Origin of the sequence: Aminobacter sp. SR38 (assembly GCF_014843375.1) — a bacterium.
Lineage (GTDB): Bacteria > Pseudomonadota > Alphaproteobacteria > Rhizobiales > Rhizobiaceae > Aminobacter > Aminobacter ciceronei.
Genome location: NZ_CP062117.1, coordinates 115,343 through 163,970, shown reverse-complemented (window position 1 = coordinate 163,970; position 48,628 = coordinate 115,343). Strand labels below are relative to the sequence as shown.

The 48,628-nt window shown below is 61.0% G+C and carries 38 protein-coding genes and 12 pseudogenes (1 of these 50 only partly in view); 34 read left to right on the top strand and 16 right to left on the bottom strand.

What is annotated here, in order from left to right; genetic code table 11:
* The first annotated feature begins 433 nt into the window (after positions 1 to 433).
* The 7 genes and pseudogenes from IG197_RS33025 (at position 434) to IG197_RS32995 (ending at position 9,023) form a co-directional block, all read left to right on the top strand.
* Positions 434 to 625, top strand: coding sequence for a hypothetical protein (locus tag IG197_RS33025; protein ID WP_192321295.1), 192 nt, complete (start codon positions 434 to 436; stop codon positions 623 to 625).
* Positions 626 to 842: 217 nt separating this feature from the next.
* Positions 843 to 1,040: a hypothetical protein gene (locus IG197_RS33020; protein ID WP_246765506.1), complete on the top strand. Its 198-nt coding sequence runs from the start codon at positions 843 to 845 to the stop codon at positions 1,038 to 1,040.
* Positions 1,041 to 1,315: 275 nt separating this feature from the next.
* Entirely contained in the window at positions 1,316 to 1,501 is a 186-nt protein-coding gene (locus tag IG197_RS33015; RefSeq protein WP_192321270.1) for a hypothetical protein, read from the top strand.
* Between the two features lie 363 nt (positions 1,502 to 1,864).
* The gene (locus tag IG197_RS33010; protein ID WP_246765514.1) at positions 1,865 to 2,680 is read left to right on the top strand and encodes a DUF3991 and TOPRIM domain-containing protein; all 816 of its coding nucleotides are present in this window, start codon (positions 1,865 to 1,867) and stop codon (positions 2,678 to 2,680) included.
* A 128-nt stretch (positions 2,681 to 2,808) separates the two neighbouring features.
* Positions 2,809 to 3,408 (top strand): annotated as a pseudogene (locus IG197_RS33005) (DUF1419 domain-containing protein).
* 12 nt (positions 3,409 to 3,420) lie between these two features.
* Positions 3,421 to 3,818 (top strand): annotated as a pseudogene (locus IG197_RS33000) (DUF3085 domain-containing protein).
* Positions 3,819 to 3,916: 98 nt separating this feature from the next.
* Positions 3,917 to 9,023, top strand: a pseudogene (locus IG197_RS32995) (N-6 DNA methylase).
* Between the two features lie 615 nt (positions 9,024 to 9,638).
* Here the strand turns inward: IG197_RS32995 and IG197_RS32985 are convergent.
* Positions 9,639 to 9,959, bottom strand: a complete 321-nt coding sequence (locus IG197_RS32985; protein ID WP_246765505.1) for a hypothetical protein — start codon at positions 9,957 to 9,959, stop codon at positions 9,639 to 9,641.
* Between the two features lie 556 nt (positions 9,960 to 10,515).
* Here IG197_RS32985 and IG197_RS32980 point away from each other — a divergent pair.
* The 6 genes and pseudogenes from IG197_RS32980 to IG197_RS32955 all read left to right on the top strand — a co-directional run bounded on the left by IG197_RS32980 (position 10,516) and on the right by IG197_RS32955 (position 16,723).
* On the top strand, positions 10,516 to 12,249 hold the full coding sequence (locus tag IG197_RS32980; RefSeq protein WP_246765513.1) for a ParB/RepB/Spo0J family partition protein: 1,734 nt from the start codon (positions 10,516 to 10,518) through the stop codon (positions 12,247 to 12,249).
* A 95-nt stretch (positions 12,250 to 12,344) separates the two neighbouring features.
* Positions 12,345 to 12,770, top strand: a complete 426-nt coding sequence (locus IG197_RS32975) for a hypothetical protein (RefSeq protein WP_371746614.1) — start codon at positions 12,345 to 12,347, stop codon at positions 12,768 to 12,770.
* A gap of 46 nt (positions 12,771 to 12,816) precedes the next feature.
* A pseudogene (locus IG197_RS32970) lies at positions 12,817 to 13,691 on the top strand (hypothetical protein); the annotation flags it as partial.
* A gap of 356 nt (positions 13,692 to 14,047) precedes the next feature.
* On the top strand, positions 14,048 to 14,503 hold the full coding sequence (locus tag IG197_RS36450; protein WP_246765504.1) for a hypothetical protein: 456 nt from the start codon (positions 14,048 to 14,050) through the stop codon (positions 14,501 to 14,503).
* Between the two features lie 344 nt (positions 14,504 to 14,847).
* Positions 14,848 to 15,456: a hypothetical protein gene (locus tag IG197_RS32960; RefSeq protein ID WP_192321139.1), complete on the top strand. Its 609-nt coding sequence runs from the start codon at positions 14,848 to 14,850 to the stop codon at positions 15,454 to 15,456.
* Between the two features lie 346 nt (positions 15,457 to 15,802).
* Positions 15,803 to 16,723 (top strand): annotated as a pseudogene (locus IG197_RS32955) (ArdC family protein).
* Between the two features lie 54 nt (positions 16,724 to 16,777).
* Here IG197_RS32955 and IG197_RS32950 read toward each other — a convergent pair.
* Positions 16,778 to 17,035, bottom strand: coding sequence for a hypothetical protein (locus IG197_RS32950; RefSeq protein ID WP_192321135.1), 258 nt, complete (start codon positions 17,033 to 17,035; stop codon positions 16,778 to 16,780).
* Between the two features lie 643 nt (positions 17,036 to 17,678).
* On the opposite strand from IG197_RS32950, the gene IG197_RS32945 reads away from it, so the two are divergent.
* From IG197_RS32945 to IG197_RS32930, 4 genes are all read left to right on the top strand, one after another.
* Complete coding sequence (locus IG197_RS32945) at positions 17,679 to 18,074, top strand: DUF736 domain-containing protein (RefSeq protein ID WP_371746613.1); 396 nt, start codon at positions 17,679 to 17,681, stop codon at positions 18,072 to 18,074.
* Positions 18,075 to 18,249: 175 nt separating this feature from the next.
* Positions 18,250 to 18,504, top strand: coding sequence for a type II toxin-antitoxin system prevent-host-death family antitoxin (locus IG197_RS32940; RefSeq protein ID WP_192321131.1), 255 nt, complete (start codon positions 18,250 to 18,252; stop codon positions 18,502 to 18,504).
* The gene (locus IG197_RS32935) at positions 18,497 to 18,925 is read left to right on the top strand and encodes a hypothetical protein (RefSeq protein ID WP_192321130.1); all 429 of its coding nucleotides are present in this window, start codon (positions 18,497 to 18,499) and stop codon (positions 18,923 to 18,925) included. Before IG197_RS32940 ends, IG197_RS32935 begins: the two co-directional genes overlap by 8 nt.
* A 525-nt stretch (positions 18,926 to 19,450) precedes the next feature.
* A complete protein-coding gene (locus IG197_RS32930) occupies positions 19,451 to 19,768 on the top strand; it encodes a DUF736 domain-containing protein (RefSeq protein WP_192321128.1) in 318 nt (105 codons plus the stop codon).
* Positions 19,769 to 20,298: 530 nt separating this feature from the next.
* On the opposite strand, the pseudogene IG197_RS32925 reads toward IG197_RS32930, so the two are convergent.
* Positions 20,299 to 20,600: pseudogene (locus tag IG197_RS32925) on the bottom strand (HU family DNA-binding protein).
* Between the two features lie 104 nt (positions 20,601 to 20,704).
* The gene (locus tag IG197_RS32920; protein WP_192321268.1) at positions 20,705 to 20,905 is read right to left on the bottom strand and encodes a WGR domain-containing protein; all 201 of its coding nucleotides are present in this window, start codon (positions 20,903 to 20,905) and stop codon (positions 20,705 to 20,707) included.
* A 204-nt stretch (positions 20,906 to 21,109) separates the two neighbouring features.
* Between IG197_RS32920 and IG197_RS32915 the strand changes: the two genes are divergently transcribed.
* Positions 21,110 to 21,337, top strand: a complete 228-nt coding sequence (locus tag IG197_RS32915) for a hypothetical protein (protein WP_097523135.1) — start codon at positions 21,110 to 21,112, stop codon at positions 21,335 to 21,337.
* 10 nt (positions 21,338 to 21,347) lie between these two features.
* Here the strand turns inward: IG197_RS32915 and traG are convergent.
* The 3 genes and pseudogenes from traG to traC form a co-directional block, all read right to left on the bottom strand.
* A pseudogene (gene traG, locus IG197_RS32910) lies at positions 21,348 to 23,274 on the bottom strand (Ti-type conjugative transfer system protein TraG).
* Positions 23,261 to 23,476 (bottom strand): type IV conjugative transfer system coupling protein TraD, encoded by a 216-nt coding sequence (gene traD, locus IG197_RS32905; protein ID WP_192321292.1) that lies wholly within the window; start codon positions 23,474 to 23,476, stop codon positions 23,261 to 23,263. Before traD ends, traG begins: the two are co-directional and overlap by 14 nt.
* Before the next feature lie 4 nt (positions 23,477 to 23,480).
* The gene (gene traC / locus IG197_RS32900) at positions 23,481 to 23,777 is read right to left on the bottom strand and encodes a conjugal transfer protein TraC (RefSeq protein WP_192321122.1); all 297 of its coding nucleotides are present in this window, start codon (positions 23,775 to 23,777) and stop codon (positions 23,481 to 23,483) included.
* A 250-nt stretch (positions 23,778 to 24,027) separates the two neighbouring features.
* On the opposite strand from traC, the pseudogene traA reads away from it, so the two are divergent.
* The 5 genes and pseudogenes from traA (at position 24,028) to IG197_RS32875 (ending at position 30,328) form a co-directional block, all read left to right on the top strand.
* Positions 24,028 to 27,329: pseudogene (gene traA, locus IG197_RS32895) on the top strand (Ti-type conjugative transfer relaxase TraA).
* Between the two features lie 38 nt (positions 27,330 to 27,367).
* Entirely contained in the window at positions 27,368 to 27,856 is a 489-nt protein-coding gene (traF, locus tag IG197_RS32890; protein WP_371746616.1) for a conjugative transfer signal peptidase TraF, read from the top strand.
* Positions 27,857 to 27,896: 40 nt separating this feature from the next.
* Positions 27,897 to 29,066, top strand: coding sequence for a conjugal transfer protein TraB (locus IG197_RS32885; RefSeq protein ID WP_246765512.1), 1,170 nt, complete (start codon positions 27,897 to 27,899; stop codon positions 29,064 to 29,066).
* A 12-nt stretch (positions 29,067 to 29,078) separates the two neighbouring features.
* A complete protein-coding gene (locus IG197_RS32880; protein WP_192321118.1) occupies positions 29,079 to 29,705 on the top strand; it encodes a TraH family protein in 627 nt (208 codons plus the stop codon).
* A 314-nt stretch (positions 29,706 to 30,019) separates the two neighbouring features.
* A complete protein-coding gene (locus tag IG197_RS32875) occupies positions 30,020 to 30,328 on the top strand; it encodes a transcriptional repressor TraM (RefSeq protein ID WP_192321116.1) in 309 nt (102 codons plus the stop codon).
* Between the two features lie 3 nt (positions 30,329 to 30,331).
* On the opposite strand, the gene traR is transcribed toward IG197_RS32875, so the two are convergent.
* The 3 genes and pseudogenes from traR to IG197_RS32860 all read right to left on the bottom strand — a co-directional run.
* Positions 30,332 to 31,036 carry a transcriptional regulator TraR gene (gene traR / locus IG197_RS32870; protein WP_192321114.1) on the bottom strand — a complete coding sequence of 235 codons (705 nt, stop codon included), beginning with the start codon at positions 31,034 to 31,036 and terminating at the stop codon, positions 30,332 to 30,334.
* 185 nt (positions 31,037 to 31,221) lie between these two features.
* A complete protein-coding gene (locus IG197_RS32865) occupies positions 31,222 to 32,733 on the bottom strand; it encodes an APC family permease (RefSeq protein ID WP_192321112.1) in 1,512 nt (503 codons plus the stop codon).
* A 242-nt stretch (positions 32,734 to 32,975) separates the two neighbouring features.
* A pseudogene (locus IG197_RS32860) lies at positions 32,976 to 33,275 on the bottom strand (transposase); the annotation flags it as partial.
* Positions 33,276 to 33,417: 142 nt separating this feature from the next.
* Between IG197_RS32860 and IG197_RS32855 the strand changes: the two are divergent.
* From IG197_RS32855 to IG197_RS32825, 7 genes are all read left to right on the top strand, one after another.
* Positions 33,418 to 34,395, top strand: a complete 978-nt coding sequence (locus IG197_RS32855) for an NAD(P)/FAD-dependent oxidoreductase (protein WP_192321264.1) — start codon at positions 33,418 to 33,420, stop codon at positions 34,393 to 34,395.
* Between the two features lie 3 nt (positions 34,396 to 34,398).
* Positions 34,399 to 34,737, top strand: a complete 339-nt coding sequence (locus tag IG197_RS32850) for a ferredoxin family protein (RefSeq protein ID WP_192321110.1) — start codon at positions 34,399 to 34,401, stop codon at positions 34,735 to 34,737.
* A 50-nt stretch (positions 34,738 to 34,787) separates the two neighbouring features.
* The gene (locus tag IG197_RS32845) at positions 34,788 to 36,167 is read left to right on the top strand and encodes a glutamine synthetase family protein (RefSeq protein WP_192321108.1); all 1,380 of its coding nucleotides are present in this window, start codon (positions 34,788 to 34,790) and stop codon (positions 36,165 to 36,167) included.
* 63 nt (positions 36,168 to 36,230) lie between these two features.
* Positions 36,231 to 37,388 (top strand): cytochrome P450, encoded by a 1,158-nt coding sequence (locus IG197_RS32840; protein WP_192321106.1) that lies wholly within the window; start codon positions 36,231 to 36,233, stop codon positions 37,386 to 37,388.
* Positions 37,389 to 37,402: 14 nt separating this feature from the next.
* Positions 37,403 to 37,600 (top strand): ferredoxin, encoded by a 198-nt coding sequence (locus tag IG197_RS32835; protein WP_192321104.1) that lies wholly within the window; start codon positions 37,403 to 37,405, stop codon positions 37,598 to 37,600.
* A 24-nt stretch (positions 37,601 to 37,624) separates the two neighbouring features.
* A complete protein-coding gene (locus IG197_RS32830; RefSeq protein ID WP_192321262.1) occupies positions 37,625 to 38,482 on the top strand; it encodes a type 1 glutamine amidotransferase in 858 nt (285 codons plus the stop codon).
* A 192-nt stretch (positions 38,483 to 38,674) separates the two neighbouring features.
* The gene (locus IG197_RS32825; RefSeq protein ID WP_192321261.1) at positions 38,675 to 39,655 is read left to right on the top strand and encodes a GlxA family transcriptional regulator; all 981 of its coding nucleotides are present in this window, start codon (positions 38,675 to 38,677) and stop codon (positions 39,653 to 39,655) included.
* 206 nt (positions 39,656 to 39,861) lie between these two features.
* Here the strand turns inward: IG197_RS32825 and IG197_RS32820 are convergent, their stop codons facing one another.
* From IG197_RS32820 to IG197_RS32800, 5 genes and pseudogenes are all read right to left on the bottom strand, one after another.
* A complete protein-coding gene (locus tag IG197_RS32820; RefSeq protein WP_057352977.1) occupies positions 39,862 to 40,134 on the bottom strand; it encodes a hypothetical protein in 273 nt (90 codons plus the stop codon).
* A gap of 53 nt (positions 40,135 to 40,187) precedes the next feature.
* Positions 40,188 to 41,780, bottom strand: coding sequence for an IS66 family transposase (locus tag IG197_RS32815; RefSeq protein ID WP_192321259.1), 1,593 nt, complete (start codon positions 41,778 to 41,780; stop codon positions 40,188 to 40,190).
* Positions 41,781 to 41,849: 69 nt separating this feature from the next.
* The gene (tnpB, locus tag IG197_RS32810) at positions 41,850 to 42,203 is read right to left on the bottom strand and encodes an IS66 family insertion sequence element accessory protein TnpB (protein ID WP_192321099.1); all 354 of its coding nucleotides are present in this window, start codon (positions 42,201 to 42,203) and stop codon (positions 41,850 to 41,852) included.
* Between the two features lie 202 nt (positions 42,204 to 42,405).
* Positions 42,406 to 45,412: pseudogene (locus IG197_RS32805) on the bottom strand (Tn3 family transposase).
* A 5-nt stretch (positions 45,413 to 45,417) separates the two neighbouring features.
* Positions 45,418 to 46,042, bottom strand: a pseudogene (locus IG197_RS32800) (recombinase family protein).
* 206 nt (positions 46,043 to 46,248) lie between these two features.
* Here IG197_RS32800 and IG197_RS32795 point away from each other — a divergent pair.
* Positions 46,249 to 46,641 (top strand): hypothetical protein, encoded by a 393-nt coding sequence (locus IG197_RS32795; protein ID WP_192317265.1) that lies wholly within the window; start codon positions 46,249 to 46,251, stop codon positions 46,639 to 46,641.
* A 48-nt stretch (positions 46,642 to 46,689) separates the two neighbouring features.
* Here IG197_RS32795 and IG197_RS32790 read toward each other — a convergent pair whose 3' ends face one another.
* A complete protein-coding gene (locus IG197_RS32790) occupies positions 46,690 to 46,929 on the bottom strand; it encodes a transposase (protein WP_192321257.1) in 240 nt (79 codons plus the stop codon).
* A gap of 170 nt (positions 46,930 to 47,099) precedes the next feature.
* Between IG197_RS32790 and IG197_RS32785 the strand changes: the two genes are divergently transcribed.
* The 3 genes and pseudogenes from IG197_RS32785 to IG197_RS32775 form a co-directional block, all read left to right on the top strand.
* Entirely contained in the window at positions 47,100 to 47,921 is an 822-nt protein-coding gene (locus IG197_RS32785; protein WP_192321255.1) for an MBL fold metallo-hydrolase, read from the top strand.
* Between the two features lie 30 nt (positions 47,922 to 47,951).
* A complete protein-coding gene (locus IG197_RS32780) occupies positions 47,952 to 48,359 on the top strand; it encodes an ester cyclase (RefSeq protein WP_192321253.1) in 408 nt (135 codons plus the stop codon).
* Between the two features lie 240 nt (positions 48,360 to 48,599).
* A pseudogene (locus tag IG197_RS32775) lies at positions 48,600 to 48,628 on the top strand (IS5/IS1182 family transposase); its annotated part runs 157 nt beyond the window's last position; the annotation flags it as partial.

The following is a 48,628-nucleotide window of genomic DNA, read 5'->3' as shown; positions in this document are numbered from 1 at the left end:
GCCGAGCGGTGTCGCGCTGGTTTTCTCCATGGGCGACGATTGGCGCCTGATCTTCGCGGGACCGTCCTATCGTCACTCCTGGCCCATGCCGACGAGGGGCTGATCTCCACGTTCCGCCCTTCAGGTTCGATCGCAGAACCCGTGGCTCTTCTCGCCGCAGCTGGAAAAATCGCTGGAGCGCCTGTCGATCTCGTTGCTGTGGATATGCCTCTGTCTCGTGAGCCGATCGCAGCGCGGCGCGTGTCGGACAATCTGGTTTCGGCAGCTTACGGCGCCCGTCACTGCAGCACCCACACACCGAGTGCGAGTAGGCCCGGCAAGATCAGCAACGACTTCAGGAGCGGCTTCGGGCACCGCGGGTACGGACTGTTGACGAGAGAGGTTAGCGCGCCGGGCCTATTGAAGTCTACCGCATCCCGCCCTGGTCGAACTGATGCGCGCCGAAAAGCGGCTGCCTTACAAGCAGGCGAAGACGCGCAACTATTGGCCAATGGAAACCCCCGTCAGCCGGCGCAACAAACTCTTCGAAACCTGGCGTGCGATCGTCGCCAGCCTCGACCTGGAAATAAAAGGCGCATCCGAGATATTGCGGCTACCCAATTCGAGGCTCCATCATGGCAGTTGAAGGCGTTTGAAGACATGCTCGACGCGGTCATCTGCGCGTGGGTCGGCATATGCGTTTCGAGGGAACCGCCGTGCCGTTCGGCGACGACGCGTCTGCGATCTGGATACCCCAATCGGATCTTCTGGCGTCGCGGCGGGGTCGGCGATGATCGGATTACTGTGGCAAATGGATCGAACGCCGCAAAATCCGCCGCCGCTGGCAGGAAGACGCCAGGCAATTGGCAGCAACCGATCCGGTCAATGCCTGTTATGAAGCGCAGCCGAGAGCTGCACGCAGCCGGGCGCAGAGAAACGTTGCCGAATCCTGGCATTGGGCCAAGGTCGCCAGCGAAGTCGCCCGCATCGAGCCGCGCGCCGCGATGGACTTCGAGGTCCTCAAGGCCATCGCCGATCAGGAAGCCGCCGGTCGCGGCTGAACAGCTGCATGACGGAAAATGGAGAACACTCGGGCGATAGCTGTGCCGCGAGCGAGCAACTGTGCCGGAACTCCACCCGGCCATCCGAAGCAAACCAATCCCGCTCTCAGATGATGGCGTCCTGGACCAGGTCCGGATCTGCGTCGATCAACCCTCTGTCGGGGTCGGCTAGCAAGCTGCCGCCACTCGGCTTTGCCTTCGCGGTGATCGCGACCGTCCCCGGTCCTTCGAGGAGCCATCGAGCGGGATCGGCCTGCTCCGGACGGAGGTTTCACATGGCACAGGATCTTGCACTCGCTCAGTCTCAGGCTTTCGCACTTGCCCGCACCCTCATGGTCCCGGTGACGCTGTTCAGGTCCGGCGATGAATTCGGCGTCGTCGTCAGCGACGAAATCGACGCCGACGACGATCTCGACATCATTCACGAATTCGACCCGCACGATCGCCGGCCGGCTCATTGAGCCGGCATTTCCCTTTTGCCGCTTGCGAGCGGCAGGCGGCGGAGGCTTCGCCGCGCCTGGCACGAACTGTCGGCGTGAAGGTACAGATCTGCAGATTGCCAGGCGCGCCCTGCCTCCTTTGCTCTTCGCGGCCGGGCAGGCGGTCCCGCAAACTGCGGGAAGAGAAATCGGACAAGAAAGGCGGACGCGGGAGCGCCGGCAAACGAATGAGAAAAGAAGAGCTGGAGGACCTCAGGGACCGGGTTCCGTGCGGCGCCCTGCTGGAGCAGGCGGGCTTTGCGGTGGACAGGCAGGAAAGCACACGCAGAGCCTTCAAATACCGGCGCGGTGCGGAAATCGTCATCGTCATCCATGAGGGGCGGGATGGTTCGATCCCTTTCCGACGCGAAGGGCGACGTCTTCAGCCTCGCCGGACACCTCGACGGCGTCGCTTTCGTCGATGCACTTGACCGCGTCGCCTCACTGGTCGGGTTCGTGTCCAGGGAGCCGGTCTGGACCCGATCCGCGGACGCGCCCTTGTCCCTCAGATCCATTGAGGACCGATGGGAGCAACGCCGCAAACCCTGGCGAGGCTCCATGACCTGGCGCTATCTGCGGGAGGAGCGTTGCCTGTCCGAGGCGATCATTCGCGACGCCATGCGGCTCAACGTGCTGCGGGAAGGCCCGCATGGCAGCATGTGGGCGGCCCATGTCGATGATGACGGTGTCGTCACCGGCTGGGAGGAACGTGGCCCCGACTGGCGTGGTTTTGCAACCGGCGGGTCGAAGGTCCTCTTCCGGTTCGGTCCAATAGGCGCCTTGCGACTGTGCGTGACGGAGGCGGCGATCGACGCCATGAGCCTGGCCGCCTTTGAAGGGGCACGGGAAGGCAGTCAATATCTCAGTACCGGCGGGGGATGGTCGCCGGCAACAGATGCCGCGCTACGCATGCTCGCCGCACGTCCCGCCGCCCGGCTCGTCGCCGCGACGGACGCCAACGACCAGGGCGAGACCTTCGCCTGCGCGCGACATCGCCGATGCGGCCGGTTGCGACTGGCTGCGTCTGATGCCGCCGGTCGAGGACTGGAACGACGCGCTCAGGGCGCGGGAGAAGGAAAAGAAGACGTGGAAAGGGAGAGAAGCGGAAGAGGCCTGCCGCATGCCCGCCGCCGCGTCAAGGGTGAAGCTTCGCCCGGCTGAAGCCGGCCTTGACCCGTCCGGACGGAGAGGCGGCCTGGGGGGAGGGGTCAGGAAGGGCTGAAGAGAAGATGGCGACCATGAGGTTCCGCCGCGCTTTCGCCCCGACGAAGGCCAAAAGGAGCCCGCTCATGACCCTCTCTCCCATCTGCAAAGTCTTCCAGGGCATCGCCGACCGGCATCAGATGTTCCGCATGTTCGATCGCTGCGCGGGCGCCCGAACCGATGGGAGGGCGACGACGGCGCGCTTTACCGCGGCGAGTGGTTCGAGATCGGTGAGCGCGAACATGACTATATGTTCGAGATCCTGCCGCCGCTCTTCATGCGCGGCGAGATGTTCGCCATGCGCGAATTCCTCACCGGCTCGATCACCAGCATCTTTTTCACACTGTCGATCGACGGGCGAATCCGGCACTTCCATGGGTATCGCGACCTTTCCGACAAGGGGTCGCGAGCGCATGCGCGCCGCAATCGTCGAGCGCGAATCCCGTCCCGTCCGCGCGATGACGCGCGAGGAGCGTCTCGAGCATATCTGGTCGAGCACGGCCGACGATTATCGCGGCTATGCCAGCGAGCGTTGGCCGGAGGCCGATCGCGGCAAGCGCACGGTCATGTTCTTCGCCAAGCCAGGCGGCACGACGCTGAAGCTGCTGGATACCCTTACCGACGCTGAGATCGCGGCAAAGCTGCCGGTGCATCTGCGTTACCTGCCCGACGCCATCGCGGCGTGAGGAAGGAGACCCATGTTCACCTTCTCCATCACCGACATTCGCGCCGTGCTCGAGTGCGGCCATGCCGACGCCAGGGCCAATGGCGGATATCGCGTTCCCTATCAGGGAATATCGCCGGAAACAGACGCCAGACCCGGCCTGTGGCTGGTCGGCGACGAGGGCGTTTATGCGATGTCCTCCGGCAAACTCGCCGAGGGCCAGCGCCCGCTCGTCGTCTATGCCGAGGAATGCAATCCGAAAACCAATCCCGACTACTGGCACACCAAGCGCCGATATTTTGAGGCGATGACGGGGTCGAATTCATCGACGCCGTTGAGCTCGAACGGCTGACTGCCGCCGCGCCGGACGCGACGCATCTGACAATCACCATGGACGATACGTCCCTGTCTCTCCGCCTGATGGGCCGCTGACCACGGCGCTTTCCCTTCCCCATCCAATCTCGTGCGACCGAACCGCCTGCATTGCCGGCGGGCAAGCCGGCGCGCGCCTTCAAACAGGAGAATTTTTTATGGCGCATGATGACCCTTCACCCTCGACATGTTCGGCTCAAGCGGGTTGTCCTCCGGGTTTGGCCTCGGTGTCACCGCTTTCGGCGGATTTCCCGCCGGAACCGCCCCTGAACCGGACAATGACGACGACGATCCTGATCCTACGCCGGCGGCGCCCGCCCCGGCGATGGCGCGCGCAGCGCCGCGAAAGAATGCGGTTCCTCCTGGACACGGCGTCCGTAGCAACTTCCATCTCGACAACGGCGAGGATCGCGGTCTCGCCGCATCCTGGAAGGAGCGAAGGCCAACGTCGCGGCGATCCTGCTTGCCGATGAGATCGAAAAACAGGAGCGCCCCGCGACGCGCGAGGAGCAAGTGAAACTTGCCCGCTTTACCGGCTTCGGCGCCGGCGAGCTCGCCAACACCATGTTCCGACGGCCGGGCGAGGTGGATTTCCGCGAGGGCTGGAACGATCTCGGGTCCTCATTGAGGCGGCCGTCACCGATCGCGACTATGCGAGCCTTGCCCGCTGCACGCAATACGCCCACTTCACGCCGGAATTCATCATCCGGGCGATCTGGTCGGGATTGCAGCGCCTGGGCTGGCGCGGCGGCCGCATTCTGGAGCCGGGCATCGGCACAGGCCTGTTTCCGGCGCTGATGCCGGAAAACTATCGTGACAAAGCGCATGTCAGCGGCGTCGAACTCGATCCCGTCACCGCACGCATCGTCAAGCTGCTGCAGCCGAAGGCGCGGATCATCGAGGGGGATTTCGCGCGCACGGACTTCTCAGCCGTCTACGATCTTGTCATTGGGAACCCGCCCTTTTCCGATCGCAGTGTGCGTTCGGACCGGCAATACCGGCCGCTTGGTCTGCGGCTGCACGACTACTTCATCGCACGCTCCATCGATCTCCTGAAGCCCGGCGCCTTCGCCGCCGTCGTCACCAGTGCCGGCACGATGGATAAGGCGGATACGGCCGCCCGTGAGCATATCGCCAGATCCGGCGACCTGATCGCGGCGATCCGCCTGCCGAGGGCAGCTTCCGCCGCGACGCCGGCACGGATGTCGTGACCGACATCCTGTTCTTGCGCAAACGCAAGGCCGGTGAGCCCGAGGCGGATCTTTCCTGGCTCGACGTCGATGAAGTCCGTTCTGCAACGGAGGACGAAGGCGCCATCCGCGTCAATCGCTGGTTTGTGCGCCATCCGGATTTCGTGCTGGGTGAGCACACTTTGACCTCCGGACCGTTCGGCGAGACCTATACCTGCCGTCCCCGCGCCGGCGTCGATCTCGAAGGGCGCTGAATGCCGCCATCTCGCTCCTGCCGGAAGATCGCTACGACGGCGAGCCGTCCGCAATCGACATCGAACTGGAGGACGAGCTCGGGAGGTCGTAGATCCGTCGCCAATCTGAAAAGGTCCGCGAAGGAAGCTTCTTCATCGACGCCAGGCATGGTCTCATGCAGATGGTCGACGGCTCCCCGGTTCCGATCAAGGTCCGCAAGGGGCGGTCTGCCGTGAGGCAGACAGGCGAATGCCTGTCCGGAAAGCATGTCCGCATCATCCAAAAGCTGATCCCTGTCCGGGATGCTGTGCGCGAGGTTCTGAAGGCCCAGGAGCAGGATCGCCCGTGGAAGGATCTGCAGGTACGGCTCCGCATTGCCTGGTCATCATTCGTTCGCGACTTCGGCCCAATCAACCACACGACGGTGTCGATCTCGGAGGATGCCGAGACCGTCGAGGTGCGAAACCCATCGCCAGCCAAACCTTCAGCCCTTCCGCGATGATCCTGACTGCTGGCTGGTCGCTTCCATCGAGGATTACGACCTCGAAACCGATACCGCCCGTCCCGGTCCGATCTTTCCGAACGGGTTATCTCGCCTCCTGCCGCCCCGGTGATTATGTCCGCGCCTGATGCCTTGGCCGTGGTGCTCAACGCGCGGCCGCGTCGACATCGAGCATATCGCCGAACTCCTGCATCGTGACGCGCAAGCGGTTATTGCCGAACTGGGTGATGCGATCTTTTGCGATCCGACCGACGGTTCGTGGCAAACGTCCGACGCCTATCTCTCCGGCCCGGTCCGCACCAAGCTTGCTGCTGCGCTGCCGCGGCTGCGCTTGATCCGGCTTTCGGGCGCAATGTCGCGGCGCTACAGGAAGTCCAGCCCGCCGACCTGGGTCCATCCGATATTACCGCTCGCCTCGGTGCGCCGTGGATTCCGGCGTCCGATGTCGTCGCCTTCGTCAAGGAGATGATGGGGGCGGAGATCCGCATTCATCATATGCCGGAACTGGGATTATGGACGGTCGAGGCTCGGCAACTTTTATAGCGCCACCGGCACTTCGGAATGGGGCACCAGCCGCCGCCATGCCGGCGAACTGCTCGGCGATGCGCTGAACAGCCGTGTGCCGCAGATCTTCGACACGATCAAGGATACAGGCGGCGAGCGCCGGGTGCTGAATGTCGTCGATACAGAAGCGGCCCGCGACAAGCTCCAGCGGATGAGGCAAGCCTTCCAGAATTGGGTCTGGTCAGATCCGGATCGCGCTGACCGGCTGGCGCGGGTCTACAACGACCGCTTCAACAACATCGCACCGCGCAAATTCGACGGCTCCCATCTGAAACTTCCCGGCGCCTCAGGCGCCTTCACTCTTTATGGGCATCAGAAACGCGGCATCTGGAGAATCATCTCCTCCGGCTCCACCTATTCGCCCATGCCGTCGGCGCCGGCAAGACCATGACGATGGCAGCCGCCATCATGGAACAACGCCGGCTCGGCCTGATCGCCAAGGCAATGCTTGTCGTTCCCGGTCATTGCCTGGCGCAGGCGGCGCGTGAGTTTCTGGCGCTCTATCCGTCGGCCAACATTCTCGTCGCTGACGAGACCAACTTCACCAAAGACAAGCGCCAGCGTTTCCTGTCGCGGGCGGCGACGGCGGTCTGGGATGCGATCATCATCACGCACTCTGCCTTCAGGTTCATCGGCGTTCCCTCGGCCTTCGAGCAACAGATGATCCACGACGAGCTGGAGCTTTACGAGGATCTGCTGACCAGGGTCGATGATGAGGACCGGGTTTCGCGCAAGCGGCTCGAACGTCTGAAGGAAGGTTTGGCTGAGCGGCTGGAGGCGCTTTCACCCGCAAGGACGATCTGCTGACCATCTCCGAAATCGGCATCGACCAGATCGTCGTCGATGAGGCGCAGGAGCTCCGCAAGCCGTCCTTCGCCACCAACATGTCGACGCTGAAGGGCATAGACCCGAACGGCTCGCAGAAAGCCTGGGACCTCTATGTGAAGTCTCGGCTTATCGAGACGAAGAATCGGGCCGGGCGCTCGTGCTTGCCTCCGGCACCCGATCACCAACACGCTCGGAGAAATGTTCTCGATCCAGCGCTTGCTCGGCTACGAGGCGTTGCGCGAGCGCGGATTGCATGAGTTCGACGCCTGGGCCTCGAACTTCGGGGATGAACGCACCGAACTGGAGCTTCAGCCATCCGGCAAATACAAGCCGGTAAGCCGCTTCGCCAGTTTCGTCAACGTCCCCGAACTGATTGCCATGTTCCGCGCCTTTGCCGACGTGGTGATGCCGGAGGACTTGAGGCAATACGTCAAGGTGCCTGACGTCGCGACGGCCAAGCGGCAGATCCTCACCGCCGCACCGACGCCAGCCTTCAGGGCCTATCAACAGATCCTAGAAACCCGCATCAAGGCGATCGAGGAGCGTGATCGGCCTGCCGAGCCCGGTGACGACATCCTGCTTTCCGTCATCACCGACGGACGCCATGCAGCGATCGACCTGCGCCTGGTGACGCCTGACATGGATGACGAGCCGGAAAACAAGCTCAATCTCCTGATCCGCAACGCGCATCGCATCTGGCAGGAGACCTCGAGAACAGCTATGTCCGCCCGGACGGCAAGCCTTACGAACTGCCGGGCGCCGCGCAGATGATCTTCTCCGATCTCGGCACGATCAATGTCGAGAAGACCAGGGGATTTTCAGCCTATCGCTGGATCCGCGATGAGCTCATCCGCATGGGCGTGCCGGCATCCGAAATCGCCTTCATGCAGGACTTCAAGAAGACCGAGGCCAAGCAGCGCCTGTTCGGCGACGTTCGCGCCGGCAAGGTCCGCTTCCTGATCGGCTCATCCGAGACGATGGGCACAGGCGTCAATGCGCAACTCAGGCTGAAGGCGCTGCATCATCTCGATGGCCATGGCTGCCCTCGCAGATCGAGCAGCGCGAGGGCCGGATCGTCCGTCAGGGCAACCAGCATGACGAGGTCGATATCTACGCCTACGCCACGCAAGGCAGCCTTGATGCCACGATGTGGCAGAACAACGAACGAAAGGCGCGGTTCATCGCGGCGGCGCTTTCCGGCGACACCTCGATCCGCCGGCTGGACGACCTGAACGAAGGCCAGGCCAACCAGTTCGCCATGGCAAAGGCGATTGCCAGTGGCGACGAGCGGCTGATGCAGAAGGCAGGCCCCGAGGCCGATATCGCGCGTCTGGAACGGTTGCGGGCCGCCCATGAAGACGACCTCTTCGCCGTGCGCCGGCGGATCCGCGACGCCGAGCGCGAGATCGAAACGGCGACCCGCCGCATCGGTGAAATCAGCCAGGACATCGAACGGCTGGTTCCGACGTCAGGCGACGCCTTCGCGATGATGATGACAGGCAGGCCATTCTCGAGCGCAAGGACGCCGGCCGCGCTGATGAAGGAAATCCTCACCCTCGTCCAGCTCCAGAGGCCAGGTGAGGATCACATCGCCTCGATCGGCGGCTTCGATCTCATCTATGAGGGCGAACGTTTTGGCCGGGGTGACAATTACCACTACCAGACCCTGCTTCAGCGCACCGGCGCGACCCAAGAGATCGATCTCGCCGTCACCGTCACGCCGCTTGGCGCCATCTCCAGGCTGGAACACGCGCTTGACGGCTTCGAGGAGGAGCGCGAACGTTATCGCCAGCGGTTGGCGGAGTACCAGCGGCGGCTTTCCTCCTACCAGTCGCGGTAGGTGGCGCCTTCGCCTTCGCCGACGAACTGGCGGAGAAGCGTAAGGCGTTGCGGGAGGTGGAGGAGGCGCTTGCAGGCGACGCGCGTGCTGAACTGCAAGCGGCCTGAAGGGCCGCGTCACGCACTTTTGAATGCGCCGCAGCATTTGCATAGCTGCGTTGCACAAAAAGTGGTTTGCGATTGGTCATAAAACAGGCATTGTGATGATAGCTGATGCACATGGCGGTCGCTCCTCCCAGTTCCGCCGCACCAGCTGTTCCCCTCTGGAGGTTTATTGACCTTCACACTTCAAGGGCCGCGGCTTCCGCTGGCCCTCTTTTGCCCATGCCGAATTCAGGCTCATCTCCAACCAGGTGACGCATTCGCGACCGGAGCGTTCGCCGCTCTTCCTGACATTGCCGTTCAATGCATCGTGGCTTCCCGCAGCGGCAACAACTCGATGGCCTTGTTGATGACCTTACGCAACTGGCGCCAGTCGCGAAGGTCGCGTTCGTTCACCCGCTCCTGGATCGCGGTCAATATCCAGCCGACGCAGGCAATGTCGTCTTCGGCGCGATAGGCATCGGACCGCGCGAAGCAGGCGAGGATACGTGGTCTCGCGTCGCCATTATCCTTCGGGATGCTGGCGACCAGGTCGCGCGCGCGCAGTAAGCGAGGGCAATACGCTGGCAGTCCTCGATCATGCCGCAGGTCCAGGCAAGCGTCTTCGATAATTCCTCGGATTCATCTCCCATCTCGGATCGGCTCCCCCATGATCATGCCGAGCGTCTCGATGACGGCAGGCGATAGTTGGAATTGCCTGGCCAATCCGCGCCCCATCGAGTTGTTCCCCATGGTTTCGATCAGAAGCCCTCTTTGCACGAGCGCGTGCATGTCCTGAGCAAGGACGCTCCTGGTGAGGCCGGTCAATTCCATCATCCGGGTCAGCGTGATGGTTGGATCTTCGCTGTGCAGGACGCCGATCAGCGTCATCAAACCGATCAGCTTGACGCGGGCCGTCGGCGTTTCGCCCTCAAGCGGATTGCCAAGGATCTGGTTGGTCATCATGGTCACGTAGGCCTGCGCAAGCCCCAGGGGCCGCCTTGAGCTTGAAGCGCAATCACGAGGCTCGCGCTTTCGCCCAATGCCATCGCCATTGGTAGACAATCCTCATCATCTCCTTCTCAAGCGATCACCGATGGCGCAGACGCACAATCCGAGCCGTGAGGGGGTGATTCTCGATGCAATCAGCCCGCGTTCTTTTGCCATCCTCAAGGCGATGATTTCAACCGCCGGGCGACAATCTTCCTGTCGGGTGTGCGCCGATCGGTATTCTTGTGCCGCTCGTGAGCGGTTGGGATGGAAGAGAGGGAAAGAAAAAGAAGGGAAAACCGGTCGCAAAGCGATCTTGCCGGTGACGCGTGACCGCTCAACCGCCCGCTCCTCGTCCCGGCCGCGCGCGCCGCGCAGGGCTGTCAGCCCCGCTTGCGCGTCACGGCAGGGCCGCTCGCGCGCAGTTGCACCGGAAAGCCCGCTTCGCGGTCCGGGAAGTGTCTTCGGAAAAACTGAAGACAGGAAGAGCGGCAATCGCCGCCCCGAAACCCCTAAAGGAGCAGGTCCCATGCAGATCCTCAAACTCGACCCGCGCGCTCTCAAGGACAATCCCGACGATGCCCGCCGCTCGAAGTCCTCGCCGCAGGCCGATGCGCTGTTGCTGGCGACGGTGAAGGCCGTCGGCATCATCCAGCCGCCGGTCATCTCGCCCGAAACCGATGGCGGCAACGGCTACATCATCCAGGCCGGCCACCGCCGCGTCAAACAGGCGATCGCCGCCGGCCTCGAGGAAATCGACGTGCTGGTGACCGATGCCGCCAACGACAATGGCGCGATGCGCTCGATGATCGAGAACATCGCGAGAGAACCGCTCAACGCCATCGACCAATGGCGCGGCACGGAACGGCTTGCGGCTCTGGGCTGGACCGAGGAGGCGATCGCCATGGCGCTGGCATTGCCGGTTCGCCAGATCCGGAAACTTCGCCTGCTCGCCAATGTTCTTCCCGCCATGCTCGACCAGATGGCCAGGGGCGATATGCCGAACGAACAGCAGCTTCGCACCATCGCCGCCGCTTCGATCGACGAGCAGAAGGAAGTCTGGAAGGCCAACAAGCCGAAGAAGGGCGACATCGCGGCCTGGTGGCAGATCGCCAATGCGCTGTCGAAGACCCGCATGTATGCGCGTGACGCGAGCTTCGGCGACGACCTGCGGCAGGCCTACGGCATCGAGTGGGCTGAAGACCTGTTCGGTCCGGCCGACGAGGACAATCGCTACACGACCAATGTCGAGGCGTTCCTCGGCGCCCAGCAGGAATGGATGACGGCGAACCTGCCGAAGAAGGGCGCCATCGTCGAGGTCAACAGCTGGGGCCAGCCGGAACTGCCGAAGAAGGCCGAACGCGTCTACGGCAAGCCGGGCAAGGGCGACCACACCGGCCTCTATCTCGACCGCGACGGCAAGGTGCAGAGCGTGCATTACCGCATGCCGGAGCCGAAAGCGGCCAAGGGCCAAACCGGCTCGGCGGACGGTGACGCGACCGCTGACGGAGATGATGCCGCTGCAGCCGCCAAATCCCGCCCCGACGTCACCCAGAAGGGCCAAGACATGATCGGCGATTTCCGCACCGACGCGCTGCACGAGGCGCTGGCCCGCGCGCCGATCGAGGACGACACGCTGATGGCCTTGCTCGTGCTCGCCTTCGCGGGCATGAATGTCCGGGTCGACTCCGGCGCCAACGACCGTGTTCGGTCCCAGGCGGTTCAAGCGCCATGCGGCGCGACCTCGACCAGGACGGACGCCTCCTTCGACCTCCAGACGGTGCGGGTTGCTGCGCGCGCCATGCTAGTCGAGGTTCTGTCGTGCCGGCGCGGCATGTCGAACAGCGGTGTCGTCTCGCGCATTGCCGGCGCGGCGATCGGCGCGGACGGATACCTTCCGAACATGGGCACGGAAGACTTTCTCCTGTGCCTGTCGCGGCAGGCGCTCGAGACCGCAGCCAGGGAGGTCAGCCTGGAGCCGCAGCCGCGGGTGCGCGACACGCGGACGGCGCTCGTCGAGCACTTCAAGGGCGAAGCGACCTTCATCCACCCTGCCGCGCTGTTCGCGCCCGACCCGCGCGAGATCGCCGATCTGATCGGCCATGCCGATGAGCTCGACGCCGAAGATGGCGCCGCCGATGGTGGTGCCGGCGGAGTTGACACCGCGCCGACCCCTGCCGTCGACACCGACGACCCGTCCCGCGAGGCTCCGAACGAAGCGCCTGACGAGCTCGAGGCCGCCTACGGCATCGCGGCGGAATAGCCCGACCGCATTTCCTCCCGAATGACGATCGCCGCCGGCTGCCCGGCGGCGCTTTCGTTTCCATCAACCGCAGAACCCGAACTGGAGGCTTTCTCATGTCTGCGTCCCTGATCTTCGATCTCGCCCCGATCGGCTCACTCGTGTCCTGGTCCGACGGCAAGCCCCGCCCGCCGGAACGTTTCCATAAGAAGCTCGCCGCCTGGCAAACCAGAAACAGCCAGGGCCGGCTCATCCGCGAGGAAGGGCCGCGCAAGCTCGGCAGCTACACGTCGCCCGGCTATTTCACGCTCCATCAGGAGGACATCGGCGGCAAGTCCATGATCCTCGTCACCCTCCACCGGACCTTCGGGCTCGACCTGATCTCACCTTCAAGGTCCTCGAGCGCCCGCCGCTCGGCGCGGTGCGCATCTTCGACCGCGCCGGTGAAGCGCGCGAGCTGCTCCATCTCGCCGAAGACCGGCAGGCTGCCGAGACCTGGTTGCGGTCGCATCGCTACCCGAGCGCCGTGCTCGAGGCGGTGACGCCCGACGAGGCAGACGCAAAGGCTGATGACCGGAGGACCGCACCATGAATCCGATCTCCATCCCCTCGCAAACTCGCAAGGTCTGTACCGACAAGATTGCTGACGTGGAATTCGACCGCGCCGCTGACGGCATGGCCGTTGCGCGCGTCGGCGATCTCGTCTTCGCCATGCTGCCATCCCGCGATGGCCGGCATCTGCTGGCGAGCGCCTGGCGCGTTTCGCGGCCGCTTGCCGCGCTCAGCCGCGACGATTTCTATTCGTACCATGGTTCGATCGAGGATGAGGCCGCCTTCAGCGCCCGCATGATCGAGCAGGCCGAGCATAGTCGCGAGCTTCAAGCACTCGCACGCCGGACCGTGCGCATCGCCTGCAATACGCCGTGGGGACCGTCGCAGGCCACGCTCTATGCGGAGGGCGTTGTTGCCCACACCACGGCAGGCCATGGCGGCTTCTCGCTTTCGCCAGAGCGGAACGAAAAAGTCCATCCGCTGCTTCGTTCACAGGACGGGTTCTATGAGGAAGATTCGTCCTGGGCGGCCGTCGCCATCACCTTTCCCGACCTCTTCACCAGCATCGAGCGGCGTTCGGCGGAAGCAACGCTCAAGGATTGGCAGCCCGATGCCTGGGAAGCGATCACCGGCACGGTCCTTGCGGCTGGTGAATCTCATGTGAAGGACCGGCGCGCCTTCGAACGCGAACATGCCGGCGACTGGGTCGTGATATCAGCACTTCACTCCGACCATCATCCCGGCATGACCGAGGTGATTAGACGCGCGGCGGAAGGCGTGATGCTCATGTCGAAGAACGGCGCTTCCTGGTTGCGTCCACCGAATACCAGGTCGGGCGGTTCGGCTTCGTCATCGACGAGGCGCGGCACGTTGCCTATGACCGCCGGTCGAGCTTCGTCACATGGGCGGGAGGAGCACGCCATGATCCCTCCATCGATCGTCAGGCGCGGTTGCGCCGCATGGAAGAGGCCTGCCGGCAGACCCGGCACCAGCTCGACATGATCGAGCGCCAGATCATCCGCAAAATAACGGCCTTGATCCCGTCGCTTGAGCTCGCCGGCCGAGATATCGCCGTGGCAGGCCGCCCGAACCGGACGCCTTCCTCGCCCGCTATCGATCCAATCTCGCCGCCATCACCGCCGAGCGCCAGCCGGAGATCGATGCACTCTCCCGCAAGCTCGCTCGACAGGAGGCCGCGATCGGCGTCTTTCGCGAAAGCCCTGCGCCGCAAAGCCTCAGCCTCAAACCCGGGGGGAGGTCTAGCGCCATGGCGACGATCGGAGATCTCGAACGCGCGGCCCGTATCGGTCCGACATCTCAGGAGCGCGCCGCCTTCTGGCGGCAGTTCCATCATCTCAAGGGTAAGGCCTGCCTCGACGCCGGTGTGGCCGAGCTCAAGCGATTGATTGCCGCGAAAGTCGCTCGTGCCGAGGGCGTGCCGGAAACGCGGCGGCGCCTGCCGAAGCGCGATCGGCTTCCGCCACTCACACCCGAGCAGCAGACGGCGCTGCAGGCCTATGCCGCAAGACACGGCCGGCGCTGGAAGAGCGTTCTGAACAATGTCTGGATGGGTGGGGCACCCCATGACGATGGCGGGATCCTGCGCGGTCTGCGCAATTCCCATGGCCCGACCTGGCTGCAGTCCTATCGGCTGCCCCCGCGCTGGTTCGGCGAACGCTGCGACCGCGGCGCCCGCACAAGGCGCGGCCGGCGTCGGGGATGACGAGGTGTAGCGCTCGCATGGCTGGCTTCCTTGTCCGCCATGGCATCTGGACACGGCCGCCTCTCCGGTCTGCCCTTCGGTTTTGCTGCGGTCTGAACCGGCGCCCGTCTGGTTCAAGGCCGGCCGCGCGCCGCGAGGCGGCCGGTCATGCCGCTCGTCGCAAAGCAGGCACGCGGGAACGGCACAGGACCGTTGGTCCCGCTTGCCCGCATACCGTCTTTGCTCGATCTGGCCCGCCCGGACCCTGAACCGCCCGGCTGGCGCAGGTTCTCTTCGACCGCACCGAAGGGCAGACCGGCCAAGGGGGCCGGAACCGCTTCGGAAAGCCAGAAAAGGAAACTGCCATGGCAAAGCCCGCAAGCACCTCCCGTCAAACGAACCGCCCGGCCAACCGCCCTTCAGCGCGCGTGGTCCAGCTCCGCAAGGGCGCCACCCTCGAAATGGTCCGCCTCACATGCCCCGACGAGGGCCAGGCGCTCCGCATCGCCGAGAGTTTCGGGACCGCGATCCTCGACAGCGACGGTATCCGCGACATGCATGAACGCCTGATCGTCGCGACCGCCACCGGTCTCTCCGAGGGGCTCGGCGAACGGGCGATGCAGATCCATCTCCAGCGGATCGTCGGCGCCTATGTCGGATCGGCCCATGGCGCCGGACAGTTCTATTCCCGCGCCGTCACCGAGGCGCGCGACGCCACCGCCAAAGGGGCGGGCGACGACCGCGAAGACGATCTCGGCCCGGTCGGCTATGACAGCAACGCGCAACGCAAGCGTGAATTTGCCGCCGACATGGGCATTCAGGCCCATGCACTGAGGATGGCTGCCGAAGGCGCGGTTGCCGCCTACGAGCAGATCGTCGGCGAGACGTGGAAGCCCTTCGACCGGCCGGTCGACAATCCCGGCGACAGGCTCGACCGCAAGGCGGCCGAAGCGCAGATGTCCGCCTTCGACTGAGGCCGTACCGGCGGAGCTTCGGCTCCGCCCTATCCCGATCCGCATCGAGGCCGTCTTCTCCCGAAGGCGGCCTATTTCTTTGGCCCTTATCGCAAGGCGCAAGGAGGCAGGTGAAGAGAGAGAGAGAGAGAGAGAGAGAAAAAAAAAGAAGATCGGAATGATCCGCCGGTCGCGGCCCGTCCCGTGCGCCGGTCCTGCAGGAGCCGGCGGCAAGGCGCAACGGCTGTCACCGTCCTCCACATGCGTTCCGGCCGTTCCGGTGCGCTTGCCGCCCGGTCGCTCCTGCTTTTGGCCCTTCGCGACGGGGCCGCGATCGGCGCGGCCTCCTCAAATGGAGGTATGAACCATGAGCAGGAAATCGGAACACATCCGCACGGACATTTACGCGCGCATCACCGACAGGATTGTTGCCGATCTTGAGAAGGGTGTGCGTCCCTGGGTCAGGCCCTGGAGGGCTGAAAATCTGACCGGGCGCGTGAGCCGGCCGCTCCGGCATAACGGCCAACCCTATACCGGCCTGAATGTCCTGCTTCTCTGGTCCGAGAGCGTCGCCAGCGGTTTTAAGTCGGCGACATGGATGACGCTGCGCCAGGCAATGAGCTCGGCGCCCACGTGCGCAAAGGCGAAAGCGGCGCGACCGTCGTCTATGCCAGCCGCTTCACCAGGACCGAAAGGGATGCGAGCGGCGGCGAGATCGAGCGCGATGTCCCGTTCCTGAAGGCATACACTGTCTTCAATTGCGATCAAATAGAGGCCCTGCCGGAGCACTACTACCGTCGTCCGGAACCGGTCGCGAAACCGCTCGAGCGCATCGAACATGCGGATCGTTTCCTGGATAACACAGGCGCAGTGGTTAGATATGGCGGCGACAAGGCGTATTACCCTCCACAGACCACATTCAATTGCCGAGGCCGGAACTGTTCAGGATATGGCCTCAATGGTCGCAATCAGATCCCATGAGACTCTGCATTGGACTTCGGCTCCTGGCCGGCTAAACAGGGACCTCAGTCGCTACCACAAGGATCGCCGGGAGAGGGCCTTCGAGGAAATGGTGGCAGAGCTTGGGTCGGCGATGATTTGCGCCGATCTCGGGATCGTGCCGGAACTCGATCCGCGTCCCGACCACGCCGCCTACATCCAGAGTTGGGCCGCTATCCTCGGCTCCGACAAGCGCGCAATCTTCGCCGCAGCCGCGCATGCCCAGCGTGCGGTTAACTATCTTCACGCGCTTCAGCCGAATGCCGAGACCAGCCGGGAGGCGGCCTGATCGGATATCCAAGAGGGAGGGCTCGGGTCCTCCCCGACCCGGTTGCGCCTCTTGTTACGGACGATCCCGCACCGGAAACATGTCCTCGCCATAGTGGTGAAGCCTGGTATGATGGCGCCGGCACAACCATCGAACCTTCAAGGGCTCGTCGTATTGATCGTGGTGGGCATCGACCGCTTCGAGCCCGCAGACCTCGCATGTCTGCTTTTCCAGTTCGCCTGCCTTCACGGCGCGCTGCACGGCAAGGTGAGCATCGTATTTTGCCGGATTGGCGCGCCGCCAGTTCGCCTGGCGGGTATCGGTGTTCAGCATTGCTTCATCCTGCTTCGCCGGTCTCGTCTTCCGTCGCCGAGACCTTTATCACGATTCTTGCATCTTTTGACCGGTTCCGCGAGCCACTTGGATCCGGGACGGCGAGCGGCCGCCGACACTGACCGGGTGAGACTCGGCACTGGCGGACCGGCGCGGCGCTCTGCCGTCTCCAGAGATGCGAGGCGCTCTATCCCGCTTGGCCGGCACGGGGATGAAACGCAGTGAACGACCCTTTCGCAGGCAGGCCGACAGCCTCGCCGGCCGAGGGAGCCATCATCGAGCGGCGCGGTTTCGTTTCCGGTGCAACGGTGATGCGACCGAGGACGTCGGCGATGGCATCGAGGGCGGGAGCGGGCCTGCAGCGCTGACGAGGGCATGAGCATAGGCACGAATGTTGCGCAGCCTGATGGCGGATGATCGTCAATCCGGCTGACGTCGTCGCATTCCATCCACCCCGAGCTGGCCACACCGACGCGACCTCGATGGATCTGGTGTGACCGAAGGACGCCTTCGTCTCGATCGCCTTGACCGCAACGGCCGCTCACAACTTTCTTCCCCTGCGAACAGGTTCGCATTCCTCGCGCGACCAAGAAAGCCGCTCCCGGCCGTCCTCCACTGACGGTTCCGGCCGCCAGGCGGTGCGGTGTCGATCGCCCCCGGTCTTAACACCGTCATCGAGGCCGCGATCGGCGCGGCCCGAACAACCGGAAAGGAACGCGACCATGGCAGTCATCGGCGAATTCACCACCAACGGCAACAACTCGATCGTCGGCACGGTGCGCACGCTCACCGTCAGCATGAAGGCCCGCCTGAACCCGATCGAGCGCGTCTCACGCGACGCCCGGACTTCCGCATCACCGCCGGCAACGGCGTCGAGGTCGGCGCCGGCTGGAAGGCGGTCTCCAACGACGGCGAGGAATACATCTCGGTCAAGCTGGACGATCCAAGCTTCAATGCCCCGATCACCGCAGCCCTTTGGCCGGGCGAGAAGGACGGCGAATACGCCCTCATCTGGAACCGCCCCAAGCGCGAGGCCTGAGACCGCAACCCAAGGAGCCTCGTCGGACAAGGCGGGGCTCTTCTTCCTGTGCCGCATGGCGAAACCGGCCGCGGGCATCGAGCCCGCCTCCGGCTTTCCTGGTCTCGCACAGGGCTGGATATGGAGGCCCTTTTCGCCTATATGGATATTATGGATATTCTGGACAGAGGCCGCTATGAAATCATTCACCACCGCTGATCTCAACAAGCATGTCGGCGACGTGACCACCGCGGCACGGCGCGAGCCGGTGTTTATCACCCATCATAAGAAGCCGAAGTTCGTTCTCATGGCGATCGAGGATTATGATCGCCTGCGCGGCGAACAGGATCAACGTCGTGCCTTCTCGCTCGACACGATGCCCGGCGATATCGAGGACGGGCTGCTGGCACTTGCCGACTCCATCGAAAACGATGGCGCCAACGATGATTGATCCCGAAACCGGCCTCGTCATTTCCTATCATTATCTCTGGACACATCAACATGACCGCGGCGAGGAGAGCGGGCGAAAGGCGCGGCCCGCCTGCGTCGTTGTTCCCGTCACATCCGATGGCAAAAGCGTCGTCATCTTCCCTTTGACGACGAAGGAGCCGGGACCGGACCGGCTGGCAATCAAGGTACCCGATACCGAGCGCAAGCGTCTGACGCTGAGGGGGCGTGGCCCAACCTGGCTCATTCTCGATGACGCCAATGCGGACGTGCTTCCGGGGTCCTTTCACGTCGAACCTGTCAGCTACGACCCGCTGACGATCAGCTATGGCAAGTTCAGCAAACCGTTCATGGACCTGGTCATCAAGACGGTTGCCAACGCAATCCGTGCCAGGAAGATCCAGATCGCGAAACGCAAGCGCTGAAGTCGGCCGTTCTGAACGAACCTTTTCAGTACCAGGCCAAGCCGGGACTGACCTTGCGGATCGGCGAATAACGCGTCGACCATGCGCCGTTTTCGATCCTGGTGCAACGATGATGCGACCGAGGACGTCGGCGATGGCATCGAGGGCGGAAGCGGGCCTGCAGCGCTGACGAGGGCATGATCATAGGCACGAATGTTGCGCAGCCTGATGGCGGATGATCGTCAATCCGGTTGCCGCGCATCGCGTTCCATCCACCCCGAGCCGGCCACACCGACGCGGACCTCGATGGATCTGGTGTGACCGAAGGACGCCTTCGTCTCGATCGCCTTGACCGCAACGGCCGCTCACAACTTTCTTCCCCTGCGAACAGGTTCGCATTCCTCGCGCGACCAAGAAAGCCGCTCCCGGCCGTCCTCCACTGACGGTTCCGGCCGCCAGGCGGTGCGGTGTCGATCGCCCCCGGTCTTAACACCGTCATCGAGGCCGCGATCGGCGCGGCCCGAACAACCGGAAAGGAACGCGACCATGGCAGTCATCGGCGAATTCACCACCAACGGCAACAACTCGATCGTCGGCACGGTGCGCACGCTCACCGTCAGCATGAAGGCCCGCCTGAACCCGATCGAGCGCGTCTCGCGCGACGCCCCGGACTTCCGCATCACCGCCGGCAACGGCGTCGAGGTCGGCGCCGGCTGGAAGGCGGTCTCCAACGACGGCGAGGAATATCTCTCTGTCAAGCTGGACGATCCGAGCTTCAATGCCCCGATCACCGCAGCCCTTTGGCCGGGCGAGACGGACGGCGAATACGCCCTCATCTGGAACCGCCCCAAGCGCGAGGCCTGAGACCCAATCCCGAGGAGCTCCGCCAGACATGGCGGGGCTCTTTTCCTTGTGCCGCATGGCGAAGCCGGCCGCGGGCATCGAGCCCGCCTCCGGCTTTTTAGGTGCCATACGGGGAGGAGAAGTCTGCTCAGAATGACCAATCGTGCCGGAGAGCCGGGAAAGCGTCGAAGCACGAGCGGTACCCCCAAAATGCTGGCGCATTTCGGCTCCCCCACTCGCCGGCTCCGCCGGTCGCCTCTGGCGATGCTTGACCCTGTCCCGTCTCCCCGACCGCGGACGCCGTCTTTCACGAAACGTCAAGGAGACGAACGATGACGATGGAACTCGAAATGCAACGCGAAGAGCTTAAAGCCGAACTCAGGAACGCCTGCGACGCGAACGAACGCCGCCAGATTGTGGCGGAGCTGGAAATCGTGTTGGCCGAGCTTGCGGTCATCGAGGCCGAACAGGACGGCCGCTTGGGCACGGAGCCCCTTCTGAGGAGGCTTCCTTCATGCTGCCGGAAACGGCAGCGAATTCGCCTCAGCCGTTCAGCGCGTCCTGACCGCCTTGCCCGGCGCAAACGTCAGCTTCTTCGACGCGGCAATCTTGATCGTGGCGCCTGTTGCCGGGTTGCGGCCTTCGCGCCCGGCGTTGCCTTGAGTTTGAACTTTCCGAACGAAGGTATGGACGTCTCCGAGCCTACCAATGCCGCATCGGTGATCTGCTTGAACACGCTTTCGACGATCGCCTTGGCCTGCGCCTTGGTCAGGTTCTGCTCGGATGCGATCTTGTCGGCGATTTCGTTGGTGGTCGTCATGATTGGATGGTTCCCTCGTTCTGGTTTATCCATCCGGTATGACGAAGAAGATGGTCCGAGGATAGGGTGAAGCTCGAGGCGCTGCCGCAAACGCCTCAAAAACCACAGGAAACATCGGGTTACCGGGTATGACACCCTCAATCGGCGAGAGCGACGTCGCGATAGCCGCGCTTTCTTTTCGTCCGCTCGAGGCGTGAGAACGCTTGGTCGGCGTCCTTCTGGCTGTCGAATGTCTCCATCATCATCTGGCCGTTCGCTCCGATCCGGCCCCAGTTCCTGATGACCGAGGCGCCGCCAAAGAGCGTCGGCTGGATCGAGAGCGCATAGAAGCGGCGCATGTTTTGTGTTGCGTCGATACGATGAAGATGAACCGGGTTTGTAGCCTTTTCTCCATGGCCGGATTGTCGCTTCCCGACAAAGCGGCGTCCAACAACTTATATGAATCGCTCAGGGCTCATCGATTCATCTTCCTGATGTGTTTTCCGTGGCCTTCGGCTCGACAAAACTTTAAGTCGCGCGGCAGATATTTTCGGGAGAAGATCGTGGAAGAGACTGTACAAATCGGCAGCCGCGGCGACTTCGGCCTCTGGGCGATTGAAGTTGCCAAGCAGATCGTCGGCGAACAAGGCTTTGAGCTCGCCAGGGCAGCGCGTGACGGTACAGAGGACGATGTACGGGCGGCTGGCAATGCACTGGGGCAGGCGATCACCAATGCGCTTCTCGAAGTCTTTGACGGGCTCCTCGAAGACGCGCCTGCCGACGCGTCCTGAAGCTGCGGCATTACTGCTTGTCTCTGCTGTCGCGGAAGAACCGACTCGGATTGACGCAGGCCTTCATCTCCTCGCGCCTGAACCAGATGGCGCGGCCGCACTTAAGCGGCGGATTGCCCGATGTGAAGACGATCTGCTCGTCGGCGCGCATACGCAGGACCTCGTGCGGCAGGATCAACGGCCGTCGGCTCAACTGCTTCGAGCGCGACCGCGACGACCCCTTCATGCCGGACGAACGATTGGTCTGGTCGACCTCGACGGTGGTGTCGCCGCAGCGCTTAGAGATGTAGTCGGCGGTCTCGGGATCATTGATCGCCGAAAACGAAATCCAGCTGGCGCTTTCGAACCATTTCGAGGTTGCGTCGCGGCCGCCATAGGCCTCGCGCATCTGGCCGATCGACTGGAAAATCATCGTCAGCGTGATGCCGTATTTGCGGCCGGCGTCGCGGGCGGTTTCGAGGATGCGCAGGTAGCCGAGACGCGCCACCTCGTCGAGCAGGAAGAGCGTTCTTCCTTTCACGTTTCCATTGCGATTGTAGATGGCGTTGAGCAGCGCGCCGATGACGACGCGGGCAAGTCCCGGATGGGCTTCGAGCACCTTGAGATCAAGCGCGATGAAGATGTCGGTTTCGCCGTCGGCGAGATCGTCGGTCGAGAAACTGTCGCCCGACACCAGCCCGGCATAGCTCGGATAGGAGAGCCAATGGGTTTCCTTGACCGCATTGGCATAGACCCCGGAAAATGTCTCCGGCGTCATGTTAACGAAGACGGAGACGTTCTCCTTCACGAAGTCGGATTGCGACTGTTCGTAGATGCGCGTCAGGCGCTCGCGCAGTTTCGGTTCCGGCTCGGAGAGATTGGCGCGCACGCGCCTCAGCGTCTGGTCCTTGTCGTCGGTATGGCCGGACAGGCAGACGTCGGCGATCAGCGCCGTCAGGAGCTGCATGGCTGAGGCCCGAAAGAAGTCGTCGCGGGCAGACGCGGTGCGCGCATTGTCGGTCATGATCCAGGTGGCGACGGCGACGATATCCTCTTCCCTCGTGTTGCCGTGGCGGCCGATCCAGTCCATCGCGTTGAAGCCGGCGCCGGACGCGGAGGGATCGAGAACGATCACCTTTCGGCCGGCCTTGCGCCGGTGCTCGGCGACCATCGGCGCGACCTCGCTTGAGGGATCGAGCACAACGAGCCCGCTGCCCCATTTGAGCGCGGTCGGGATCGTCACCGATGTCGTCTTGAAGCCGCCGGAGCCGGCAAAGACGATGCCGTGCGAGGAACCGAAGGAGCCGTCGAAGCAGAGAAGCGGCGCCTTCCGCCGGTCCCCAGCCTTGCGGTTCGTCGGCGCGAAACGGCATGGCGGCGACGCTGTCCCGGTCGACGCGGTAGCGCTCGCCGATGACGATGCCGCCGGCGTCGGGGAAAAGCTTTGCCGCTTCCGGCAACCTCATCCAGTCGGCCTCGCCGTGTACGGCGCGTTTGCCGACGATGCGGCGTGGCCCTGCGTGAGCAAAGGCGGCATTGCCTCTGATTGCCACACGCAGGGCGAAGATGCCTGTGAAGAGTGCGGCTGCCGTCCCCAGCATCGTCGCCGGATCGGCGTAGGCGAGAACCGATTGTCCGGCGGGCACACTGCCCGCGATGCCCGCAAGCCGGATCGTCTCACGGATGACGGCGACGGCGATCACCGCGCCGTTGCCGGCGAACACGCTGAAGCCCGCCGCCTTGATGTTGACCGATCCGTTCGCGGCGAAGAGAGCGATGACGCCGATCGCGGCCGCCGCGACATAGGGCAGCGCAATCCCGCTGCGTCCAAGCATCAGCCTTGCCTGAGTGTTGGTTCCGAGGCCCGCAAGCTTGTGCTCCATGCCCGACGTTGCGACCATCGCGGCGAGCATGATTGTTGCGGGCAGGGCCAGCAGCAAAAATCTATTCGCCGTCATGACCGAAGGCCTCCGCGCCGATGGCAGTCAGGCGCGATCGCTCTGCCTCATCGCCCCTGATCCGGCGCCCGGCGTCGATCAGCAGGCCGAGCAGCAGCGCGCGTTTCTCAAAGCGCAGCCCCGCCTTGACGATCAGCCCGCCAAGCTCGATTTTTTCGCGCGTGTCCTTTTTCCGCGCATCTGATTTCATTGCCTTCGCCATCCGCTCAAGCCTCGCCAGACCCGCCCGCAGCCGCGCCAGACGCGAACGTCGCGGGCGAGCCGTGATCCGGCTTGTCGCCACCGCCATGTCTCTTCCCGCTCGCATCGCCCTTGCCTCCGCGAAAGCGTTTCGCGATCTCCTCGAAGGCGGCCTGCAATGCGGTTTCCTCGATCTCGATATCGCCGAGACCGGCCTTCAGCGCGACCCTGCCGATCCGCTCGGCCTCGCGCGTCTCGGCGGCTCTCAGCTGGTCCTGCAATCTCGCGATTTCTTCCCTGATCTTCGATGACGGCTTCTTCATTCCGGTGGCATCTCCTGATGGTTGCGGTGTTGCTTCAGCGACGCCCACTCTCCCGAATGCGCACTTGAGGAAATGTGCAGATCTGCACATCGGCAAAGCCGATCCTTTGGAGCATGATCCCGGCCGTTCCGAAGGAGCGGCATCCAGGCGCAATTATACGTCGCTGACGCGACGTCCTTGCTTACCCCTGGCGGGCCGCCGCGGCTGCCGCTCCGGACGAACGTGGTTCAAAACCGGAGTTTCTCGCGCCGTGGCCATCGCCCATTTCTCAGCCAGCATCGTCAGCCGTGGCTCCGGCCGCAGCGTCGTGCTGTCGGCGGCCTACCGGCATTGCGCCAAAATGGACTATGAGCGCGAAGCCCGAACCATCGATTACACGAGGAAGCAAGGGCTGGTGCATGAGGCGTTCGTGCTTCCGGCCGATGCCCCGCAATGGGCGAGGGCGCTGATCGCCGACCGCTCGGTTGCCGGCGCGTCGGAAGCCTTCTGGAACAGGGTCGAGGCTTTCGAGAAACGCTCCGACGCGCAACTGGCCCGTGACCTGACGATCGCATTGCCGCTGGAGCTCTCGGCCGAACAGAACGTCGCGCTGGTGAGGGATTTCGTAGAGAAGCACGTGCTGGCGAAAGGCATGGTCGCCGACTGGGTCTATCACGACAATCCGGGAAATCCGCATATTCACCTGATGACGACCTTGAGGCCGCTGACAGAGGACGGCTTCGGGGCGAAGAAGGTCGCAGTCATCGGCGACGACGGCCAGCCGGTCCGCACCAAATCCGGAAAGATCCTCTATGAGCTCTGGGCGGGTTCATTGGGCGATTTCAACGTCCTGCGCGACGGATGGTTCGAGCGGCTCAACCATCATCTGGCGCTCGGCGGCATTGAACTCCGCGTCGATGGCCGCTCCTACGAGAAGCAGGGGATCGATCTCGAACCGACCATCCATATCGGGGTCGGCGCCAAGGCGATCGAGCGCAAGGCCGAGAGCCAGGGTGTTCGGCCGGAGTTGGAACGGATCGAACTCAACGAGCAGCGCCGCGCGGAAAACACCCGCCGTATCCTTCGCAACCCCGCCATCGTGCTCGACCTGATCACGCGTGAAAAGAGCGTCTTCAACGAACGCGATATCGCCAAAGTGCTTCATCGCTATGTCGACGATCCCGCGCTCTTCCGGCAGCTGATGGCGCGCATCATCCAGGATCCCATGGTGCTGCGTTTGCAGCGCGACACGGTCGAACTTGGCACGGGGGCCAGGGTGCCGGCGCGCTACACGACGCGGGCGATGATCAAGCTGGAAGTGACGATGGCGCGCCAGGCGATCTGGCTGTCGGACAAGGAGACGCATGCCGTTTCATCAACAGTGCTCGATGCGGCGTTCCGGCGGCATGAGCGGCTCTCGGAAGAACAGAAATCGGCGATCGAGCGCATCGCCGGTCATGCCCGGATCGCTGCGGTCGTCGGCCGCGCGGGTGCGGGCAAGACGACGATGATGAAGGCGGCGCGCGAAGCTTGGGAACTTGCCGGATACCGCGTCGTCGGCGGCGCGCTCGCCGGCAAGGCAGCCGAAGGTCTGGAAAAGGAAGCGGGCATTCAAAGCCGCACGCTCGCCTCCTGGCAACTGCGCTGGAAACAGCAACGCGATACGCTCGACGCGAAGACCGTCTTCGTCATGGACGAGGCCGGCATGGTGGCGTCGAAACAGATGGCGGGCTTCATCGATGCGGTGGTCAGGGCAGGGGCCAAGATCGTTCTGGTCGGCGATCCCGAACAGCTCCAGCCGATCGAGGCGGGGGCGGCCTTCCGCGCCATTGTCGACCGCATCGGTTATGCCGAACTCGAGACGATCTATCGCCAGCGCGAGGATTGGATGCGGGCCGCCTCGCTGGATCTCGCCCGTGGCAATGTCGACAAAGCGCTCGACGTCTATCAGGGCCAGGGCAGGGTGCTCGGATCTCCCCTGAAGGCGGAAGCCGTCGAACATCTGATCGCCGACTGGAACCGGGACTACGATCCGAAACAGTCGATGCTGATGCTCGCGCATTTGCGCCGCGACGTGCGTCTGTTGAACGACATGGCGCGGGCGAAACTGGTCGAGCGCGGCATCCTCGGCGAGGGCCACGCGTTCAAGACCGCCGATGGAACACGCCGCTTCGATGCCGGCGACCAGATCGTTTTCCTGAAGAACGAGGGATCGCTCGGCGTGAAGAACGGCATGATCGCTCATGTCGTCGAGGCGAGCCCAAATCGCATCGTCGCCCTCGTCGGAGAAGGCGAAGGCCGCCGGCAGGTGACGGTCGAACAGCGCTTCTACAACAATCTCGATCACGGCTATGCGACGACGATCCACAAGTCCCAGGGCGCCACCGTCGACAAGGTCAAGGTGCTCGCGTCGCTCTCGCTCGATCGGCATCTGACCTATGTGGCGATGACCCGCCACCGTGAGGACCTGCAGCTCTATTACGGGCGCCGTTCCTTCGTCTTCAACGGTGGCCTCACGAAGGTCTTGTCGCGGAAAAACGCCAAGGAGACGACGCTCGATTACGAGCGCGGGCAACTCTACCGCGAGGCGCTTCGCTTTGCCGACATGCGCGGCCTGAAGATCGTCGAGGTGGCGCGCACGCTTGCGCGTGACCGGCTCGACTGGACGCTGCGGCAGGCGACGAAACTGGCCGATCTCGGGGCGCGCCTTGCCGCCTTCGCCGAGCGGCTCGGCCTTCGCCAATCACCGACTACCCAACAGAGGCAGGAGGAAAAGCCCATGGTCGCCGGCATCACCCGGTTCGAGAATTCCGTTGCCGACAGGGTCGGCGAGAGGATCGACGCCGATCCGGCCCTGAAGAGGCAATGGGACGAGGTCTCCGCCCGCTTCCGTTATGTTTTCGCCCATCCCGGGACAGCCTTCCGGGCGATGAACTTCGATGCGGTTCTGGCCGACAGAGAAAGCGCCAGGCAGATCCTGCAGAAGCTTGAGGCCGCGCCGGAGTCGATCGGACCGCTCAGGGCAAGACCGGCATTCTCACCGGCAAGGCGGAGCGTGAAGCGCGCCGTATCGCCGAACTCAATGTGCCGGCGCTGAAACGCGATCTCGAACGGTATCTCAGCATGTGCGAGAGCGCGCAGCAGCGGCTTCGCCTGGACGAGCAGGCGCTGAGACAGCGCGTGTCGATCGACATCCCGGCGCTGTCGCCGGCGGCGCGCGTGGTGCTCGATCGGGTGCGCGATGCGATCGACCGCAACGATCTGCCGGCGGCGCTTGGGTTTGCATTGAGCAACCGCGAGACCAAGCTCGAGATCGACGGGTTCAACAAAGCCGTCACCGAACGTTTCGGCGAACGAACGCTCTTGACCAACAGCGCTCGCGAACCATCGGGAAAACTCTTCGACAAACTCTCCGAAGGCATGCGGCCCGAGGAGAAGGAACGGTTGAAGGAAGCCTGGCCGGTCATGCGCACGGCCCAGCAACTCGCCGCCCATGAACGCACCGTCCAGTCGCTCAGACAGGCGGAGGACCTGCGCCTCACCCAGCGCCAGACGCCGGTCCTGAAACAATGAGACGGTTCGGTCCGATCCTGTTTGTCGGTGCGTCCATCATGGTTGGAGCCGGCATGGTCACGGGCGCCATGGTCGGCGGTTATCGCATCAACCTGACACCGAGCGAGCCGCTCGGGCTCTGGCGCATCGAGGCGCTGCGACGTCCGGTCAGGACCGGCGATCTCGTGTTCGTCTGCCCGCCGGGAAACGCAACCTTCGCCGAAGCGCGACGGCGCGGTTATCTCCGGCGCGGGCTTTGCGCCGGCGATTTCGCGCCGCTGATCAAGACGGTCGCCGCCCTTACCGGTCAGCGCGTCGAGATCACCGATCACGTCATCATCGATGGGCGCCCGGTCGAAGCCTCGTCCGTCCGGGAGAGTGACGGCGAGGGCAGGCTGCTCATACCCGATCCCGGCGGCGTGGTGCCACCTGGATACCTGTTTCTCCACTCATCCTTTGCGAGATCCTATGACTCCCGATATTTTGGTCCGGTTCCGGCAAGCGGCCTTCTCGGTCTGGCGCGGCCCGTTCTTACCTTCGATCCCTGATCGTCCCGGTGACCGTCCATGGGATCGCTGGCGATCCGCTGTGCTCGTCGTCGCGTCCGTCGCCTGCGGCGCAATTGGCTGGAGCGGCCATGTCCTCCTCCTACCGGTCGCCATACTGTTTCCGGCGCTCTGGGCGATGGCGCCCTCGCGTGCGACCGCGGCGCTCGTCGCGACGGGCTATTTCCTTGCCGCTTCGCGCGGCCTGCCGCAGGGCGTCGCCAATTTCTATGCCGCCGATCTCTCGCCCGGCCTGCTGCTCTGGCTCATCGCTTCGGCCTCCTTCGTTGTCGTGCACACGGTGTTGTGGACGAAACCACGGGATGAAGCTGCTTCCGGGAGACAAGCGGCGGATGCGGCAAGGGCGGCGCGCTATCTTCTGGCCCTGGCGCTGATGGGGCTGCCGCCCTTCGGCATCACCGGCTGGGCACATCCGTTGACGGCGGCCGGCGTGCTCTTTCCCGCATGGGGCTGGTGGGGGCTTGCCGCGACCGTCGCCGGTCTCGCAATGATGACATCGCGAGGCCGGCTCGCCGCAGCACTGGTGCTGGGAGGCTTCTGGGCCTGGTCCGCCGCAACCTGGACAGCGCCGAGACTACCGGAAGGCTGGCGAGGCGTCGACCTCGAACTGGGCGAAACTCTGGGGCGCGACACGTCATTTGCGCGCCACCGAGTCCTGATTACCACAGTTCTCCGCAACGCTCACCGCGACGACCGCGTCATCGTCCTTCCCGAAAGCGCCTTTGGCTTCTGGACGCCGACCGTCGAGCGTCTGTGGCGCGAGGCTTTGCGCGGTCACGATATCACGGTCATTGCCGGCGCCGCCGTCATCGAGCACCAGGGCTACGACAATGTCATAGTCGCCGTCTCCGCCGACGGGGCGGGGGTCCTCTATCGCGAGCGCATGCCGGTCCCAGGATCCATGTGGCAGCCATGGCGGGAATGGACGGGGCAGGGTGGCGGCGTCCGCGCCCATGTCTTCGGCAATCCGGTGGTCGAGATCGGGGACGAGCGGATCGCGCCGCTGATCTGCTATGAGCAGCTCCTCCTCTGGCCGGTGTTGCAATCCATACTGCACGCCCCCGCGGTCATTGTCGCCACCGGCAATGGCTGGTGGACCAAGGGCACGTCGATCGTCTCGATCCAGAAAGCGAGCGTAATCGCATGGGGCAAACTCTTCGACATTCCCGTCGTCATGGCATTCAACACATAAAGGAGAAACCGGATGGTCGATGTCGCCCTCATCCAGCAATGCGCCGATCCTGGTCTGAAGCCCGCGATCATTGAGCAGTTCATCGCGCGGGCGGGATCGAAAGACCCGCTTGCCGTCACCGTGCGCTCCGGCAACCGCGTCGTACTCGTTCCGAAACCGGCAACAGCGGACGAGGCGATGGACCTGATCCGCAAGCATATCGGCCGCAATGCCACCCGCGTTGGTATCACCCAATATCCGGCCGGGCTCGGCATCCTCGAGGCGGGCCAGCTGAAACCGGACCTGGTCGATGCTTGCGCGAACATCCGCATGGGAACGGCGCTCTTCGCGAGAGTCTATCGCATCGTCCTCGAGTGGTACGGCAACCCGACCGGAGAAGACGGTGCGCGCCAAGTGTTCGAAGATGCGATCATCGCCTGGCAGACGGGGTATTTCGAGGGGGAGGCGGTGTTTCGGACGCCGGACCCGGGCGAAGAAAAGCACGCGGAGCCGGAGCCAGCCGAAAGCGACGAGGTCGGTGTGCAGACCGGCGATCGTCGGGAGGAGGACAATGCCGTACTTCCTGCCGATGCAGTCTCTTCCGATCCGAACAAGGCGGGGATCCGGATCGATCTTTCGGGCATCGGCGCAAAGCGGTGAGGTCATGCATGTGGAGATCTGCAGCGGGATTCTGCGGCTGTTGCACTAGCGGGAACGGCTTCGGCCTTCTATAAGGGCGGACAGGGCAGTACGCGCTGCCCCGGGGTGTGGAAACCTCTATCTGGCGGTTGGTGTCGGCCGTTGCGACACCAGAATCCTCTGGCCTTCGGCCGGTGGGCCTGCGACGTATGTCCAGGTGCTCCGGTACTAAAGGTCGCAGGACTGTCCAGGTACAGTTTCCAACCCCCGGCTCGGGATCAGAAGATTAACGTTTGCGGGGGCGCACCGCGGACAAGCCAGAGAGTGGGATTGGGATGGGAACGGACGCTTTAACGCTTGACGAGAAACTCGAAATTCGTGCCATCTTCGGGCTGACGCAGGGCCTTTCCAAGGCCGACGTGGAGAGCCTCGCGGTTGATGCCATCCGAACCCACCGCGTTCTGGTCGATGGAGCCGACAAGCTCTTCCAGGACCTGCCCGAGGACTATAAGTTGGGGAAGGAGTCCGGCGGCCCCCAACACCTGACCTACATCAAGGCCTGCATGGAGATGCACGCGCAGATGTATACAGTGAACACGCTGATCACCGTGCTTGGCTATATACCGAAAGTCATGGTCAACTGATCGTCAGATCAGTTTCCTGCGGATCGCAAGCGACGACATATGTGTGTTCGAGTGGATGTCGAAGGGTTTGCGTGCCTCTTGAAGCTTGACCCGGACAGTGTTGTATTTGACGCCCTCGATCGTCGCGATCTCTCCCATCGACTTTCCAACCGCAAACCAGCTCAGGTATGTGGCGGCCTTCGGATCGAGCGAAAGACCGTCGTCGACGGTCGGCGTGGGATCTGTAAAAACGATGCGGGCATGCAGTTGCCCTACCGCAGCAGCAGCTTCGATCGGGTCCAGTTCACGTGTCAGATTGATCGCGGGTTTGTCTGAGGCGAGCGTAAACATCGCTACCGTATTCTGTGCCGCCTTGATCGGGATAGTAATGCCGGAGCGGATCCCAAATTCCGCGGCGTCCGAATAAAAGGATTGCTCCGCCTTCGAAAGCCTGTGCCTTTCCTGTTCGCCGCTCCAGGCAAACGCGCCCTTCAGCATTTTGGCGCGGCGGATGACAGGATCGACGGCAGCATGATTCTTCTGGAAATAGGTGCTTTGCCATCCGCCGTTGTAGTTGGAGATGACCATCGTAAATCCGGTGCGGATATAGACGTAGGCATAGGCCGCATAGCCGGCATCCTCGGTGATATTCGCGAGGCCCGTCTTGAGGCCATCCTCGTTGCCCGGAAGTGCCGCGAGATCGGTTATTTTTTCCAGCAAATGTTGCATTCGGAATTCCTTGCGATCGTCAGATGGAACAGATCAAATGATTCCTCTACAATTGCTCTGACAGATTTGCATTCCAACCACGATGCAATTGCGATTATCTGCCTGGGCCCAAATTCCTCTCCGGCAATAAAGTCGGGGTGAGGCGACATCGCCTCACCCCACTAAACCGCGAGCTGATTGTGAAGTCAGTTCGGACTACGTCCATCAGCGACATACATTTCATCGACGAAGGCATCCATCATTTCTTCGTCGTGAAGCTGTCCAATCATGTCGTACCGACTACGGTCGCTGTTGCGAAGCCACAAGGCATAACCAAACCCTGCTAACGCAATGATCGCGACATAGAGAGGAATCAGTTTGACCACCATGATCTCACTTCCAGCAAGGAAAGTGATGTTTTCGAGCAGAAGCCAGACAACAACCGCTTGAGCAATCGCGCCCAATATCGGGGCGAGGATCGTCTTCCACCAATCGAGAGGGCCGGACCTTCCAATACGATTAAAGTAGCCAATAACAGCCAAAGACACGATGAACTGAACGACGATTACGGCCAACGTGCAGAAGATCGGAAGCCAAGTGCCGAGATGGAGAAGCGGATCGGCTCCGGCGAGCGCAAACAAGGCAACCGTCACGATTGCAATAGTCGCCTGGACGGCGGCTGCGATGTAGGGAGACTTCTGCTCAGAATGCGTAGATCCGAGGCTTTTCGGAAGAATGCCATCTCTGCCGAGGGAGAAGAGGTATCGCGTTGCGTTGTTATGAAATGCAAACGAGCAGGCAAAGAAGCTTGTGATCACCAAGAAGTCCATGATGACACGAACCGTATGTATCGTATGGATATCGGCCAGCTCGAAATAGTACTGGTCAATCAGTGTCCCGGCTTTCCCGGGGGCCTCGGCGCCGAAACCAACAATTCCGGCGTAGGCCGCAAACGTGTAGAACAACCCAAGTGTCAAAACCGCGATATACGTGGCTCGGGGAACCGCGCGCTTTGGATCCATTGTCTCTTCGCCGTAGATCGCTGTCGTTTCAAAGCCAATCCACGACCAAAAAGCTAAGAAGAAGCCAATTCCTACAGCCGGAGCGGTGCTCCACTGCGACAGGCTGAAAGCCTCGGGCATTTGGCCAGACGCACCACCTGAACCAACGGTAGCCAGACAAACGATGAGAATTACGAGCACTTCAACCGCAAGGAGAAAGCTAAGAATACTTGCGCCATACGTAATGCGATAGAACGAAATCATGAACATCAACGCCAGCGAAGCGATGCTACACCAATACCACGCAATATCCAGTCCAAAGTAAGCACTTAAAAGTTTTGTGGTATAGAACCCGAAGCCGCCTGCGATTGCAGGTGAGATCATGCTGTAGGCCGCCATGACGGTGAAGCCAACGGCCAAGCCGACCGGACGACCAAGTCCCTGTGTAGCGAAGGTGTAGAAGGCTCCTGCCGAAGTTATTCTTTTCGCCATTTGGGCGAAGCCAACTGTAAAGATCAGAAGGATAAACGTCGTGGCTGCATAGGTAAGGGCAACTGACATCCCCGCCCCTCCAGCAAGGGAGATTGGAATGTAGGCGGAGACCACAACCAATGGAGCAGCCGCTGCTGTCACCATAAAGACGATGTGAAAGAATGATATCGAGCTACGAAGTAGGCTATTCGAAGCCGACTGCGGATTTCCGGCATGTGAAGCCATTTTAATTCCCCCAGTTTGAGTTCCGACGATAGGGTGTTTTTGTTATCCCTATATGTTTCGTATTTGGAAACATGTTGCGTGTCAAGAATTCGATTGCCCACAACGACATGCAAGAATCTGCCGATAGGCCGTTATCAGGCGTAAAAGGCTCCAAAAGACTTTTTGTCACTTGGCTGAAACCCACCTCATGATCCGCAAAAAAGGAATTAGCTCCGGCGCTTAGAGTCTGACTCGAAAAGGTTTCAACAATATCCGTACCTTGCCAAGCGCCGTGTCAGGACCCGAATGTGGGCGATAGTGATCCAGGCCTCAGCTGATGCGATGGACTTTGACCAATCCTTCGCCAGTCGTCGGCGTCTGCCCAGCCATGCGAAGGTGCGCTCCACGACTCAGCGACGCGGCAGAACCTTAAAGCCTTTGGCCTCGTCCGTCCGCTTGACGATCTGGAGGGTGAACGCAGCGATCTCTTGCAGTGCGCCCTTCAGCTTCGGTCCCGCATAACCCCCCCCATCGGCGAAGATATGTCTCAGCCACGGCCAGCGCCTATGAGACGGTCACCTAGTCCAATTTCAACTCTATTTTTTGATTCAAAGAGTGGTGAGCAGTGACGTTGTGGTTCTTGACAGGATACATGTGTCGTAATAGGAAACACTAAAACGGAATTAGACACGGGGCGCCATTTTGATGACAAATGACAACCAATATGACTTGGCAATTATCGGTGCCGGCCCAGCTGGTCTTTTCGCCGCCTATTATGCTGGGTTTCGCGGCCTGAAAACCGTGATGTTTGATGGTTTGCCGCAAGTCGGCGGGCAGATTTCGACGATGTATCCGGAGAAGAAGATCCACGATGTTGCCGGGTTTGCCAGCATTCGAGGTGCTGACTTCGTGAAGAACCTCTTCGAGCAATCGAGACGGCAGGAGTATGAGCTCCGTCTTTCCGAGACTATCACAAACCTAGAGTCAATGGATGACGGCTCGTATGAGCTTCGATCCGACAAGGGGTCGGTATTCAGCGCGAAGGCCGTGATAATCGCCGCCGGGCTGGGAAAGTGCCAACCTCGTTCTCTTCCGATCCTCGAGGAAGTTTTCTCCCCGAACATTATCCACTTTGTACCTGATCTTGCGGTGCTCGAAGGACACAACGTTGTGGTCGCCGGTGGCGGCGATAGTGCGGTCGACTGGGCGCTTGCTGCTCTCCCTCGAGCAAAGTCTGTCACGGTCGTCCATCGCCGCAATCGCTTTCGGGCGCACGAAGCTAGTGTCAAGGAAATGTACGACAGCGGCATCCGGATCGTCGCGCCAGGTGAAGTCGTCGCATATCGGTCCGAGGCGGGCCAGGAGTTTCTCACGATTGATGCGGCGGGAAAGTCAGAAGAACTGCAATTCGGCAAGTTTGTAGTTGCCCTCGGCTTTCAGTCCGATCTTGGCCCAATGAGCAATTGGGGCCTCAACGTCGATGGTTATCGCATACCGGTGCAGCCGGACATGCAAACTTGCCTGCCCCGTGTTTTCGCCATCGGTGATGTTAGTGAATATCCGGGGAAGGTGCGGCTCATGGCGGTCGGCTTTGGCGAAGCGTCCATCGCAGTGAACCATGCGGCTGCAGCAATAAACCCGGGCACGTCTGTGTTGCCCGGTCATAGCACCAACGAAGGATGAGCGATGCCATACGTCATCAACGACAATTGCATAGGCAGCAAAGACCAGGCCTGCGTCGATGTCTGCCCGGTCGACTGTATCTATGAGGCCGAAGGGCGACTTTGGATACAGCCTGACGAATGCACAACTTGCGGCGCATGCGAGTCCGTCTGTCCCGTCGAGGCGATTTATTACGCTGATGATGACAGCGACAGCCAGGATCTGAGGGAAGCGAGGGAATTCTTCGCTGCGGTTCTCCCTGGTCGCGACACGCCTGTCGGGAGCCCAAGAGGCGCTGCAAAATTAGGAATGATCCGTAGCGATCATCCACGAGTCTTGGAGGTGTTGGCAGGAGCAAAATAAAAAATACAGGGTTTAAGCTTTCCAATCCAAGCACACTGGGAGAAGATGAAATGGCGAATGATAAAGATGCGGAAATCGCAGATGCAAAAGCATTTGTGGAAGCGAACAACGTGGACACTCTCCGCGTTGGAGCAGTGGATATTGATGGCGTATGGCGCGGTAAACAGTTCGGCACTGAATATTTTCTGAATGCCGTCGCGAAAAACGGCACCAACATTGCAAACGTCCTGTTCGGTTGGGACGTCGCCGACGAAGTTGTGGAAGGTCTAGCTTACACCAATTGGGATACCGGTTATCCGGACATCAAACTTGTTCCCGACCTGCCTACGATGAAGCTCATTCCGTGGGAGGCGCGCACGGCTGCAGTATTCTGTGATATGCGGTCGATCGATGGTGATCCCCTGAATCTATCGCCGCGCGACATTCTCCGCAGTGCCGTGGACAAAGCCAATGGAATGGGGTTTGTGCCCAAGGCAGCCTATGAATTCGAGTTCTATCTTTTCAATGGCACCATTGCCGAACTCGCCGAAAATCAGTGGCGCGATCTGAAGCCTTTGCGCAAGAGCGGCTACTGTTACAGCATGCTTCATCACGCCGGCTCGGAAGACATTCTCGGCCAAATTCGCAATCAATTGCGTTCTGCTGGCATTGAAGTCGAGGCAACCATCAGCGAACACGGCCCGGGCCAACATGAAATTAATCTGAAGTATTCGGACGCTATTTCGGCCGCCGACAATGCGATTTTCGCAAAGTATGCCATCAAGGACATTGCTTCGAAGAACGGTTGCACCGCCACCTTTATGGCCAAGCCCAACGCGGTTTGGGCCGGCTCTTCCGGCCACATGCACATGAGCCTATCGGCCTTTGATGGAAAGCCTGCTTTTGCCAATAGCAACGATCCGAAGATGCTGTCGGAAATCGGAATGTCGTTCCTCGCCGGCATGAAAGAACTCTCCCGCGAGATGTCGGCGATTTATTTGCCGAACGTGAACTCCTACAAGCGGACCAACGGAGGATCATGGGCAGCAGCTAATTCTTCTTGGGGTGTCGACAATCGTACGACTTCGTTCAGGGCGATTCCTTCTTCGGGTCCGGCGGCGCGCGTCGAAAATCGCATTCCCGGTGCCGACACCAATCCGTACCTCGTCATTGCGACGAGTCTTCTCTCTGGTCTTTACGGCATCGAGAATGGCTTGAAAGCTGGTGAACCCTTCAAGGGGAACGCCTACCAGGCAACCGCCGCGCAAGCGCGACCACTCGCCGGCTCTCTTGAAGAAGCAATGGGCCTGTTCCAGCAGAGCAAGGTCGTTAGAGAGTTGTTTTCTGAGGATTTTGTCAATCACTACGTGCAAATGAAGAAATGGGAACTCCGTCGGACTAACACCCACATCACCGATTGGGAGTTGGGCCGCTATCTCGATATCATCTGACAGAGTAGCCGAAACGGCCCCGCCTTTGCGGGGCTGCCAAGCGCAAGGAAGGAGAAGAAAACTATGAGTAATGTAAGCGACGTGGCTAAAGCCTTCGACTATCATGGCGAAGCTCTCGACAACATTTTCGATACCTACGCCGAACTTCGTTCGAAGTGCCCTGTTGGTCGGAGTGAGCAACATGGCGGTTTCTGGTTCGTAACCAAGAGTGACGACATTTTTGCGGCCGAACAGGACCCTTCAACGTTCTCGGTTGGGCCGAGCATGATGTATCCGCCGGTTTCCGAGGTGCCGCTGCCGCCTATCGATATCGATCCGCCCGAGCATACCGCCTACCGCAAGATCCTGCTCCCGCTCTTCACGCCGCAGGAACTCAAGAAGCTCGAGGAACCAATTCGCAGGACAGCACAAAACCAGGCCCAGGAGTTCCTTAAGATGGGATCTGGAGCCGACGCCTCCTACGGATACGCTCGCCCCGTCCCGATGATCATCTTCGGCCGCCTTGCAGGCTATCCAGAGTCGGATTGGCCGAAATTCGACCAGTGGATCGATGACATCTTCTATGAGCGCATTCACAATGCGCCGAAGGCGGAAGCCGCGCAGCAGGCCGTCTATGACTACTTCGCGAATTTGTTGGACAACTGGAAAGACGACCCATCCTCGGCGACTCTCATCGATTACCTTTGCCGGGCCAAGATCGACGGCCGTCCGTTGAGCCGCGACGAACTGCTCCGCTATTGCTATCTCCTGTTCCTTGCAGGGCTCGATACGACGGCATGGGCCATTCGCTCGGGGCTGTGGTTCCTTGCCAACAACCCCGACGCGCAGAAGAAACTTCGCGATGATCCGAGTTTGATCCCACTTGCCTGTGAAGAGTTTCTGCGCTGCCTTTCGCCGGTGCAGGGCATGGCTCGCACATGCCTAAAGGACACTGTGATTCGCGGCCAGGAGATCAAGAAGGGCGAACGCGTCGTTCTTGTCTTCGGGGCAGGAAATCGGGACGAAGAAGTCTTCCCGAATCCCGACAAGATCGATATCGAGCGGCAGGAGAACCGCCATCTCGGCTTCGGCGGCGGCATTCATCGCTGCTTGGGCTCCAACCTGGGGCGTCGCGAGCTCGTTGTCGGAATCGAGGAATTCCTGAAGGCCGTACCCGAGTTCCGAGCTGCCGATCCTTCTCAGAAATGGCACGGCGTCGGCCCGCTCAATCTCACGTTCTAGGAAGGGATACCGAGATGAAAGTATCTATCAACGAAGGTCGTTGTCAGGGACATGCCCGGTGCATCTATTTTGCACCGGAGGTCTTCGAAATCGACGACGAGGGCTATGCCAAAATCAAGCCAGGCTTTGAAACCGTTCCTCCGGAGTTGGAGGACAAGGTTCGTAAGGCCTGTGCGAACTGTCCGGAACTCTCGATCATCGTGACCGAGTAACCGAGCGGGCTGGGACGTATGACGATGAAGCGAATTTTGATCGCGGACGGAAACATTCCAGCCGACCGCGCCGTTTTCACAAGATTCAACGGATGCGCCCCAAGTGGGATGTTCGATCAGCTGCTTCGCACGGGCTGGTCGAACATCGAAACAGAAATCTTGTATCCGACTGATGCAGATGCTGCTGCTTCTCTCCCGCTTGAGGCGTATGACGGCATTCTTATTACCGGCTCCAACTCAAATATCTACAAGCGGGAGCCCGGAACATTGCGGCAGATTGAATTCGCTCGCGAAGCGTTCAGATCAGGGACGCCAATGTTCGGAGTATGTTGGGGTCTTCAGTTGGCGACGGTCGCGTTGGGCGGTGACGTTGAGCCGAGTCGCAGTGAAAACTGTCGATGTGAAGCTCCTTTTGGAGAAGCAATCACGTTGGTCCAGGATGACACTGGTTGCATTCATCCGATGCATAAAGATCGTGCTAAAGTCTTTGATGCATTTGCATTTCATTCTGATCAAGTTTCGCGGCTGCCGCCAAACAGCACCATAACTGCGAGCAATAGAAATTTCATACAAGCCGCTGAGATACGTTCAGAGAAATCCGTTTTCTGGGGGGTCCAATACCATCCTGAGCTCAGCGGCGCTGGAATGGCTGGCTTTCTACGAGGATCGATCAACGAGCTTTATCAAGCGGGTCGGTACCATTCACTGGAAGAAATCGAGGCTGCGGCGGCCGCGATGGAAAGTTTTGCGCATGCTGTACCGATCGCTGAGGCCCATAGCCGTCATTTTGAGAAAATCGATCCAGCTCGCTTTGAATTCAGGCCACTTGAACTTATCAACTGGGTTGAAAAGCTCGTCATAGGGGCCGACAACGACCGGTGAGTGCAAAGGGCCGATGGCGCGCGTGATTTGGAGGATCAGTCAAAAATTTCGTGTACTTCTGCGGGCCATGATCTCTTGTCGCGATGGTTAGGTTGTTCTCCGCGGTGGGACGTTGCCAATACGGAACTGGGACAGTTAGGCAGTAGCTCATCCAGCTTCCGCAGACGGAAATAGAACGATAGGGATGATCTTGTGCGCTTGCCCAACGTTGCCATTGTTGCTGTTGACGGCTTCGGTCCCTATCAGATGGCCGTTCCGCTGGTAGTTTTTGGCAATTTTCTGCCTGGAGTCGAGCTCTTTAACCTAAAGATATGCGCTGGTGAGGTAGGTCCTCTGCGTTCCGGGCTCGGCTTGCAGATCGAAACAAGTGACGGTTTGGCTGAAATTGCGCATGCGGATATCGTGATAGTTCCATTCTGGCGGGACCCCGCAGAAAGGCCACAACAAGCACTCCTAGACGCGGTTGGCCAAGCGCATGCGCGAGGGGCATGGATAATCGGCCTTTGTCTCGGCGCTTACATTCCCGCCTATGCTGGATTGTTGGACGGTAGTAGGGCTTCCACTCACTGGGAAGTCGAGCAAGATTTCTTATCGCGCTTCCCAAAGGCTGTTTTGGATCGAAACGCCCTCTTTATAGATGACAATGGCATAATCACTTCTGCAGGGACGGGTGCTGGAATGGATTGCTGCCTCTACGTTGTCCGCAAACTCTACGGCTCCACCATTGCAAACAGTGTTGCGAGAAGATTGGTCTTGCCGCCGCAAAGGGAAGGCACGCAGGTGCAACTGATAGAGAGGCCGGTTCCACCCGCTACGAAGGATGCGAGGATTTACCGCCTTCTCGATGAAGTGAGGATGAATTTACGCCGGGAGTACAGTATTGATGAACTCGCCAAGCGTACGTCGATGAGCAGGCGCAGTTTTACGCGTAACTTTTTTCGTGTCACGGGCATGTCCTTCGGCACTTGGTTGCGAGCAGAACGGATCAAGATTGGCAGGGAAATACTTGAAACGACCGATCACAACATAGATCGAGTGGCGGAAATCGCAGGATTTGGATCTACAGCCCTGTTTCGTCAGTATTTCAAGTCTGTTTTCGGATGTCCTCCAACAAAAATCCGTAGAAGAAACTCAGAAGCACCAAATGTGAGCGAGCTAGCCTCGTTGCAATGAGAGGCTTTCTCGGTCGGTTGTAGAAGTAGGGCGGCTGTTCGCTCTCTGTCCATCCCGGCGTGTGCACCCATTGGCGTCGCTGCCCCGCCGCCGCTTGATCCCCGTGAACACAAGGTACGTGGTGCGGCTGCCATCTGGCCCTAGAACGACGACAATTGGCCTGTCGCAAGCTTTTTCCGTAAGCGCTGTTTTGAGGGCACGTCGGTTTAGGCTTGACGGAAGGGGATAACGTTGTTGCCGCGCATGAACGCGAGGGCACCTTCTGCCTCGATGGTTTTCACCGCTAAGTCACGCGCGACTGCATCGGATTCGAATTGCTCTTCCCAGACGTGACTGGTGTTGTTGTGGTCAACAACCTCAAGGGTCCAGGTCTTGTCGGTTTCCAGGCGGAAGATGTCGATTGAGAAGGAATAGCCATCAACGACGATCCTCTTGCTCTTGCCAGAAGTCACCAGATTGGGTTCATCGTCGTCGATCATGTCGCAGGCCCAGCTTAAGTAACGCGGCGAGTATGCCGTTGGAGTCCAGCTCGTCAAGCGGCTGGCATGGCGGCGCTTGTGAAGTTCCAGGGCAGCAATTCATCGATCCGGCTTTGTTTGTGGCCATTGACGATGGCGGTGAGCGTCGTGGTCAAGTAGGCCTGTGGATCGACGGCATTGAGCTTGCAGGTCTCAATGAGCGAGGCGATGGTCGCCCAGTTCTCTGCTCCGGCATCATGACCAGCAAAGAGTGCGTTCTTCCGATTAAGGGCAATCGGACGGATGGTCCGCTCTACGCTGTTGTTGTCGATCTCGATGCGGCCGTCGGTCAGGAAGAGCTTCAAACCATCCCAGTATTTGGCGATATAGGCCAAAGCGTCGCCAAGCGGAGATTTGGTTGCGACGCGGGCACGATGATGCGCGAGCCACGTTTGCATGTCGGCAACCAGCGGTGCTGATCGTTCCTGTCGTCCGGCGAGGCGAGCCTCCGGATCAAGGCCTCGCAGCTCGGTCTCGATCCGATACAGCTCACCGATCCGTTTGACGCCTTCCTCCGCAATCGGGGCTGCTCCGTTGCGGGTAATCTCCACCAGCTTGCGCCGAGCATGGGCCCAGCAGTAGGCAAGCCGAATATTCTGACGAATCCGGTCTGGTGCGACCAGCCTGTTGTACCCGGCATAACCATCGACTTGCAGAACGCCGGAGAAGCCCTGCAATATCCATTCGGCATGAATGCCACCGCGACCAGGCGCGTAGGTGAATGCGACACCTGGCGGAGCACCGCCGCCCCAAGGGCGATCATCTCGCGCCAGCGCCCAGAAGTATCCGGTCTTGGTCTTGCGGGAACCTGGATCAAGAACCGGAGCACGAGTCTCGTCCATGAACAGCTTGGCTGAACGCTTCAGGTCGGCGATCAACGCATCGAAGACGGGACGCAGTTCATAGGCTGCCCGACCGACCCAGTCAGCGAGCGTGGATCGGTCGAGGTCAATGCCCTGGCGGCTCATGATCTGCGCCTGCCGATAGAGCGGAAGATGATCGGCATATTTGGAGACCAGCACATGGGCGACGGTCGCTTCCGTCGGCAGCCCAGCCTGGATAAGGCGAGCCGGGGCTGGAGCCTGAACGACACCGTCAGTGCAGGCACGGCACGCGTACTTGGGGCGACGGGTGACGATGACACGGAACTGCGCCGGGACCACATCAAGCCGCTCGGAGACATCCTCGCCAATGCAATGCAGGCAAGCGCCGCAGTCGCAAGTCAGGCTTTCCGGCTCGATCACCTCTTCGACACGGGGGAGATGCTTTGGAAGGGAGCCGCGATTGATTGCGCGCGGCTTGCTGATCCTGTTTCCTCCAGGAGCGTCCGCCTCATCCTCAGCATGGATCACGGCCATAGCCGTCTCCAGGTCTTCCAGCGCCAAGTCGAATTGATCGGGATCGGTCTTCTCAGATTTGCGTCCGAAGGCGGCCTGCTTAAATGCTGCGACCAGCTTCTCAAGCCGTTCGATCCGCTCATCCTTGCGGGCGATATGCTCGTCTTTGCTGGCTATCGCGGAGTCTTTGGCCACCTCGCGTGCCTGCGCCGCAATCAGCATCGCCTTCAGGGCGGCAACATCATCGGGAAGGTCGGCGGCATCAAGCATGGCCGGAAGCTACCAAATCCCGAGCCGACTTGCCCTCGGAATTTGCGGTGCTGAGTCATCGTGCCGCAGCTATTCGATGGCCTCCGGCGTCCTCGTCTGGACGGCATGAACCCGCCGCCAATCGAGTCCCGCAAACAGGGCTTCGAATTGGGCGTGGGTGAGCGTCATTAGACCATCTTTGATGCTGGGCCAGGTGAACGTGTGCTCTTCTAGCCGTTTGTAGGCCATGACGATCCCGGACCCATCCCAGTAGATGAGCTTCAAACGGTCCGCCTTGCGTGACCGGAACACGAAAACCGTTCCGGTGAACGGGTCCTTGTGCAGTTCATTCTTCACCAGCGCCGCCAAGCCATCGTGACCCTTGCGGAAATCTACGGGTTTGGTCGCCATCATGATCCGCACGCGGTTTGACGGAAAGATCATGTTGCCGCCGCCAAGGCGCGGGCGATGGAAGCGATCCGGGACGCAGACGCACCTTCCTCAAGACGGATCGTTACAGCGCCAACAACGATCTCGGTCCGGGAGACGGCTTTGACCGTCGGCGGCTCCAGCGCGGGTGTCCCGACAACCACGGCCGCAAACTGGGGTCTGAGTAGCAACGGAACAGAAAACCTACATAAGGATTTCAAGGCTCTTCGTCCGGATCGACATTTTTCGGATCGCGTAGCGGCCTGAGTTCGCCTCGGGCCACGAATTCTGGGAGCGTAAATGCGTATCGGCCGACCATGTTGACATGTCTGAAGCCGAGCGGCGACAAGCGCGCGACATCCTCCGGCCTGACATCGTACCTTTCGACTACGAGTTGGTTGAGGGCGGCATCCGTGTAGATGGTGTTCCACAGCACGACGAGATTGACGACCAGACCGAGTGCTCCGAGCTGGTCTTCCTGACCTTCACGATAGCGCTGGCGCAATTCGCCGCGCTTTCCATGGAAGATGACGCGGGCGAGCTGATGGCGTCCTTCACCGCGATTGAGCTGGATGAGAATACGGCGCCTGTAGCTTTCATCGTCGATGAATCGCAGAAGATAGAGGGTCTTGATGAGGCGGCCGAGTTCCTGCAGGGCGCGAGCAAGACGGGTTGGCCGGTCATTGGTCTGAAGGGTCCGGGTGAGGCCAGCGGCCTGTACAACACCGAGTTTGAGGGAGCCAGCAAGCCGCAACAGATCGTCCCAATGGTCGGCGATCAGCTTCATGTTGATCCTGTTCGACGCGATATTGTCGAGGATGCCGTAGTCGGCTTTAGCATCGACGCGCCAGAATCTCGCGCCGCCGACATCTGCAATGCGAGGGCTGAACTGGTACCCGAGCAGGTAGAATATGCCGAAGATGGTGTCGGTATATCCAGCCGTGTCGGTCATGATTTCTGTCGGCTGAAGCTCGGTCTCCTGTTCCAGCACGATGGCGAGCAGATTGAGGCTGTCGCGCAGGGTGCCGGGAACGGTCATGGCGTTAAGGCCAGTGAACTGGTCCGAGGCGAGGTTGTACCAGGTGACACCGCGCTCCTGCCCAAAATATCGCGGATTGGGGCCGGAATGAATGGTGCGGACCGGCACGACAAACCGCAATCCATCGGCGGAAGCCACTTCGCCGCCGCCCCATTTCCTCGCCAACGGGATGGCGTTTTGCGCCGCGACCAGGGCGGCGTTTGCAGCGATCAGCGTCTCGGCGCGCAGGAAGTTTTGCTTGACCCAACTGAGCCGCGAGCGTCGAAGTGCCGGGACATCGAGGCGTACCAGCGGCTCGAATCCAGTATTGGTCGCCTCGGCGACAAGAACGGCGCAGATGCTGGTTGCGATGTTTTCTGCGCGGGAACCGCCCTCGCTGGCGTGGGTAAAGAGATCGGCAAAGCCGGTTCTCGCATGCAATTCCATGATCAGTTCGGGCAGATCGAGCCGAGGCAGACGCGCGTCGATCGCGGCGCGCAGCGCGGTGAGGCTTGGCGGTTCCTCGATCTTTTCCAGGCGTTCGAGGGACAGGTCAGAATCTTCCGAGGTATTGATGATGGTGACGGCTGGGTTCATCGGGACACGATCGGCGGTTTCCCGATAGGCGAGGTCCAGCCGGCTCGACAAACGCCCGAGTTCTTCGTCAGCGATGGTGGAGACGCCGACGGTACGGCAGACCGTCGGACGAGCCGCTTCCCATGCCGGACCTGATAGCAGCCCCTTGCGCGGATCGGCATACCGCAATGAGCGAACCGGAAAGATGTCGCGCCGGCGAATAGCGCGGCGAAGCTCATCGAGAATGCAGAGCCGGTATCCTGTCAGATCGACAGCCCCGTCGACGGTCTTTAGTTGAGTAAGCCATGCCTTCGGCGCAAAGGCTGTCGGCGGTGGACCTGTGCGTTTGCGGCCGGAATGAACGGCACGAAGATAGTCGATCGCCTCCAGCAAAGGCCGACAGCGGGGCAGCACCAAGATCGAGGCTGGCGAGCAGCCCCGGCGTATAGGCAATCTTCCGATTGTGTTTCCTGAGTTCGGTAAAATAGGTGTCGTCATGGGGCTCGGCGAGTACGCCGACGCGCTCGACCGCCGCATCGAGCGTATTCCTGTCAATCAGCTCGAAGATCGCAGCGCGAACGGCGCCGTCGGGCGTTTCGGGATCGAGGATGACAATTGCCGCGTCCCGCAACTTCAGCGCTGCGGCGTCGAGATCACGCAGCGACCGTAACCTGGCCTGTTTGGCGGCCGAAGACGCCTCCGACACCATCGATGTCGTGACCGCATCAAACAGATCGATGACATCGTCTCCAGCCGAAGCCTCAAGGGTTCGGATGAAGGCCAGCAGAGTTGCGGCGCGTCGATCATCCGGCAGTCGCGAAACGGCCTGAGCCTTTGCGGCGCTGGCAAACCGCGCCAGCGCCATGACCCTGCCCGGCGGCAAGCGATCGATTGAGGGCAACCCGCTGGCAAGGGTCCGAATCTCCTCCAGTCGCCCGAGGGCACGGCTGATCTCCCGGCCGCTTTGAATGTAGGGACCATCGCGTAGCCGGTCGAGCGGACTTTGCCTGTCACCTTCGGGAACCGCGACCAGGCTATCCAGCCGCGCCCGCTGCTCTGGTGTCATCGCCCCGATCAGCAATTTATGCAGCCGGCTGTTCGCCCGCGTGCGAACCCTTGCCACGGCTCTTTCCAGCACAGACAGGCCCGGCAGCAGCACCTTGGCTTCCAGCAACCATGCGACGGCACGGTCGAAGAGCGCCGAGGGTCGATCCGATCCCGTCCAGCACAGGGCGTAAAGAAAGCGGTTGAGCCGAAACGCGACGCCGTAATTGGTGTAGGTCCGGTAGCCATAGTGCTGACGAATGCGGAGCGCATGTCGCCAGCGTCCTTCACTGCGCACATATTCTGCAATCAGGCGCTCGGGATCGGAGAACGAAAGCTGGCGCCCGGTGAAGCGCAGCGCGGTGGCAGGAACCTGACCTGGATCTTCGAGAAACATCCCGAGCATCCTCAACGATCCGAGCTGGACAGCCACGCCGAGCCGATTGTGATCGCCGCGATGCGTCGCGACGAATCCGCGATCGACGTCATCGAGATGGAAATAGCGCGCCAATTGATCCGGAGTAAGCTCACCGGGAAAGCGGCCATATTCCCGCGCCTGGCTCTCGCTCAGAAACCCGACCGGCACGGCCTTCACGCCTGAACGCTGTTGTCGCGCTTCACTCGACGCTTGCTTGCCAGCAGCTCATTTGCCCGCTCGCGGGGCTTTCCATTCGCATCGACATAGGCATAGAGCGTCGACAGCGAAACGCCGAGTTCCGCCGCAACGTCGCGCGCTGCGTTGTCGCGGTCGGCCATCATAGCCATGGCTGCCTTCAGCTTCTTCAGCGTCATGACGCGCGGGCGCCCGCCGGCGCGACCTCGGGCACGGCCGCTGCCAGCCCGCCATGGTGCGCTCATGGATGAGATCGCGCTCGAATTCCGCCAGAGTGGCAAATATGCCGAATACAAGGCGGCCGGTTGTCGTCGTGGTATCCACGTCGCCGGTAAGGACTTTGAGGCCGATCCCACGTTTCTGCAGGTCGCTCACCATCGTGACGACATGCGCAAGCGAGCGGCCGATACGATCGAGCTTCCAGACGACAAGCGCATCGCCAGCTCGAGCGATCTCAAGGGCCTTGTCCAGACCGGGGCGCTCGGTGGCACGTCCGGAGCACACGTCATCATAAATCTTCTCGCAACCGGCACGCTCAAGGGCGTCGCGCTGCAGATCGAGATTCTGTTCGCCGGTCGAAACCCGCATATAGCCAATCAGCATGATCGCTCCCCCTTCATATTAACTTAGGCGTAAAGGAGTTTGTCGGCTATAGGTTTCTGGATGGGTATTTATGAAATTTGACGGCTTCTCCGGAATTTTTGCGGGCAGCTTTGCAGCGTCACATCAAACCGGGGTTTGTTGCGACGTTCGGGCAGGGCTTTTGTGGATGCCACAGGTGGAGCAAAATCTCTTGCGAGCGAAACGTGATGACTGAAAATGACGACCACCAGGATGTCGCTGACCTGCCGCCAGAAGACAAAATGGGCTTTGCTGTTCCGAAGACACCGACCCACTCGCTCATGCTTTTGAACAGCTACATGCGGACCGACATGCTGCAGCACATCCATTTGCGCCTTCATAAGATGAGGGATGAGGACGGGCCTGGTTCGCCGTTGCATCATATGGCGAAAAGCCTCGAACAGGTTATCGACACCTGGGACGGCATCAATCTGTTCGAGTGTTTTACCCGCAACCAATTCCACATCGATCCGGATTACGAGTTTCGGCCGGAGCAGGATTACCTCCATGACATCAGGCTGATGAAGCATCAGCTCAAATGCCACAGGAAAACGATTAGGGAGCTGGGCCGCTGGCGCTGACCGCTGAGATGTGAAATCCCTTATGTAGGTTTTCTGTTCCGTTGCTACTCAGACCCCAAACTCGACCGCGTCTTCTGGCTCAGGCAACACCAGCTTCCCCTGCCGTGCCAGTGTTCGCCAAGATGACAGGTGGTTGGCCTTCAGCCCGTAGCGCCCCGCTACTTCATTCACCGTCGCGCCTGGTCGCAAGCTCTCGGACACGATCCGTGCCTTGACCTCGTCAGGCCATTGGCGATTGCCTTCGCGTCGCCTACGTCCTGTAGTGAGTACCTCCAATGTAGTCTCCATGGAGAAACTCCTTGTCGCTCGTCCATGGAAACTCGATCACAGATCAAGCAACAGCGGGCAACGTGGGATCAAAACTCCGGTTACCTTTTTCCTCGGCCCCGCAGGCATAACATGTGGTGGCGCTCCAGACGGACCAACCCAATCGGAGCTACACGCAAAGGGGAACAAAAATGCGAATTCGCCAGATAAGAAATGCTACGGTCTCGCTTGAGTTTGGCGGTATCAGATTCCTAATCGACCCTTGGCTCGCTGAAAAGGACGCTTATCCCGGCTTTGCCGGAACAGCCAATGATCATCTTCGAAATCCGACTGCTGCACTTGTTGTGCCGATGTCTGAGATCGTCGATGTGGATGCCGTCATCCTGACGCATGCGCATCCGGATCACTGGGATCATGCGGCGGCCGAAGCGATCCGCCCGGACATTCCGTTCTTCACGCAACATTTTGGCGACAAGGCGCTGGTGAGTGACGCCCGCTCTATCGTCTTGGACAATGGTCTGCATGTCAGACAGGTGGACGGCAAGACTTTCACTGATGTCCGCGTTCTCACAGGCAACCCTGAATTCATGGGCGTGAAGCTTAAGAAGGTTCCCGGCCAACACGGCTCGGACGTTGCGATCCAGAACGCTTATGATCTCTTGCAGGAAGTTTGCGGGCTGGTCATCAGTCATCCCGATGAGAAGACTCTCTACCTTGCCGGTGACACTATTTGGAACGAATATGTCGAGGCGAATATTGCCGAATACAGGCCCGACGTGATCATCGTCAATGCCGGCGACGCGCAGATTCCGGGGCTCGGTCACATCATCATGAACTGCGATGACGTTGCCCGTGTCTGCGAGGCGGCGCCCAACGCGACCATCATTGCCAGCCATATGGACGCGGTCAATCACGGGATGACATCGCGCTCCCAACTTCGCGACTACCTCCAGAAAGCCGGGCTGTCACATCGTGTTCTCGTACCTGAGGACGGCGAGAGCCTGACCGTCTGATCAGGCTAAATTGCAAAAGAGGAGAAAGTCATGTCACTTGATGAAAACAAGAAGCTGGTCCAGCAATTCTACGATGCGATCAACCGCGAAAAATTCGAAGAGCTTGATGCTCTTTGCCACAAGGACTTCGTCTTCTACAGTCAGGTCGATACACCGAAGCCTGGCGTGGCCGGCTTCGTTAATTCCGAGAAATCGGCATTCGATGCCTTCAAGTCGTTCCGCTTTCCGCTGGAACTCATGGTCGCCGAAGGCGACAGGGTTGCCGCCTACCTGATCTTCGAAGCCAAGGACCAGACTTTGCCGACAATGGGCGCTGAACCCCATGGCAAGAGCTGCAGGATCTCCGTGTTCTGCCTGCTAACCATCAAAGAAGGAAAGATCTTCGAAAAGCGCGCTCATTTCGATGTAGCCGATATTCGTAGGCAGCTTGCTGCTTGAACCTGCTGGAGCATTCCGAGTATGGAATGCTCCTTCCTCGTCAATCTTTGTGGATGAAAAGGTTGTATCCCTTCGGCGAAGCTTGCAATTACCCACATCTGAGTGTCGCTTGCCGATAATTGATCGGAATGCCGGCCGGCTTCACGTCGGAATCCGCATCGAGATTGAGTCAGACCCCAATTTTGACCCCCCACCTGTTTTGTCTGACCATCCGTCTTTTGCTGGCGGATGGGGGGGAGTTACGATAGCAACGCCATCCGGGCCAAGGC

Excerpts from the sequence above, each read along its gene's own strand:
- IG197_RS32930 (WP_192321128.1), top strand. The coding sequence starts at position 19,451 with ATGGCAGTCATCGGCGAATTCACCACCAACGGCAACAACTCGATCGTC.
- IG197_RS32935 (WP_192321130.1), top strand. The coding sequence starts at position 18,497 with ATGATTGATCCCGAAACCGGCCTCGTCATTTCCTATCATTATCTCTGG.
- IG197_RS36450 (WP_246765504.1), top strand. The coding sequence starts at position 14,048 with ATGGCGACGATCGGAGATCTCGAACGCGCGGCCCGTATCGGTCCGACA.
- IG197_RS32975 (WP_371746614.1), top strand. The coding sequence starts at position 12,345 with ATGTCTGCGTCCCTGATCTTCGATCTCGCCCCGATCGGCTCACTCGTG.
- IG197_RS33025 (WP_192321295.1), top strand. The coding sequence starts at position 434 with ATGCGCGCCGAAAAGCGGCTGCCTTACAAGCAGGCGAAGACGCGCAAC.
- IG197_RS32835 (WP_192321104.1), top strand. The coding sequence starts at position 37,403 with ATGAAAGTATCTATCAACGAAGGTCGTTGTCAGGGACATGCCCGGTGC.
- IG197_RS32830 (WP_192321262.1), top strand. The coding sequence starts at position 37,625 with ATGAAGCGAATTTTGATCGCGGACGGAAACATTCCAGCCGACCGCGCC.
- IG197_RS33015 (WP_192321270.1), top strand. The coding sequence starts at position 1,316 with ATGGCACAGGATCTTGCACTCGCTCAGTCTCAGGCTTTCGCACTTGCC.
- IG197_RS32960 (WP_192321139.1), top strand. The coding sequence starts at position 14,848 with ATGGCAAAGCCCGCAAGCACCTCCCGTCAAACGAACCGCCCGGCCAAC.
- traR (WP_192321114.1), bottom strand. The coding sequence starts at position 31,036 with ATGCAACATTTGCTGGAAAAAATAACCGATCTCGCGGCACTTCCGGGC.
- IG197_RS32790 (WP_192321257.1), bottom strand. The coding sequence starts at position 46,929 with ATGGAGACTACATTGGAGGTACTCACTACAGGACGTAGGCGACGCGAA.
- IG197_RS32785 (WP_192321255.1), top strand. The coding sequence starts at position 47,100 with ATGCGAATTCGCCAGATAAGAAATGCTACGGTCTCGCTTGAGTTTGGC.
- IG197_RS32880 (WP_192321118.1), top strand. The coding sequence starts at position 29,079 with ATGGTCGATGTCGCCCTCATCCAGCAATGCGCCGATCCTGGTCTGAAG.
- IG197_RS32865 (WP_192321112.1), bottom strand. The coding sequence starts at position 32,733 with ATGGCTTCACATGCCGGAAATCCGCAGTCGGCTTCGAATAGCCTACTT.
- IG197_RS32795 (WP_192317265.1), top strand. The coding sequence starts at position 46,249 with ATGACTGAAAATGACGACCACCAGGATGTCGCTGACCTGCCGCCAGAA.
- IG197_RS32985 (WP_246765505.1), bottom strand. The coding sequence starts at position 9,959 with ATGACCAACCAGATCCTTGGCAATCCGCTTGAGGGCGAAACGCCGACG.
- IG197_RS32950 (WP_192321135.1), bottom strand. The coding sequence starts at position 17,035 with ATGCTGAACACCGATACCCGCCAGGCGAACTGGCGGCGCGCCAATCCG.
- IG197_RS32850 (WP_192321110.1), top strand. The coding sequence starts at position 34,399 with ATGCCATACGTCATCAACGACAATTGCATAGGCAGCAAAGACCAGGCC.
- IG197_RS33010 (WP_246765514.1), top strand. The coding sequence starts at position 1,865 with ATGGTTCGATCCCTTTCCGACGCGAAGGGCGACGTCTTCAGCCTCGCC.
- IG197_RS32855 (WP_192321264.1), top strand. The coding sequence starts at position 33,418 with ATGACAAATGACAACCAATATGACTTGGCAATTATCGGTGCCGGCCCA.
- IG197_RS32940 (WP_192321131.1), top strand. The coding sequence starts at position 18,250 with ATGAAATCATTCACCACCGCTGATCTCAACAAGCATGTCGGCGACGTG.
- IG197_RS32920 (WP_192321268.1), bottom strand. The coding sequence starts at position 20,905 with ATGCGCCGCTTCTATGCGCTCTCGATCCAGCCGACGCTCTTTGGCGGC.
- IG197_RS32780 (WP_192321253.1), top strand. The coding sequence starts at position 47,952 with ATGTCACTTGATGAAAACAAGAAGCTGGTCCAGCAATTCTACGATGCG.
- IG197_RS32875 (WP_192321116.1), top strand. The coding sequence starts at position 30,020 with ATGGGAACGGACGCTTTAACGCTTGACGAGAAACTCGAAATTCGTGCC.
- IG197_RS32815 (WP_192321259.1), bottom strand. The coding sequence starts at position 41,780 with ATGCTTGATGCCGCCGACCTTCCCGATGATGTTGCCGCCCTGAAGGCG.
- tnpB (WP_192321099.1), bottom strand. The coding sequence starts at position 42,203 with ATGATCTTTCCGTCAAACCGCGTGCGGATCATGATGGCGACCAAACCC.
- traF (WP_371746616.1), top strand. The coding sequence starts at position 27,368 with ATGGTTGGAGCCGGCATGGTCACGGGCGCCATGGTCGGCGGTTATCGC.
- IG197_RS32980 (WP_246765513.1), top strand. The coding sequence starts at position 10,516 with ATGCAGATCCTCAAACTCGACCCGCGCGCTCTCAAGGACAATCCCGAC.
- traD (WP_192321292.1), bottom strand. The coding sequence starts at position 23,476 with ATGGCGAAGGCAATGAAATCAGATGCGCGGAAAAAGGACACGCGCGAA.
- traC (WP_192321122.1), bottom strand. The coding sequence starts at position 23,777 with ATGAAGAAGCCGTCATCGAAGATCAGGGAAGAAATCGCGAGATTGCAG.
- IG197_RS32845 (WP_192321108.1), top strand. The coding sequence starts at position 34,788 with ATGGCGAATGATAAAGATGCGGAAATCGCAGATGCAAAAGCATTTGTG.
- IG197_RS32820 (WP_057352977.1), bottom strand. The coding sequence starts at position 40,134 with ATGATCGACGACGATGAACCCAATCTGGTGACTTCTGGCAAGAGCAAG.
- IG197_RS32840 (WP_192321106.1), top strand. The coding sequence starts at position 36,231 with ATGAGTAATGTAAGCGACGTGGCTAAAGCCTTCGACTATCATGGCGAA.